This window comes from Pseudomonas sp. GM18 (genome assembly GCF_000282195.1).
Taxonomy (GTDB): Bacteria; Pseudomonadota; Gammaproteobacteria; order Pseudomonadales; family Pseudomonadaceae; genus Aquipseudomonas.
On record NZ_AKJT01000075.1, the window covers coordinates 57,672 to 112,103 of the forward strand.

At 60.5% G+C, this 54,432-nt stretch carries 57 protein-coding genes (2 of these 57 running past the window's edge); 36 read left to right on the top strand and 21 right to left on the bottom strand.

The annotated features are described in order from the left end of the window. The 7 genes from PMI21_RS09035 to PMI21_RS09005 form a co-directional block, all read left to right on the top strand. Window positions 1-275 carry the 3' end of an MraY family glycosyltransferase gene (locus tag PMI21_RS09035; RefSeq protein ID WP_007939954.1) on the top strand. The gene continues 754 nt to the left of window position 1, outside the view, so the window shows 275 of its 1,029 coding nt (coding positions 755-1,029); the start codon falls outside the window, past its left edge; its stop codon occupies window positions 273-275. Between the two features lie 93 nt (window positions 276-368). After that, entirely contained in the window at window positions 369-2,363 is a 1,995-nt protein-coding gene (locus tag PMI21_RS09030) for a polysaccharide biosynthesis protein (protein ID WP_033064127.1), read from the top strand. Window positions 2,364-2,476: 113 nt separating this feature from the next. After that, window positions 2,477-2,812 carry a ComEA family DNA-binding protein gene (locus tag PMI21_RS09025; protein WP_007939956.1) on the top strand — a complete coding sequence of 112 codons (336 nt, stop codon included), beginning with the start codon at window positions 2,477-2,479 and terminating at the stop codon, window positions 2,810-2,812. Between the two features lie 210 nt (window positions 2,813-3,022). Next, window positions 3,023-3,817: an SDR family NAD(P)-dependent oxidoreductase gene (locus PMI21_RS09020; protein ID WP_007939957.1), complete on the top strand. Its 795-nt coding sequence runs from the start codon at window positions 3,023-3,025 to the stop codon at window positions 3,815-3,817. A 32-nt stretch (window positions 3,818-3,849) separates the two neighbouring features. Further along, a complete protein-coding gene (fabF, locus tag PMI21_RS09015) occupies window positions 3,850-5,124 on the top strand; it encodes a beta-ketoacyl-ACP synthase II (protein ID WP_007939958.1) in 1,275 nt (424 codons plus the stop codon). A 78-nt stretch (window positions 5,125-5,202) separates the two neighbouring features. Then, a complete protein-coding gene (locus PMI21_RS09010; protein WP_007939959.1) occupies window positions 5,203-5,856 on the top strand; it encodes a GntR family transcriptional regulator in 654 nt (217 codons plus the stop codon). A gap of 15 nt (window positions 5,857-5,871) precedes the next feature. Then, window positions 5,872-6,723 carry an urea carboxylase-associated family protein gene (locus tag PMI21_RS09005; RefSeq protein ID WP_007939961.1) on the top strand — a complete coding sequence of 284 codons (852 nt, stop codon included), beginning with the start codon at window positions 5,872-5,874 and terminating at the stop codon, window positions 6,721-6,723. A 45-nt stretch (window positions 6,724-6,768) separates the two neighbouring features. Here PMI21_RS09005 and PMI21_RS29060 read toward each other — a convergent pair whose 3' ends face one another. Together PMI21_RS29060 and eat are read right to left on the bottom strand one after the other, a co-directional pair. After that, window positions 6,769-6,936, bottom strand: a complete 168-nt coding sequence (locus PMI21_RS29060; protein ID WP_007939963.1) for a DUF2897 family protein — start codon at window positions 6,934-6,936, stop codon at window positions 6,769-6,771. 144 nt (window positions 6,937-7,080) lie between these two features. Continuing rightward, window positions 7,081-8,445, bottom strand: a complete 1,365-nt coding sequence (eat, locus tag PMI21_RS09000; RefSeq protein WP_007939964.1) for an ethanolamine permease — start codon at window positions 8,443-8,445, stop codon at window positions 7,081-7,083. A gap of 315 nt (window positions 8,446-8,760) precedes the next feature. Between eat and kdpF the strand changes: the two genes are divergently transcribed. The 6 genes from kdpF to PMI21_RS08975 all read left to right on the top strand — a co-directional run bounded on the left by kdpF (window position 8,761) and on the right by PMI21_RS08975 (window position 16,766). Beyond that, window positions 8,761-8,850 (top strand): K(+)-transporting ATPase subunit F, encoded by a 90-nt coding sequence (kdpF, locus tag PMI21_RS29065; protein ID WP_007899818.1) that lies wholly within the window; start codon window positions 8,761-8,763, stop codon window positions 8,848-8,850. Between the two features lie 8 nt (window positions 8,851-8,858). Further along, window positions 8,859-10,553, top strand: coding sequence for a potassium-transporting ATPase subunit KdpA (kdpA, locus tag PMI21_RS08995; protein WP_007939965.1), 1,695 nt, complete (start codon window positions 8,859-8,861; stop codon window positions 10,551-10,553). A 10-nt stretch (window positions 10,554-10,563) separates the two neighbouring features. Beyond that, on the top strand, window positions 10,564-12,621 hold the full coding sequence (gene kdpB / locus PMI21_RS08990) for a potassium-transporting ATPase subunit KdpB (RefSeq protein ID WP_007939966.1): 2,058 nt from the start codon (window positions 10,564-10,566) through the stop codon (window positions 12,619-12,621). A 55-nt stretch (window positions 12,622-12,676) separates the two neighbouring features. After that, window positions 12,677-13,222 carry a potassium-transporting ATPase subunit KdpC gene (kdpC, locus tag PMI21_RS08985; RefSeq protein WP_007939967.1) on the top strand — a complete coding sequence of 182 codons (546 nt, stop codon included), beginning with the start codon at window positions 12,677-12,679 and terminating at the stop codon, window positions 13,220-13,222. Between the two features lie 148 nt (window positions 13,223-13,370). Further along, window positions 13,371-16,022 (top strand): sensor histidine kinase, encoded by a 2,652-nt coding sequence (locus tag PMI21_RS08980; protein ID WP_007939968.1) that lies wholly within the window; start codon window positions 13,371-13,373, stop codon window positions 16,020-16,022. Between the two features lie 48 nt (window positions 16,023-16,070). Next, the gene (locus tag PMI21_RS08975; RefSeq protein ID WP_007939969.1) at window positions 16,071-16,766 is read left to right on the top strand and encodes a response regulator; all 696 of its coding nucleotides are present in this window, start codon (window positions 16,071-16,073) and stop codon (window positions 16,764-16,766) included. A gap of 136 nt (window positions 16,767-16,902) precedes the next feature. Here the strand turns inward: PMI21_RS08975 and PMI21_RS08970 are convergent, their stop codons facing one another. Continuing rightward, window positions 16,903-17,952 carry a patatin-like phospholipase family protein gene (locus PMI21_RS08970; RefSeq protein WP_007939971.1) on the bottom strand — a complete coding sequence of 350 codons (1,050 nt, stop codon included), beginning with the start codon at window positions 17,950-17,952 and terminating at the stop codon, window positions 16,903-16,905. A 219-nt stretch (window positions 17,953-18,171) separates the two neighbouring features. On the opposite strand from PMI21_RS08970, the gene PMI21_RS08965 reads away from it, so the two are divergent. The 3 genes from PMI21_RS08965 (at window position 18,172) to PMI21_RS08955 (ending at window position 20,167) form a co-directional block, all read left to right on the top strand. Further along, the gene (locus PMI21_RS08965) at window positions 18,172-18,450 is read left to right on the top strand and encodes a hypothetical protein (protein WP_007939972.1); all 279 of its coding nucleotides are present in this window, start codon (window positions 18,172-18,174) and stop codon (window positions 18,448-18,450) included. A gap of 46 nt (window positions 18,451-18,496) precedes the next feature. Then, window positions 18,497-19,264 (top strand): CHAD domain-containing protein, encoded by a 768-nt coding sequence (locus PMI21_RS08960; RefSeq protein WP_007939973.1) that lies wholly within the window; start codon window positions 18,497-18,499, stop codon window positions 19,262-19,264. A 105-nt stretch (window positions 19,265-19,369) separates the two neighbouring features. After that, window positions 19,370-20,167: an acyl-CoA thioesterase gene (locus PMI21_RS08955; protein ID WP_007939974.1), complete on the top strand. Its 798-nt coding sequence runs from the start codon at window positions 19,370-19,372 to the stop codon at window positions 20,165-20,167. On the opposite strand, the gene PMI21_RS08950 is transcribed toward PMI21_RS08955, so the two are convergent. From PMI21_RS08950 to PMI21_RS08940, 3 genes are all read right to left on the bottom strand, one after another. After that, a complete protein-coding gene (locus PMI21_RS08950) occupies window positions 20,168-20,536 on the bottom strand; it encodes an Mpo1-like protein (RefSeq protein WP_007939976.1) in 369 nt (122 codons plus the stop codon). 156 nt (window positions 20,537-20,692) lie between these two features. Then, entirely contained in the window at window positions 20,693-22,174 is a 1,482-nt protein-coding gene (locus PMI21_RS08945; protein WP_007939977.1) for a methyl-accepting chemotaxis protein, read from the bottom strand. A gap of 187 nt (window positions 22,175-22,361) precedes the next feature. Then, window positions 22,362-23,168: a TatD family hydrolase gene (locus tag PMI21_RS08940; protein ID WP_007939978.1), complete on the bottom strand. Its 807-nt coding sequence runs from the start codon at window positions 23,166-23,168 to the stop codon at window positions 22,362-22,364. 237 nt (window positions 23,169-23,405) lie between these two features. Between PMI21_RS08940 and PMI21_RS08935 the strand changes: the two genes are divergently transcribed. From PMI21_RS08935 to PMI21_RS08925, 3 genes are all read left to right on the top strand, one after another. Beyond that, window positions 23,406-24,827 carry a transglycosylase SLT domain-containing protein gene (locus PMI21_RS08935; RefSeq protein ID WP_007939979.1) on the top strand — a complete coding sequence of 474 codons (1,422 nt, stop codon included), beginning with the start codon at window positions 23,406-23,408 and terminating at the stop codon, window positions 24,825-24,827. A 103-nt stretch (window positions 24,828-24,930) separates the two neighbouring features. Next, window positions 24,931-25,365, top strand: a complete 435-nt coding sequence (locus tag PMI21_RS08930; RefSeq protein WP_007939980.1) for a DoxX family protein — start codon at window positions 24,931-24,933, stop codon at window positions 25,363-25,365. A gap of 261 nt (window positions 25,366-25,626) precedes the next feature. Continuing rightward, on the top strand, window positions 25,627-25,935 hold the full coding sequence (locus PMI21_RS08925; RefSeq protein WP_007939981.1) for a hypothetical protein: 309 nt from the start codon (window positions 25,627-25,629) through the stop codon (window positions 25,933-25,935). Window positions 25,936-25,966: 31 nt separating this feature from the next. On the opposite strand, the gene greB is transcribed toward PMI21_RS08925, so the two are convergent. The 3 genes from greB to PMI21_RS08910 are packed head-to-tail and all read right to left on the bottom strand — an operon-like array spanning window position 25,967 to window position 29,711. Then, the gene (gene greB / locus PMI21_RS08920; RefSeq protein WP_007939982.1) at window positions 25,967-26,464 is read right to left on the bottom strand and encodes a transcription elongation factor GreB; all 498 of its coding nucleotides are present in this window, start codon (window positions 26,462-26,464) and stop codon (window positions 25,967-25,969) included. Window positions 26,465-26,523: 59 nt separating this feature from the next. After that, window positions 26,524-29,028, bottom strand: a complete 2,505-nt coding sequence (locus PMI21_RS08915) for an ABC transporter permease (protein WP_007939983.1) — start codon at window positions 29,026-29,028, stop codon at window positions 26,524-26,526. Continuing rightward, window positions 29,028-29,711 carry an ABC transporter ATP-binding protein gene (locus PMI21_RS08910; RefSeq protein WP_007939984.1) on the bottom strand — a complete coding sequence of 228 codons (684 nt, stop codon included), beginning with the start codon at window positions 29,709-29,711 and terminating at the stop codon, window positions 29,028-29,030. The genes PMI21_RS08915 and PMI21_RS08910 overlap by 1 nt, the downstream gene beginning before the upstream one ends. Window positions 29,712-29,721: 10 nt before the next feature. On the opposite strand from PMI21_RS08910, the gene PMI21_RS08905 reads away from it, so the two are divergent. The 3 genes from PMI21_RS08905 (at window position 29,722) to PMI21_RS08895 (ending at window position 31,795) form a co-directional block, all read left to right on the top strand. Further along, entirely contained in the window at window positions 29,722-30,327 is a 606-nt protein-coding gene (locus PMI21_RS08905; RefSeq protein WP_007939985.1) for an arylesterase, read from the top strand. Window positions 30,328-30,383: 56 nt separating this feature from the next. Beyond that, entirely contained in the window at window positions 30,384-30,677 is a 294-nt protein-coding gene (locus tag PMI21_RS08900) for a hypothetical protein (RefSeq protein WP_007899882.1), read from the top strand. A 146-nt stretch (window positions 30,678-30,823) separates the two neighbouring features. Then, window positions 30,824-31,795 carry a L,D-transpeptidase family protein gene (locus tag PMI21_RS08895; protein WP_007939986.1) on the top strand — a complete coding sequence of 324 codons (972 nt, stop codon included), beginning with the start codon at window positions 30,824-30,826 and terminating at the stop codon, window positions 31,793-31,795. Between the two features lie 123 nt (window positions 31,796-31,918). Here the strand turns inward: PMI21_RS08895 and oprI are convergent, their stop codons facing one another. After that, window positions 31,919-32,170, bottom strand: a complete 252-nt coding sequence (gene oprI / locus PMI21_RS08890) for an outer membrane lipoprotei OprI (RefSeq protein WP_003172710.1) — start codon at window positions 32,168-32,170, stop codon at window positions 31,919-31,921. A 629-nt stretch (window positions 32,171-32,799) separates the two neighbouring features. Here oprI and PMI21_RS08885 point away from each other — a divergent pair. Continuing rightward, a complete protein-coding gene (locus tag PMI21_RS08885; protein ID WP_007939987.1) occupies window positions 32,800-33,081 on the top strand; it encodes a GNAT family N-acetyltransferase in 282 nt (93 codons plus the stop codon). Window positions 33,082-33,146: 65 nt separating this feature from the next. Here the strand turns inward: PMI21_RS08885 and PMI21_RS08880 are convergent, their stop codons facing one another. Next, the gene (locus PMI21_RS08880) at window positions 33,147-34,223 is read right to left on the bottom strand and encodes a 3-deoxy-7-phosphoheptulonate synthase (protein WP_007939988.1); all 1,077 of its coding nucleotides are present in this window, start codon (window positions 34,221-34,223) and stop codon (window positions 33,147-33,149) included. A gap of 184 nt (window positions 34,224-34,407) precedes the next feature. Continuing rightward, window positions 34,408-34,851: a PilZ domain-containing protein gene (locus PMI21_RS0128235; RefSeq protein WP_033064116.1), complete on the bottom strand. Its 444-nt coding sequence runs from the start codon at window positions 34,849-34,851 to the stop codon at window positions 34,408-34,410. Here PMI21_RS0128235 and PMI21_RS08875 point away from each other — a divergent pair. From PMI21_RS08875 to cysB, 5 genes are all read left to right on the top strand, one after another. Continuing rightward, on the top strand, window positions 34,850-35,236 hold the full coding sequence (locus PMI21_RS08875) for a thioredoxin family protein (RefSeq protein ID WP_007939991.1): 387 nt from the start codon (window positions 34,850-34,852) through the stop codon (window positions 35,234-35,236). The genes PMI21_RS0128235 and PMI21_RS08875 overlap by 2 nt on opposite strands. Further along, complete coding sequence (locus PMI21_RS08870) at window positions 35,233-36,189, top strand: putative 2-dehydropantoate 2-reductase (protein ID WP_007939992.1); 957 nt, start codon at window positions 35,233-35,235, stop codon at window positions 36,187-36,189. Before PMI21_RS08875 ends, PMI21_RS08870 begins: the two co-directional genes overlap by 4 nt. 24 nt (window positions 36,190-36,213) lie before the next feature. Continuing rightward, a complete protein-coding gene (locus PMI21_RS08865) occupies window positions 36,214-37,119 on the top strand; it encodes a 5'-nucleotidase (RefSeq protein WP_007939994.1) in 906 nt (301 codons plus the stop codon). A 96-nt stretch (window positions 37,120-37,215) separates the two neighbouring features. Then, complete coding sequence (locus tag PMI21_RS08860) at window positions 37,216-37,719, top strand: universal stress protein (RefSeq protein ID WP_007939995.1); 504 nt, start codon at window positions 37,216-37,218, stop codon at window positions 37,717-37,719. Between the two features lie 113 nt (window positions 37,720-37,832). Beyond that, window positions 37,833-38,807, top strand: a complete 975-nt coding sequence (cysB, locus tag PMI21_RS08855) for an HTH-type transcriptional regulator CysB (RefSeq protein WP_007899921.1) — start codon at window positions 37,833-37,835, stop codon at window positions 38,805-38,807. A 13-nt stretch (window positions 38,808-38,820) separates the two neighbouring features. Here cysB and PMI21_RS08850 read toward each other — a convergent pair whose 3' ends face one another. Continuing rightward, complete coding sequence (locus PMI21_RS08850) at window positions 38,821-39,303, bottom strand: GreA/GreB family elongation factor (RefSeq protein WP_033064117.1); 483 nt, start codon at window positions 39,301-39,303, stop codon at window positions 38,821-38,823. A 14-nt stretch (window positions 39,304-39,317) separates the two neighbouring features. Further along, window positions 39,318-39,716, bottom strand: a complete 399-nt coding sequence (locus PMI21_RS08845) for a hypothetical protein (RefSeq protein ID WP_007939998.1) — start codon at window positions 39,714-39,716, stop codon at window positions 39,318-39,320. Window positions 39,717-39,840: 124 nt separating this feature from the next. On the opposite strand from PMI21_RS08845, the gene earP reads away from it, so the two are divergent. Continuing rightward, window positions 39,841-40,983, top strand: a complete 1,143-nt coding sequence (gene earP, locus PMI21_RS08840) for an elongation factor P maturation arginine rhamnosyltransferase EarP (RefSeq protein WP_007939999.1) — start codon at window positions 39,841-39,843, stop codon at window positions 40,981-40,983. Window positions 40,984-41,031: 48 nt separating this feature from the next. Beyond that, complete coding sequence (locus tag PMI21_RS08835) at window positions 41,032-41,601, top strand: elongation factor P (RefSeq protein WP_007940000.1); 570 nt, start codon at window positions 41,032-41,034, stop codon at window positions 41,599-41,601. 157 nt (window positions 41,602-41,758) lie between these two features. Here the strand turns inward: PMI21_RS08835 and PMI21_RS08830 are convergent, their stop codons facing one another. The 4 genes from PMI21_RS08830 to PMI21_RS08815 all read right to left on the bottom strand — a co-directional run bounded on the left by PMI21_RS08830 (window position 41,759) and on the right by PMI21_RS08815 (window position 44,977). Next, window positions 41,759-42,772 carry an alpha/beta hydrolase gene (locus PMI21_RS08830; RefSeq protein WP_007940001.1) on the bottom strand — a complete coding sequence of 338 codons (1,014 nt, stop codon included), beginning with the start codon at window positions 42,770-42,772 and terminating at the stop codon, window positions 41,759-41,761. 32 nt (window positions 42,773-42,804) lie between these two features. Beyond that, a complete protein-coding gene (locus tag PMI21_RS08825) occupies window positions 42,805-43,224 on the bottom strand; it encodes an organic hydroperoxide resistance protein (RefSeq protein WP_007940002.1) in 420 nt (139 codons plus the stop codon). A gap of 265 nt (window positions 43,225-43,489) precedes the next feature. Beyond that, window positions 43,490-43,951: a MarR family winged helix-turn-helix transcriptional regulator gene (locus PMI21_RS08820; RefSeq protein ID WP_007940003.1), complete on the bottom strand. Its 462-nt coding sequence runs from the start codon at window positions 43,949-43,951 to the stop codon at window positions 43,490-43,492. A 69-nt stretch (window positions 43,952-44,020) separates the two neighbouring features. Next, window positions 44,021-44,977 (bottom strand): LysR family transcriptional regulator, encoded by a 957-nt coding sequence (locus tag PMI21_RS08815; RefSeq protein WP_007940004.1) that lies wholly within the window; start codon window positions 44,975-44,977, stop codon window positions 44,021-44,023. 124 nt (window positions 44,978-45,101) lie between these two features. Here PMI21_RS08815 and PMI21_RS08810 point away from each other — a divergent pair, with 124 nt between their 5' ends. Continuing rightward, window positions 45,102-45,836, top strand: a complete 735-nt coding sequence (locus tag PMI21_RS08810; RefSeq protein ID WP_007940005.1) for a sulfite exporter TauE/SafE family protein — start codon at window positions 45,102-45,104, stop codon at window positions 45,834-45,836. Here the strand turns inward: PMI21_RS08810 and PMI21_RS08805 are convergent. Then, complete coding sequence (locus PMI21_RS08805; RefSeq protein ID WP_007940006.1) at window positions 45,826-46,680, bottom strand: LysR substrate-binding domain-containing protein; 855 nt, start codon at window positions 46,678-46,680, stop codon at window positions 45,826-45,828. The genes PMI21_RS08810 and PMI21_RS08805 overlap by 11 nt on opposite strands. Before the next feature lie 96 nt (window positions 46,681-46,776). Here PMI21_RS08805 and PMI21_RS08800 point away from each other — a divergent pair, with 96 nt between their 5' ends. Both PMI21_RS08800 and PMI21_RS08795 read left to right on the top strand, forming a co-directional pair. Beyond that, complete coding sequence (locus tag PMI21_RS08800) at window positions 46,777-46,992, top strand: DUF1127 domain-containing protein (RefSeq protein ID WP_007940008.1); 216 nt, start codon at window positions 46,777-46,779, stop codon at window positions 46,990-46,992. Window positions 46,993-47,056: 64 nt separating this feature from the next. Then, window positions 47,057-48,286: a winged helix-turn-helix domain-containing protein gene (locus tag PMI21_RS08795; RefSeq protein WP_007940009.1), complete on the top strand. Its 1,230-nt coding sequence runs from the start codon at window positions 47,057-47,059 to the stop codon at window positions 48,284-48,286. A gap of 102 nt (window positions 48,287-48,388) precedes the next feature. Here the strand turns inward: PMI21_RS08795 and PMI21_RS08790 are convergent, their stop codons facing one another. Continuing rightward, window positions 48,389-49,735 (bottom strand): class II 3-deoxy-7-phosphoheptulonate synthase, encoded by a 1,347-nt coding sequence (locus PMI21_RS08790; protein ID WP_007899909.1) that lies wholly within the window; start codon window positions 49,733-49,735, stop codon window positions 48,389-48,391. Between the two features lie 148 nt (window positions 49,736-49,883). On the opposite strand from PMI21_RS08790, the gene PMI21_RS08785 reads away from it, so the two are divergent. Beyond that, complete coding sequence (locus tag PMI21_RS08785; RefSeq protein WP_007940010.1) at window positions 49,884-50,639, top strand: spermidine synthase; 756 nt, start codon at window positions 49,884-49,886, stop codon at window positions 50,637-50,639. A gap of 537 nt (window positions 50,640-51,176) precedes the next feature. Next, complete coding sequence (locus PMI21_RS08780) at window positions 51,177-52,850, top strand: DEAD/DEAH box helicase (protein ID WP_007940012.1); 1,674 nt, start codon at window positions 51,177-51,179, stop codon at window positions 52,848-52,850. Between the two features lie 170 nt (window positions 52,851-53,020). On the opposite strand, the gene PMI21_RS08775 is transcribed toward PMI21_RS08780, so the two are convergent. Continuing rightward, the gene (locus PMI21_RS08775) at window positions 53,021-53,788 is read right to left on the bottom strand and encodes a DODA-type extradiol aromatic ring-opening family dioxygenase (protein WP_007940013.1); all 768 of its coding nucleotides are present in this window, start codon (window positions 53,786-53,788) and stop codon (window positions 53,021-53,023) included. Window positions 53,789-53,891: 103 nt separating this feature from the next. Here PMI21_RS08775 and PMI21_RS08770 point away from each other — a divergent pair, with 103 nt between their 5' ends. Then, a protein-coding gene (locus tag PMI21_RS08770; protein WP_007940014.1) for a thiopurine S-methyltransferase crosses the window boundary here: on the top strand, window positions 53,892-54,432 show its 5' portion. Its footprint extends 116 nt past the window's final position; 541 of the gene's 657 nt are visible here — the first part of the coding sequence; the start codon lies at window positions 53,892-53,894; its stop codon lies off the right edge, out of view.

Here is a 54,432-nt window from a genome sequence, read left to right on the forward strand (position 1 = left end):
TCACCCTGTTTCGCCGTTTGCTCAGAGGCGATAAGGTTTATGAAGCGCACCGTAGCCATGCCTATCAGTTCGCCTCCCGGCGGTTTGGCAAGCATTTACCGGTTACTGCGGCTGTTGGGGCGATCAATTTGCTTTGGTTGTTGCCAATCGCTCTAGGGGTTACACATTATGGCCTGGACGGTAGTTTTGGCATGATTCTGGCCTATGCTCCACTGCTTGTACTGGCAATAAAGTTTCGCGCGGGAGACCTCGAAGGGGCATCAATGAAGAACTGAGCAACAGTCCTGTCATTTGTGTCTAACGTGGATTGGATGCGCCTATAGAGTTGCGGCAGGTGAGGAGAGGTGGCTGAGGTGTTTGAAGAGTTCATGGATAAGGTCAGGCAGCGTCTTGTAGGGCTTCCCAGACGGCAAAAACGACTGATTCAGGTAGGCACAGATATTTTTCTGGTTTGGCTCGCCCTGTGGTTGGCGTTTATCGTCCGATTGGGTGTTGATGACATGTACAACCCCCTCAAGGTCCATTTCTGGCTGTTTGTCAGCGCTCCTGTCGTCGCCATTCCGTTATTTATCCGATTCGGCATGTATCGCGCTGTCATGCGCTATTTCGGTAACGATGCGTTGATTGCCATTATCAAGGCCGTCAGCCTGTCTTCGCTGATTCTGGCGGTCGTGGTCTACTGGTACAGCAACCACCAAACCGTCGTCCCGCGCTCCATCATCTTCAACTACTGGTGGCTAAGCCTCGTCATCATCGGCGGCCTGCGCCTGTGTATGCGTCAATACTTCATGGGCGACTGGTTCACCGCCGCCCAGCACGTACCGTTCGCCAGCCGCGACGACGGCCTCACCAAAGTCGCCATTTATGGCGCAGGCGTGGCAGGCAATCAGTTGGTTGCCGCGTTACGCATGGGCCGGGTGATGCGCCCAGTGGCCTTCATCGACGACGACTCCAGCATCGCCGACCGCTCTATCTCTGGCCTCCAGGTCTACAAACCCAAACACATCCAGCAGATGATCGACGTTACTGGTGCACAGGAAATTCTCCTGGCGCTGCCGTCATCTACTCGCGCTCGACGCAGGGAAATTCTCAATCTGCTGGAGGCTTACCCCCTTCACGTGCGAAGCGTTCCTAACTTCACCGACCTGGCCAGCGGTCGGGTCAAGGTTGAAGACATTCAGGAAGTGGATATCGCAGACTTGCTGGGCCGTGATGCCGTGCCAGCCCAGGCCGATTTGCTCGAACGCTGTATCAAAGGCAAGACCGTGATGGTCACTGGCGCCGGCGGTTCGATCGGTTCGGAGCTGTGCCGGCAGATATTCTCGCTCGGCCCGACCACGCTTCTGCTGTTTGAGCACAGTGAGTTCAACCTCTACAGCATCCTGTCGGAACTGGAGCAGCGCGCCTGCCGTGAATCGGTCTCGGTCAAATTGCTACCCATCCTCGGTTCCATCCGTAATCCGCATAAACTGCTTGATGTGATGAAGACTTGGGGGGTGGACACCGTCTACCATGCCGCTGCCTACAAGCATGTGCCAATGGTCGAGCACAACATTGCCGAAGGTGTGCTGAATAACGTTATCGGAACCCTGAATACGGCTCAGGCTGCGTTGCAGTCGGGGGTCGCCAACTTCGTGCTGATCTCCACCGACAAGGCCGTACGTCCGACCAACATCATGGGCAGTACCAAGCGCCTGGCGGAGCTGACGCTTCAAGCCTTGAGCCGTGAAATTGCCCCTGTGCTGTTCGGCGATAAAGCCAATGTATCGCGCGTCAACAAGACCCGTTTCACCATGGTGCGCTTCGGTAATGTACTGGGGTCTTCCGGTTCGGTGATCCCGCTGTTCCACAGCCAGATCAAATCCGGCGGCCCGCTGACCGTCACTCACCCGAAAATCACCCGCTACTTCATGACCATCCCCGAAGCCGCGCAACTGGTGATTCAGGCCGGTTCCATGGGGCAGGGCGGCGATGTGTTCGTGCTGGATATGGGCGAGCCGGTAAGGATCGTCGAGCTGGCGGAGAAGATGATTCACCTGTCCGGCTTGAGCATCCGTTCCGAGCGAAATCCCCAGGGCGATATTTCGATCGAGTTTACTGGCCTGCGTCCGGGAGAGAAGCTCTACGAAGAGTTGCTGATCGGCGATAACGTTGCCGCGACGCCACATCCGATGATCATGACCGCCAACGAAGACCATTTGTCCTGGGACGTGCTCAAGGGGCGTTTGACCGAGTTGCTGCTTGCCGTCGAACAGGATGATTACTCCCGCGTCCGTCAACTTCTACGCGAAACGGTCAGCGGCTACACGCCCGACGGGGAGATCGTCGACTGGATCCACCAGCAACGCCGCCTCGAACCCTGATTGTTTCACATCCTGTAACGGACACACTTTTGACAGCTCCATCACATCGCCTAAGTTTGGGAGGCAGCTTCGGAAAAGCTGCTTCTTCCAATCGATGTCATGGAGCTTCATTTATGCGTACTGGCTATTTCTACTCTCTGGTTTTTGCCCTGCTCACCAGCGCCTCTATTGCGGCCATCGCTGCGCCGACGGCTGCGCCAGAGGCTGCCAAGGCACCGTTGATGCTGGACGTTGCCGCCAAGGCGCAAACCGCCAAGGTCGATCTGAACGGGGCCGATGCGCCAACCCTGCAACGGGAGTTGTCCGGGATTGGTGAGGCGAAGGCCAAGGCGATTGTTGCTTATCGTGAGAGTAATGGGCCATTTTCGTCGGTAGACGAACTGCTGGAAGTGAAAGGGATCGGCAAAGCCATTCTGGACAAGAATCGCGAGAAGCTGGAAGTGAACTAAGCTTGTAAATCCACACCAGGAGGCCGGTCATTGACCGGCCTTTTTGCTTATTTTGCTGCAGAGGGCTATCCGGGGCCTTTCATCGGGATGCAAAAAATTACGGCTATCATATGCTGGTGAGATTATGCCTATAATAAATTCGTCATTCGCTGAAGCGCTTTGACGCTGAGGCGATCGCCTTCCCTTAAGCATCCTCCCAGGAGCACTGTCATGAATTCTGTCCAGACCCAAGGTACTGCCCTTGTCACCGGCGCTTCTTCCGGCATCGGTGCGGTTTACGCGCAACGGTTGGCAGCGCGTGGTTTTGATTTATTGCTGGTAGCCCGTGATCAGGAACGGCTGGAGGCTGCTGCGAGCAAATTGCGCGCGGAGCATGGTGTTCAGGTGGAGGTACTCAAGGCGGATCTGACGCAAAAGGACGATGTGCTGAAGATTGAGCAGCGTCTGCGCAGTGATTCGAGCATCAGTCTGTTGCTGAACAACGCCGGTATCGCGGCGGATGGTTTGCTCGCCAACGCCGACATGGATCAGCTGGAGCGTTTGATTCAGCTGAACGTCACCACGGTGACGCGGCTGGCCTCGGCGGCGGCAGCCAGTTTTGCCAAGGCTGGTCGCGGGACGATCATTAACATTGCGTCGGTGGTGGCGTTGTTTCCCGAGCGGTTCAACGCGACGTACAGCGCGAGCAAGGCTTATGTGTTGAGCCTGACTCAGTCGTTGAACGCCGAGCTGGAGGGCACCGGGGTCAAGGTCCAGGCGGTATTGCCGGGCGTAACACGCACCGAGATCTGGGAGCGCTCCGGAATCGATGCGACCCAGATTCCAGAGAGCATGGTCATGGAAGCGGGGGACATGGTCGACGCGGCGTTGTCAGGTTTGGATCAGGGTGAGCTGGTCACCATTCCTTCATTACCGAATGTCTCCGAGTGGGAGGCCTTTGTCGCGGCGCGTTATGTGATGGCGCCGAATCTGTCCAGAAGCACGGCCGCCGCACGTTACAAGTGAGGCCCCATGAATCGGCTTGAGGTATTTGCAGTATGAGTAATCGTCGAGTGGTGGTCACGGGCATGGGCCTGGTGTCTCCGTTGGGTAGCGGTGTTGAAGCGGTTTGGGCGCGTCTGTTGGCCGGGCGCTCCGGGTTGCGGACGTTGCCGGATGAGGTGGTTGCCGGTCTGTCGACCACGGTCGGTGGCGCGGTGCCGACGGTGGCGGAAGATGCCGAGGCGGGTTTTGACCCGGATCGGGCGACGCCGCCCAAAGAGCAGAAGAAGATGGACCGCTTCATTCTGTTCGCCATAGAGGCGGCGCGTCAGGCACTGGAACAGGCCGGTTGGCAAGCGCTGGACACCAATGCCCAGGAGCGCACGGCCACCATTATCGGCTCGGGCGTGGGTGGTTTCGGCGCGATTGCCGACGCGGTACGCACCACCGACAGCCGTGGCCCGCGGCGGTTATCGCCGTTCACCATTCCTTCGTTTCTGGTCAACCTCGCCGCAGGGCATGTGTCGATTCAGCATGGCTTCAAGGGGCCTTTGGGGGCTCCGGTAACAGCGTGCGCAGCCGGGGTTCAGGCGATTGGTGACGCGGCGCGGTTGATTCGCTGCGGCGAGGCGGACATTGCGGTGTGTGGCGGAGCAGAGGCAGCGATCGATCGCGTCAGCCTCGCCGGGTTCGCCGCGGCGCGGGCCTTGTCCAGCGGTTACAACGACACCCCGGAGCGCGCCTCGCGGCCGTTCGACAGTGGTCGCGATGGCTTTGTCATGGGCGAAGGCTCGGGCCTGCTGGTGATCGAATCCCTGGAGCATGCCCTGGCACGCGGTGCTCAGCCGTTGGCCGAGTTGGTCGGTTACGGCACCAGCGCCGATGCCTATCACCTGACCGCCGGGCCGGAGGATGGCAGCGGTGCGCGTCGGGCGATGGCGCTGGCGTTGGCTCAGGCGGGTATTTCGCCGGCACAGGTGCAGCATCTCAATGCTCACGCCACTTCGACACCGGTTGGCGATCTTGGGGAGTTGGCGGCCATCAAGTCGCTGTTCGGCTCGGACAACAAGATAGCGGTAACGTCGACCAAGTCCGCGACCGGGCATTTGCTCGGCGCCGCAGGCGGGATCGAGGCGATCTTTACGCTGCTGGCACTGCGCGATCAGGTGGTGCCGGCCACGCTCAACTTCGATAACCCGGATCCGGCGGCGCAAGGGGTGGACATCGTCCATGGCCAGGCACGGCCAATGACCATTGACTACGCGATGTCCAACGGCTTTGGATTTGGCGGGGTGAACGCCAGCGTGTTGTTCAAATACTGGGAGGACTAGTTCACGACAGGCAGGTGATGGCACGAATAGTGATTACTCATTCGCAGACGATTGTTGAACAATCACGAGGCGTTGAGTATGAGCAGCGGACTGTCCCTGGCCGATCACATCACATTGGAATTGCGCGCTGACATCATCGGCGGTCGTTTGCTGCCCGGCATGGCGCTGGTGGAAAACGATCTGGTGTCGGCCTACAACGCCTCGCGCAATACCATTCGCGAGGCGTTGCACCGTCTGGGGCAGGAAGGGCTGACCCGTTATGTCCGCAACAAGGGCGTGATGGTGCGCAGGCTGGGTGTCGATGATGTGCGCGATCTGTTCAAGGTTCGGCGCACCCTGGAACTGCAAGCCATCAGCGCCAGTCAGCCATTGCGTGAGTATCAGTCCGACCGGATGCTCGAAGCCCTGGAGGCCACCGAGCTGGCCCGGGAGCGTGAGGACTGGCGCGCAGTCGGCACCCACAGCCTGGCCTTTCATCAACACATCGTAGGGTTGCTGCGCAGTCCATTGTTCGACGAGTTCTTCACCAACGTCGTCGCGCAACTGCGCCTGGTGTTTTGCACCGCTCCCGATGAATCACGTTTTCAGGCGCCCTGGCTGGCGCGTGACCGGCAGATACATGACTTGCTGGCCGACGGCGACAAACGCGCGGCCGGCGACGCCATGAGCCTTTATCTCGACGACTCCGAACACCTCCTGTTGCAGATGCTTGCCCCTTCTTCCCATCACTGATCGAGGATTTGTGCCATGTACAAAGACTATCCGGCGGCCTATCAAGTCAGCAAAGGCTCGGCCTTGCAGGTGGACACAGCCTTTTATGAAAGGATTCGTGACCAGAAAGCGGGGCGCACGCTGATCGAGCAGTTCGAAGTGCCGATCCGCACCGGTCGCGCCTGGAATGTACCGGCCGGGCATGTGTTCAGGGTCACGACCCCGGTCGGCCCGCAAGTCGGGGATTTCAATGTGTGGAATGCCCACGATCCACGCGAGCGCTTGTGGGCGGCGCGGACCCGACAGTTGCAGGGTGCCCATGTCAGCACCCATGACCGGCTCTGGTCGAACCTGCCATTTCTACGGCCGCTGGTGACCATTACCGACGATAGCCTGGCTGGTTATGGCATCGACGAGCACGGCGGGCGTCTGCACGATTTGCTGGGAACGCGCTGCGATCCTTACGTGAACAAAATGCTTACCGGCGAAGACTTCCATCATCACTGCCACTCCAACCTGACTCGAGCCGTATTACCCCATGGCCTGACCGAGTTTGACGTGCATGACGTGCTGAACATTTTCCAGTGCACCGGCCTGAATCACGATGACCTGTATTTCATGAAAGCCTGCCCGGCGCAGAAGGGCGATTACCTGGAGTTCTTTGCCGAGATTGATCTGCTGTGTGCGCTATCGACCTGCCCGGGCGGCGATCTGTCGCTCGCCATGTGGGGGCCGGATGCGCAGGATCCGTTGAGCGTGTGTCGCCCGCTGGGAGTGGAGATTTACCGGTTGGAGGACTCGTTGCTTGAAGGCTGGAGCCAGCCGGAGCGTGCGGCTTACAAAGGGTTGCATGGCTTGCACATTGCCAAGGCGGCTTGGGAAAAGTGAAGGGGCTTTTGTGGCGAGGGGGCAATCCCCTCACCACAGTTTCGGTCAGCGGTCCTGCGCATCCTTGGCGTCCGCTTCAGCATTGCGTTCGGCGACGCGTTTACGTTGCTCATCGGTCAGTTCGACCTTGTTGGCGGTGTCACGCAGCAACAGCAAACCGCCAACGATCGAGCCGATGGCAACGATCAGAATCAACCAGGCATACCAGGGCATAGGCGTTCTCCTTGAGGGCAGGTCGGTGGGCGAGGGTTTCGCCAACCGATCGTGCATACCACTTTTGAGCGATCAATTTTCGCAGTGGTTCCATTCTATGCCTGATATGCCCTGGACGCCGTACATCCTTGGAGCAGCGACTGTTTAGAGCCCGGTCAACATCGCATCCGCCGGCGCATCGGCACGCAGTTGCGCCGTCAGCATGAAGTACACGAAACCCACCGCCATGAAGCCGAGGAAGATCAACCCGATCAAGGTGTTGAACCAGGCCATCGCCACCAGGCAAATCACCGCCAACACCAGCGCAATGAATGGCACCAACGGGTAGCAAGGCGCGCGAAAAGTGCGTTCCAGGTTCGGTTCGGTTTTGCGCAGTTTGAACAGGCTGAGCATGCTCATGATGTACATCACGATCGCTCCGAAAACAGCTATGGTGATCATCGCCGCCGTCAGCGTCATGCCGCCGAGGTTGATCAAACCGTCGCTGTAAATCGCCGCGATACCGATCACGCCACCGGCGATGATTGCCCGGTGCGGGGTCTGGAAGCGCGACAGTTTGGCCAGGGAGGCCGGCAGGTAACCGGCCCGGGCGAGGGCGAAGAACTGCCGCGAGTAGCCGAGGATGATCCCGTGGAAACTCGCCACCAGGCCGAACAGGCCGATCCACACCAGCATGTGCAACCAGCCGGAGCTTTCGCCGACCACGGCTTTCATCGCTTGCGGCAGCGGATCGTTGATGTTCGACAGGGTGCGCCAGTCGCCGACGCCGCCGGCAAAGAACATCACGCCCATGGCCAGCAGCACCAGCGTCAGGATGCCGCTGATGTAGGCCTTGGGAATCGTGCGCTTCGGGTCCTTGGCTTCTTCGGCGGCCATGGCCGCGCCTTCGATAGCCAGGAAGAACCAGATGGCAAACGGAATGGCCGCGAACATCCCGGCAATCGCCGGCGCACCGAACACATCGGAGCCGGCCCAGCCATTGAGCGCGAAGTTGCTGAAGCTGAACGCCGGGGCGACCACGCCCATGAATACCAGCAATTCGGCGACCGCCAATACGCAGACCACCAGTTCGAAGGTCGCGGCCAGTTTCACGCCGAGAATGTTCAGGCCCATGAACACGATATATGCCCCGACCGCCGCGTGTTTCGGGTCCAGGGCCGGAAACTGCACGTTCAAGTAGGCGCCGATCGCCAGGGCAATCGCTGGCGGCGCGAAGACGAATTCGATCAGGGTCGCCAACCCGGCAATCAATCCACCTTTCTCGCCAAAGGCACGGCGGCTGTAGGCAAAGGGACCGCCGGCATGGGGAATCGCGGTGGTCAGCTCGGTGAAACTGAAGATGAAGCAGGTGTACATCGTTGCGACCATGAATGAGGTCACCAGAAAGCCCAGCGTACCAGCCACGCCCCAGCCGTAACTCCAGCCGAAGTACTCACCGGAAATCACCAGCCCGACCGCGATTCCCCACAGGTGCAGCGTGCCCAGCGTGGGTTTGAGTTGTGTGTTCATGTGTTGCTCCCTGAACGGTTTGGAAAGCTCAGGGGAGGGCGTGTGCAGCGGGCGTGCCAGTATTGTGATGGCGGTCGTAAAGCGCGAAAAGGTGTCGTATCGGGGATGTTCGCTGCTATATGAGTATCTTTTGTGCGCCAGTTGGGGGCGTTGTTGGCTGTTCCGCCGCCTTCGCGGGCAAGCCTGTAACCCGGCATAAACCCACTCTTTACGCATTCTTTATGCCCCGCCACACCCCTCGATCTCGCGCCTTTACAGCCTCCCTGCCGACAATCACTCCACACGCGGCAATACGCCGTAACACGGAGAACTTCCATGAGCGTTCTGGACGGAGTGTCACTGCTATTGGCAGTGGGGCTGTTCATTTATCTGTTGGTTGCGCTGTTGCGCGCGGACCGGAACTAGGAGCGGCTATGCACAGTTATGACTATTGGCTGATTCTCGCCTTCTTCGCTGTGGTGCTGATTCCGGCACCGTTTCTGGGGCGCTTCTACTACAAGGTGATGGAAGGGCAGCGCACCTGGCTTTCGCCGATCCTCGGCCCGGTGGAGCGTGGCTGCTATCGGGTGGCCGGGGTCGATCCGCAGGCCGAACAGAGCTGGCAGAAATACACCCTGGCCTTGCTCGCCTTCAACCTCGCGGGCTTTTTGCTGTTGTTCGCGATCCTGTTGTTCCAGGACCACTTGCCGCTGAACCCGCAAAACCTGCCGGGCCAGGAGTGGACGCAAGCGTTCAATACCGCTGTCAGCTTCATGACCAATACCAACTGGCAGTCCTACAGTGGCGAAGCATCCCTGAGCTACTTGAGCCAGATGGTCGGCCTCACCGTGCAGAACTTCGTCAGCGCCGCCACCGGGCTGGCGGTGCTGGTCGCCCTTTGCCGCGGCATCGGTCGCAAGTCCACCAAGACGCTCGGCAACTTCTGGGTCGACATGACCCGCGCCACCCTCTATGGCCTGTTGCCGTTGTGCCTGCTGCTGGCGCTGTATCTGGTGTGGCAGGGTGTGCCGCAAACCTTCGCGCAGTATGTGAGTGCCGTGACGATGCAGGGCGTCGATCAGGTGATTCCACTCGGCCCGGCCGCCAGCCAGATTGCGATCAAGCAACTTGGCACCAACGGCGGTGGCTTCTTCGGCGTCAACTCAGCGCATCCGTTCGAGAACCCGACGGCATGGAGCAACCTGTTTGAAGTCGCCTCGATCATTCTGATCCCGGTGGCGCTGGTGTTCACCTTCGGCCATTACGTGAAAGACCTGCGTCAGAGCCGCGCGATCATCGCCTGCATGCTGGCGCTGTTTTTGATCGGCGGCGCGACGTCGCTGTGGGCTGAATACCAACCCAATCCAACCCTGGCCAACGTCGCCGTCGAACAGACCGCGCCGCTGGAAGGCAAGGAGGCGCGTTTCGGCACCACCGCCACCGTGCTGTGGTCGGTGACCACCACCGCGGCGTCGAACGGTTCGGTCAACGCCATGCACGACAGCCTCAACCCGCTGACCGGCATGGTCGCGATGGTCAACATGATGGTCGGCGAAGTGATCTTCGGCGGCGTCGGCGCCGGGCTCTACGGCATGTTGCTCAACGTGCTGATCGCGGTGTTTCTCGCCGGCCTGATGATCGGCCGCACGCCGGAATACCTCGGCAAAAAACTGCAAGCCCGGGAAGTTCAGCTGCTGGTGGTGACCTTGCTGGTGATGCCGGTGGGTGTGTTGGTGCTCGGCGCAATTGCCGCCAGCCTGCCAGGCCCGGTGGCGGCGGTGAGCAACCCCGGTGCTCACGGTTTCAGCCAGTTGCTCTACGCCTACACCTCGGCCAGTGCCAACAACGGTTCTGCGTTTGGCGGCTTCGGTGCCAACACCGCGTTCCACAACCTGATGCTGGGCCTGGGCATGTTGATCGGGCGCTTCGGTTACATCCTGCCGGTGCTGGCCTTGGCCGGCAGCCTCGCGATGAAGAAAACCGCGCCGATCGGCCAGAACAGCTTCCCGACCCATGGCCCGCTGTTCGTAACCCTGTTGACCGTGACCATCTTGCTGGTGGGTGGTTTGACCTTCCTGCCAACCCTGGCGCTGGGTCCGATTGCTGAACACTTGAGCATGGCCTTCTAAGGAGTCGATGATGAATATGCCCGCAACGAAAGCCGCCGTCGTCAAGGCGCCGGAACAAACGAAAACCGCGATCTCGGCCCTCTGGCGGCCGGCGCTGGTGCAAGCTTTCGTCAAGCTCGACCCACGGCAATTGCAGCGTGCGCCGGTGATGCTGGTGGTGGAACTGACCGCCATCCTCACCACCGTGCTGTGTTTCATTCCCGACAGCGCCGTGCCGACCTTCGTCGCCGCGCAAATCGCGTTGTGGCTATGGTTCACCGTGCTGTTCGCCAACTTCGCCGAAGCGTTGGCCGAAGGTCGCGGCAAGGCCCGCGCCGACAGCCTCAAGGCCGGCAGCATTGGTTTGAGCGCCCGGCGCAAAAGCGCCAATGGCAGCTTTCAGGTAGTGCCCGCCAGTAGCCTGCGCAAGGGCGATGTGGTGCGCGTCGAAGCCGGGGAGATGATTCCCGGTGACGGCGAGGTGATCGAAGGCATCGCAGCGGTCAACGAAGCGGCGATTACCGGTGAATCGGCGCCGGTGATTCGCGAGTCCGGTGGCGACCGTTCGGCCGTCACTGGCAACACTCGACTGGTGTCGGACTGGCTGCTGGTGCGTATCACCGCCAACCCCGGTGAGTCGACCCTGGATCGCATGATCGCGCTGGTCGAAGGCGCCAAACGCCAGAAAACTCCGAACGAAGTCGCGCTGGATATCCTGCTGATCGGCCTGACCCTGATCTTCCTGTTGGTGGTGGTGACCCTGCAACCGTTCGCCCACTTCGCCAACGGTAACCTGCCGCTGGTGTTTCTGGTGGCGTTATTGGTCACGCTGATTCCGACCACCATTGGTGGCTTGCTGTCGGCCATCGGTATTGCCGGGATGGATCGCCTGGTGCGCCTGAACGTGATCGCCAAATCTGGTCGCGCCGTGGAAGCGGCGGGGGACGTGCACGTCCTGTTGCTGGACAAGACCGGCACCATCACCTTCGGCAACCGTCGCTGCAGCGCGGTTTATGCCGCACCAGGCGTCAGCGCCAAAGAACTGGCCGAGGGCGCGTTGTTTGCCTCGCTGGCCGATGACACGGCTGAAGGTAAATCCATCGTCGACTACCTGCGCGGTCTTCACTCGCAACCCGAGCCGTCCCCCGAGGCGCTGAGCGCCGTCCCGTTCAGCGCTGAAACCCGCCTGTCCGGTGTCGACTATCAGGGCCGGGTCTATCGCAAAGGCGCGGTGGATTCGCTGCTGACCTTTGTCGGGCTGAAACGCGCTGATCTGGCTCCCGCCCTGTCCCGGGAAATCGACAAGATCGCCCAGAGTGGCGGCACGCCGTTACTGGTGTGCGCCGACGGTAAATTGCTCGGTGTCATCCACCTCAAGGACGTGGTCAAGCCCGGCATCCGCGAGCGTTTCGCCGAGCTGCGCAAACTGGGGATTCGCACGGTCATGGTCACCGGCGACAACCCGCTGACTGCCGCCGCGATTGCTGCTGAAGCAGGCGTGGATGACGTGCTGGCCGAAGCCACGCCGGAGAAAAAACTGGCGCGCATTCGCCATGAGCAGAACGACGGTCGGCTGGTCGCCATGTGCGGCGACGGCGCCAACGACGCCCCGGCCCTGGCCCAGGCGGACGTCGGCATGGCGATGAACGACGGCACGCAAGCGGCGCGGGAGGCGGCGAACATGGTCGACCTCGACAGCGACCCGACCAAGCTGTTGGACGTGGTGCAAATCGGCAAGGAATTGCTGGTGACTCGTGGTGCGCTGACCACCTTTTCCATCGCCAACGACGTGGCCAAGTACTTCGCGATCCTGCCGGCGCTGTTCGCCTCGATCTACCCGCAATTGGGTGTGCTCAACGTCATGCACTTGAGCAGTCCGCAGAGCGCGATTCTCTCGGCGATCGTATTCAACGCCCTGATCATTGTGGTGCTGATCCCACTGGCGCTGCGCGGTGTGCGGGTACAAGCGGCGAGTGCGGCGGCGCTGCTGCGGCGCAATCTGCTGATCTATGGACTGGGCGGGATTGTGGTGCCGTTCGTGGGCATCAAGGTGATCGACATGCTGTTGACGGCGTTGAGCTTGGTTTGACTCTGCATGGCGGTGTGTCAGACACACCGCCTTCTCTGAATTCGAGGATTTTGAAATGTCCACACTGATACGTCCGGCCCTGAGCCTGCTGGTGCTGATGACTCTGATCACCGGCGTCGCCTACCCCTTGGTAGTGACCGGCGTTGCCCAGGTTGCCTTCCCGGACCAGGCCAATGGCAGCCTGGTGCGCGATGCCGACGGCAAGGTCCGCGGCTCGTCGCTGATTGCCCAGGATTTCGTCGGCGATGCGTGGTTCCACCCACGGCCATCGGCCGGTGCCTTTGCCACCGTGTCGAGCAGCGCCAGCAACCTCTCGCCCAGCAATCCGGCGCTCGCCACTCGGGTGATCGACGAGGCCAATAAACTGCAAGTGCCCGGTCAGGGGCCGGTGCCATTGGCCTTGCTGACCACCTCCGGCAGCGGTCTGGATCCGCACTTGCCACCGGCCGCAATTGCCTATCAACTGGCGCGTGTCGCGGCGGCGCGCAATCTGCCGGTGTCTACGCTTGAGCAACTGCTGGACGCGCACACCGAGCAACCGTTGGTGGGGCCGCCGGTGGTGAATGTGCTTGAGTTGAATGCGGCGCTGGAAAAGCTGTAAAGGTTAGACGGTTGGAAGGATCGTTCCCACGCTCTGCGTGGGAACGCATCTATGGACGCTCTGCGTCCGCTTCGGCTGGGGCGCGGAGCGCCCCGGGCTGCATTCCCACGCAGAGCGTGGGAACGATCAATTAGAGAGAACTTCAAGCATGAGTGACTCCGGCCGCGCCGATGCGCTGTTAGCAGACCTGCCCCGCGATGGCCGTGGCCGGCTCAAGGTGTTCCTTGGCGCCGCCCCGGGCGTCGGCAAGACCTACGCCATGCTGCAAGCCGCCCACACTCAACTGCGCCAGGGCGTGAAAGTCCTGGCCGGGGTGGTTGAAACCCACGGTCGCGCGGAAACCGAAGCACTGCTTGCCGGTTTACCGCAGCAGCCGTTGGTGCGCTCGGAATACCGTGGCGTAATGCTCGAAGAAATGGACCTTGACGGCTTGCTCGCCGCCAAGCCGAAACTGGTGCTGGTCGATGAACTGGCCCACAGCAATGCCCCCGGCAGCCGTCACACCAAACGCTGGCAAGACATCCAGGAATTGCTGGCCGCCGGCATCGACGTGTTCACCACGGTCAACGTCCAGCATCTGGAAAGCCTCAACGATCAGGTGCGCGGCATCACCGGCGTACAGGTGCGCGAAACCCTGCCGGATTGGGTGTTGCAAGAAGCCTACGAACTGCTGCTGATCGACCTGCCACCGCGCGAGCTGCTGGAGCGACTGCGCGATGGCAAAGTCTACGTGCCGGAGCAGGCCCGGGCGGCCATCGATGCGTTCTTCACCCAGACCAACCTCACCGCTCTGCGCGAACTGGCGATGCAAACCGCGGCCGCTCAGGTGGATGACGATCTGGCGCAGGGGTATCGCCAGTTGGGGCAAGCGGCGCCAGCGGTGCGCGGTCGCTTGCTGGTGGGCGTCGATGGCGATGCGCAGGCCGAGCGTCTGGTGCGTCACGCCAGTCGCGTCGCCCAGCGGCGGCATTTGCCGTGGAGCCTGGTGCATGTGGACAACGGCCGGGTGCGTGACGAGCAGTCGCGCATGCGTCTGCAAAACGCTCAGCAACTGGCTGAACGTCTCGGTGGCGAAGTGGTGTTGCTGCGTGCCGGTGAGGTGGCGAAAACCTTGATTCAGCACGCCGCTGAACGTCGTGCCAGCCTGGTGCTGGTGGGCCAGTCACGCCAGTGTTTGCGTCGGCGCTTGTTCGGTGGCGGTCTGGCGTCGCGTTTGCTGCGTGATGCTCGCGGCTTGGAAATCAACGTGCTCGACAGCGATCACGAACAGCATCAGCCACGTCAGCGTTCGGCGCAGTCATTGGTGTGGTTCGACTACGCCTTGGCGCTGGTGGCGACGGTGCTCGCCAGTGCCCTGGCCTGGGCGGTGTCGAGCGTCTTGCCGTTGCCCAACATTTCGTTGGTGTTCCTTGCGGCGGTATTGCTGGTGGCGGTGCGCAGCAGCCTTGGCCCGGCGCTGGCCTGTGCGGCGCTGTCGTTTCTGACCTATGACTTTCTGTTCATTCCACCAAATTTCTCATTTGCCATCCAGCGCGAAGAAGACGTGCTGACCTTGCTGTTCTTCCTGCTGATGGCGGCCCTCACCGGCAACCTTGCGGCGCTGCAACGACGACAATTACAAGCCTTGCGTGACACTCAGGAAGAGACCAGCGAACTGCTCGACCTGTCGCGCAAACTCACCGCCGCCACCGACCGTCAGGCCGTGGTCAGCGCCGCGGCCCAGCATCTCAACGGCTGGAACGACCTGAAACTGTGCCTGCTCAATCGCGATGGCCAGAGCGGCTGGAAAGTCGAAACCGGTGGGCCGCTGGAGTTTTCCGAAGCCGAGCGCGCCGCCGCCGATTGGGCCTGGCAACACGATCAACCGGCAGGAGCGGGCACCGGTACCTTGCCGTTCGGACGCTGGTGGTGGTGGCCGTTGTCGGTGGACGACGGGCCGCTGGCATTGCTCGGCGTGTGTGCCAAGGAAGGCCAGACCCTGAGCGGCCAGCGTCGGCGTTTGCTGACCGCATTGAGCCAACCGCTGGCCCAGGCGTTGGCCCGGGCACAACTGGCCGATGACCTTGAGGCCGCGCGCTTGCATGGCGAAACCGAACAGTTGCGCAGCGCGCTGCTGGCGTCGGTGTCCCACGATTTGCGCACACCGCTGACCTCCATGCGCGGCAGCATCGACAGCCTGCTGGCACTGGGCGAGGCGATTCCGCTTGCGGACCGCCGCGAACTGCTCGAAGGCACCCGTGATGAAGCCGAACGGCTGGATCGCTACATCCAAAACCTGCTGGACATGACCCGCCTCGGCCACGGCGCCCTGAAGCTGGCGCGGGACTGGGTATCGTCGGCAGACATCGTCGGCAGTTCGCTCAATCGTCTGCGCGCGGTGCTGGCGTCGTTGCACGTCATTACCGAAGTGCCGGCCGAGCTGCCGCTGCTCTATGTTCATGCCGCGTTGATCGAGCAAGCACTGGTCAATGTGCTGGAAAACGCCGCGCGTTTCTCACCACCCCACGGACGTCTTGAATTGCGCGCCGGCGCCACTGACAACGAGCTGTTTTTTTCGGTGAGCGATGAGGGGCCGGGGATTCCGGAAGAGGAACGGGCGAAGGTTTTCGACATGTTCTACACCGCTGCTCGTGGCGATCGTGGCGGGCAGGGCACCGGGTTGGGGCTGGCGATCTGTCAGGGCATGGTCGGTGCCCATGGCGGGCGGATCAGCGTCGCCGACGGCATCGAAGGGCGCGGCACCTGCATCACGCTGCACTTGCCGTTGCAGACTCAGCCGGGATTGGACAGTGAAGCCTGATCTCGCCTGCGCTACTCTCTTGCCACCTCTTTGTGTTGATGTGAATTCATGAGCCAGACCGCGACCATTTTGGTCATCGACGACGAGCCGCAGATCCGCAAGTTCCTGCGCATCAGCCTCGCCTCCCAAGGCTACAAAGTGCTGGAGGCCGGCACCGGCACGGAAGGCCTGGCCCAGGCCGCATTGAACAAGCCCGACCTGTTGGTGCTCGATCTCGGCCTGCCGGACATGGACGGCCAGCAGGTGCTGCGCGAGTTTCGCGAGTGGTCGACGGTACCGGTGCTGGTGCTCTCGGTGCGCGCTAGCGAAGGGCAGAAAGTCCAGGCGCTGGATGGCGGCGCCAACGACTACGTGACCAAGCCGTTCGGCATTCAGGAGTTTCTCGCCAGGGTACGCGCCTTGCTGCGTCAGGCACCAACGGGTGAGGCCCAGGAAGCGGCGCTCAGTTTCGGTCCGCTCACCGTCGACCTGGCTTATCGCCGGGTGCTATTGGACGGCGCCGAAGTGGCGCTGACGCGTAAGGAATACGCGGTGCTGGCGCAATTGGCGCGGCACCCGGGACGGGTCATCACCCAGCAGCAATTGCTCAAGGACATCTGGGGGCCGACTCATACCGAGGACAGTCACTATCTGCGGATAGTGGTCGGGCACTTGCGGCAGAAACTGGCGGATGATCCGACTCAGCCGCGGTTCATCGTCACCGAGGCGGGGGTGGGGTATCGGTTGATTGAATCGTTGAGTTAGGTGGTGTCTGCTTGATCGTTCCCACGCTCTGCGTGGGAATGCCGCCCTGGACGCTCTGCGTCCGCCGTTAAAAAGTGACGCGGAGCGTCACCGGATGCATTCCCACGCGGAGCGTGGGAACGATCGTCAGTACGCTTTACCGCCAATCCTCATTCCGCTCATTCTCATACCGATCCAGCGTATCGCGCGCAATCTCGCGCCCCAGCGCGATCAACTCCGGCGCCTTGTAGAACTCGAAAAAACGGCACACCCGCTTGGGCACGTTGATCAGGATATCCGGTGGATACCCGGCAATCTTGTACTGCGCCAATGAGGTTTGCATCACCTCGAAACTCTGGTTGATCAGGTCCAGCAAAGATGCCGGCCCGACGTTGTCGATGATGAACGACCCGGTAGCGGATTTCGGTGCGCCGTTGCTTTCCGGGGCGGCGGCCGGTTGCTGGGCTTGAGGCTCAGGGGATTCGATCCACGGGTTGATCTCGGCCGCCTCTGCCATTAGCGCTTCCTTTTCCAGCAGCAGCAATTGCTCCGCCTGTTTGCGGCGGAAGGGCAGTTTCGAGCCCAGCGAGTTGATCAGGCTGTCGAAGCGGGTCTTGAATGCCGCCGGGCGCTGGATCACCGGCAGTTGATAGTGACGCTGGTTGGTGGAGTTGAGGTTGACCGCGATGATCAGGTCGCAATGGCTCGACACCACCGGCACGATCGGCAACGGGTTGAGGATGCCGCCGTCCACCAGCATGCGATTGCCTTGCATCACGGGGGTGAACAGGCTGGGGATTGCCGCCGAGGCACGCATGGCCTGGTGCAGGCAGCCTTCCTGGAACCAGATTTCCTGCTGGTTGGTCAGGTCCGTGGCCACGGCCGTGTAGGGGATGCGCAGGTCTTCGATATTGATCTCGCCGACGATCTTGCGGATCTGCCCGAAGACCTTCTCCCCGCGAATCGCGCCCAGGCGGAAGCTGACGTCCACCAGGCGCAACACGTCGAGGTAATCCAGGCTCTCGATCCAGTCGCGATAATCATCGAGTTTGCCGGCGGCATAGATCCCGCCGACCACCGCGCCCATGGAGCAACCGGCGATGCAGGCAATGTCGTAGCCACGCCGTTCGATCTCTTCAATGACGCCGATATGGGCGTAGCCCCGGGCGCCGCCCGAGCCCAACACCAGTGCGACACGCTTTTTCATGAATCGACCTCTCTGACAAGGTTCAACAATGCACCCATCGAGGGGCACGCTTCAATCGCTATGGTCGTTCGACGGGAGAGGGCGTCGTTTTTTGACACTCAAGTAAGGCGAGTGGGTATCCTCGCGAGCGCTATAGTTTCCACTGCGGGTCCAAGGCACTTTTCACGCGCCAGAGCGGTCTTACCTGCACGACTGTCTACTATCTTTGAGGTGTGAGTAATGAAAGCCTGGATTTGTGTGCCTTTGATTGCGTTGGCGCTTGCCGGTTGTGCCGGTAAAACCGCTTACCGTGACAGCTGCGGTAGCCAGCTCGACGCCGCCTGGCACGAACTGGATCTGGCCAAGGCCGAGGGTTTCGCCGGGACTGTCAGCTACTCCAAGGCGCTGTCGTTGTTGACCGGTGCCAAGACCCAGCAACAATTCGAAGCGTTCGAGGGTTGCGCCAGGAAGGCCGAGAAGGCGCGCTTCTACATTCGTGAGTCCCGCGCCGGCCGTTGAGGCATGATGGAGCGTACTCAGGGTAATTCGATTCAGGGAGTACGCGATGTCTGCCGTGGTTGATCGGTTGGTGGCTCAAGTATTGGGCCTGGAAGTCCGTTTGCTGGCCTGTCAGGCACGCTTGAGTGCCCGCACCGATCCGGAAGCGCTGCACGATCTGCGTACCTCCGTGCGCCGATTGCGCAGCCTGCTGCGGCCCTTGCGTGGTTTGCCCGGGGTCGAACAGCTGGAAGCAGCGTCGTCCCGGGTCGGCCAACTGACCACGCCGTTGCGTGATCGTGAAGTGCTGGCGGCGTACTTGCTCCAGCACAATCAACCCGAGGCCGCGCACCGGCGCATGGCGCAGATGGCTGAGGCTTATCCAGCCGTGGCGATGAGCCCGGAGCTGACGCAGTTGCTGATGATCCTCGACGCCTTTCCGCGTTTTCTGCGGGCTTCCCAGCGCCAGGGTTTACTCAAGGGCTTGCGCCAGCGCATCGAAAAACGCCTGGCCAAACAATGGAAGAAACTCGACCAGGCCCTGCACGATCCCGCCCATGACCGCCATCGTCTGCGCCTGCTGATCAAGCGTGCGCGTTATGGCATCGAAGCTTATCCCGAACTGGATCGTTTGCCGGAAGCGGCCATGCCCAGGCTGAAATCGGCTCAGGCTGCCTTGGGCGATTGGCACGACAGCTGGCAATGGCTGGCCCGCGCCAAGGAAGAGTCCGATTTGCAGCCATGTGTCGCGGTCTGGGAAACCACCATGGCCCAGGCCGAAGCGCGCGCCGACCGCGTCCTCGACAAACTCAGCGCCGCCTGCTTCAAATCCTGAACCCATCCGGCCTATCTGTCGGGCTCTTTGGCCGGAATAAGCGCTGTGCCGGCCTTGCCGGCTGGTTAAGATCGCTCCATCCATTTCCCAGTCTCTGAGGTTCCCATGCGCTTTTCCGATCTGCTCGACGCTGTTCGCAGCCAGCCGCAGGAAGTGTCTATTCCGCCCGAATGGGGCCAGGGACGGGCGAGTTTTGGTGGTCTGATAGCTGCCTTGCAATACGAAGCCATGCGCGCAAAAGTCCCGGCGGATCGTCCGGTACGCTCGCTGGCAATCACCTTTGTCGGCCCGGTCGAACCCGATGTGCCGGTCAGTTTTGAAGTCGACGTATTGCGCGAAGGCAAAGCCGTCAGCCAGGTGCTGGGCCGGGCGATGCAGAAGGGGCAAGTGGTGACGTTGGTCCAGGGCAGCTTCGGCGCTTCGCGACCTTCCGAAGTGGTGGTCACGGCCAACCCGGCTCCCGAGATGAAGCACTGGGACGATTGTCAGGAACTGCCGTACATCAAAGGCGTGACTCCGGAATTCATGCGTTACCTGGCCATGCGCTGGAGTGTCGGTGGCATGCCGTTCACCGGTAACAAATCGCGGGACATGGGTGGTTGGGTGCGCCTGCGTGGGGATGGGGAGGGCGAGGCGGTCAGCGAAGCCCATATCCTGGCGCTGGTCGATGCCTGGCCGCCGTCCTTGTTGTCGCATCTGAAGAAACCGGCGGCAGGCAGCACGCTCACCTGGACTATCGAATTCGTCCAGCCGTTGCTGGCGTTGAGCACGCTGGACTGGTGCAAGTACCTGGTGGACATCGAGCATGCCGCTGACGGCTACGGACACGCCGCCGCCAATCTGTGGAGCGAAGACGGTCAGTTGATCGCCATGAGTCGGCAGACCGTCACGATTTTCGCCTGATCAGCGACGGCGACGGTGGCGCTCATGCCAGGCGCGCCACCAGCCGCCACTGAAGAAAAATCGGGGGAAGGTCAGGAACTGCTCGACCAGCAAGCGTGATACCGCGTCTTTGCGATTACTGAACGGCTCGGAGGCTTGCGCCTCCAGGCTATGACCGTGGCGCTGCAGGCCCAGGGCGGCAATCAGGCCGATAACGCCAATCGCGAAGCTCGCCAGATCCAGGCTGAACACCCCCGAGACCATCAGCAAAAACGCCACGATGAACAGCGGCACGGCAATCAGGTGCAACACCAGATTGGTCGGGTGCTGGTGATTGTGCGGGTACAGGCGCCATTGCCAGGCGGGAAGGTTGGGGTGACGTTTGCCCATGATGCTTATCCTTGGTTCGTTGAGGCTCATGAACAAAGAATAGGTCGGGCGAAAGCCGTCGGCGAATCAAGGCTGGCTATCGGCGCGATAGGTGTAATGGTCAGGATCGATGTTGCTCGGTCTGACGCCATCGCGGGCTTGCCCGCGATGGGGCCGTCACAGTTTCAGTTGCCCGATAGCCTTGCTCAATTCCCCGGCCAACATCGCCAATTCATTGCTGGTAATCGCCGAGTTCACGGTCTGCTTCACGGTGTTCTCGGTCACGTCGCGAATGCTCACCACCGCTCGATTCATCTCCTCCGCCACATGACTCTGCTGCTCGGCCGCCACCGCGATCTGCGTATTGCTTTCACGCATCTGCGCCACCGCACCGGTGATTTCGGCCAGGGCCACACTGGCTTCCTGGGCCTGTTGCATGCAGTCGTCCGCCTTGTATGAACTTTCCTGCATGAAATCCACCGCGTCCCGAGTCCCGGCCTGCAGTGCTGAAACCATGGTGGTGATCTCGTCGGTGGACGTCTGGACCCGTTTGGCCAGGTTGCGCACTTCATCGGCGACCACCGCAAACCCTCGGCCCATTTCACCGGCCCGGGCCGCTTCGATGGCCGCGTTCAGGGCCAGCAGGTTGGTTTGTTCAGCGATGCTGTGAATCACACTGACCACGCCGTTGATCTTCTGGCTGTCCTCGGCCAGGCGCTGAATCATCTCGGCCGTTTGCTGCACGCCGGTGGACAATCCGCCAATCGATTTCTGTACCCGAGCCACCACTTCCTGACCGCTGCCGGCCAGGGTGTCGGCTGTTTGCGAGAGGTCGCGGGTGGCGCCGGCGTGTTGGGCGATGTGATGGACCGTGGCGGTCATTTCGTTGATCGCCGTGGCGGCCTGATCGGTTTCACTTTGCTGGCCGAGCATGCCGTGGCGCACCTCATTCATGCTGGTAGCCAGCCGCGCGGCGCCGACGTCCAGTTGCCGGGCGGTGCTGGCGACAGTGTTGACCACCCGCTGGTAGCCGGCCTGCATGGCATTGAAGGCATTGGCCATCTGCCCGACTTCGTCCTTACAGGCCAGTGGCACACGGGCCGACAGATCACCGCTTTTCTCGACGTGGAGCATCACGTCTTTCAAGGTGTTGAGCTGGCTGAGCAGGAAGCGGATCAACAGTTGCGACGCGCCGAGCATCGCCAGCATCAGGATGAACACCGCTACCGCGTAGTGAGTGAAGCGCTCGCCGAACACCTGGCTCAGGCTCGGGCCGTAGGCAACAACCGCGACCTGTTGACCGTCGGGACGAGTGAACACCTCGGCACCCATCAACGGATTTTCCCCGAACAGCGGCATGGCATTGATCTCGACCCACCCGAGGGTATCGGTCAGTTCCAGAAGCGGTTGCCCGTTCAGTAAAGGCGCCTGCCCACGATTGAAGGTCAGCAGGTTGTCGGCCTTGGGCAGCGGCTGCCCGACAGGCCAGGCGTTGAGCAATCGTGCCTGGACCTGGGCCGAGACTTGGGCGGCGTGACTGCGGGCCTGCTGTTCGAGTTGCACGGCATACAGCACCAGCAACAGGGTGGTGACAAAGGCGACGGCGTTGACCGCCCAGAATTTGTATTTCAGCGAGATATTGCTAAGCCAGGCACCCATGGAGGTCTTCTCTGATAGCGGAAACAGTTTTGGCAAGGTGCCAGCATTGTGCTGCTACTCAGGGGGACTGAGTTTGATGTGGGTCAACAGATTATGTGCTGCATGAAAAAAATCGCAGCCTGCGGCAGCTCCTACGCCGATCGCGGTCCTCTGTAGGAGCTGCCGAAGGCTGCGATCTTTTCAGGCATCACGCGAACTCAGGCAAGCCAAAGAACTGCCGCGCACTGGCGGTGCTGTGGGCGGCGAGATCTTCCATGCTTTCCCCACGATGCAACGCCACTTCACGTAACACTTCAGTCAGATACGCCGGCTCGTTGCGACCGTTCTTCGGCTTGGGGCGCAAGCTGCGGGGCAGAAGATACGGCGCGTCGCTCTCCAGCATCAAGCGCCCGCGTTTGATCTCCTTGACCAACGGATGCAGGTGCGTGCCCCGGCGTTCGTCGCAGATCCAGCCAGTGATGCCGATGTGCAAGTCCAGATCGAGATAGCTGAACAGCGCCTTCTTTTCACCGGTGAAGCAGTGCACCACGGCAGCCGGCAACCGGTCGCGGTAATCACGCAGTATCTCCAGCAGTCGTTGACTGGCGTCGCGCTCATGCAGGAACACCGGCAGTTGCAGTTCGACCGCCATCGCCAGATGTTCTTCGAGGACTTTTTCCTGTTGCGGGCGGGGCGAGAAATCACGATTGAAATCGAGGCCGCATTCACCCACGGCCACCACGTTCGGCTCCTTGAGCAAACTGCGCAGACGCTGGGCGCTGTCGGCGTTCCAGTCGCTGGCCGAGTGCGGGTGAATGCCGGCCGTGGCGAACAGTCGTTGAGCGCTTTCGTCCAGTTGCCGGCACAGTTCCAGTGCCTGTTCGCTGCCCTCGACGCTGGTCCCGGTAAGCACCAGTTGGCAGACTCCGGCAGCGTAGGCACGGTCGAGTACAGCCTGGTGTTTGTCGGCAAAACTGGGGTTGGTCAGGTTGACGCCGATATCGATGAGTTGCATGGTGCTACCTCGGACCAAAGGCCGGAAAGCATATCAGAGCTGTAGATTTATAAGAAAAGCCAAGAACTACAACGAGTTAAAGCTGTCTGTTGAGGCCGCGAGGCAGGTCGGGGTTGGTAGCTTTGCCATCACTGTGCCACTCTCTCGCACTTTATCAGCGCTTCAAGCGCTCTGTTTCTGTTGCCCGATGTCATGAAATCACTCATGAGGTTGGCCAGTATTCTTTCCGGAGAGTGGATGACACGTCCCTCGGTTTTGTTACTGCTGTGTTGTTCGTTGCTGCTGCCGATGCCGGCGGTTGCGCGTCTGGCCGGGCCGTTGCAAGCCGTACCGGCAGCCAAGGTCCGCGACCTGGCGGAGATTCGCAGTAGCCGTGTGCTGCGGGTGCTGGTCAACCAGAGCCGCAACAGCTCCGGCGAAGTTCAGGGCCAGGCCATTGGCGTCGAATACCACCGCCTGCGGGCTTTCGAGCAATACCTTAATGGCCACGCCCGTGACGGCCAGGAAATCACCCTCAAGATCATTCCCAAAGCCAAGGATCAACTGCTCGGCGCGTTGCAACGCGGGGAGGGGGATCTGGTCGCGCCGGGGGAATTGCTTGATCCGCAATCGGGCCACGCGGTCAGCACCAGTGAACCGATTGCCAGCAACGTGCCGTTGCTGCTGGTAGGGATCAAAGGCGAACGACGTTACACCCACCTCGAACAACTCTCGGGTAAAACCCTCGCGCTGCCCACCGGCAGTGCTGCCGGGGATGCGGTCAGCCAGATCAATCAGAAGCTCGCGCTGCATAAACTGCCCCCGGTGAAGATCGAGTGGGTCGACCCAAGCCTGGCCGTCGAGGACGTGTTGGAAATGGTCCAGGGCGGGATCTTCCATCTGACCATCGTCGAGCAACCGATCGCCGAGCGCTGGGGCAAGATCCTGCCCAAGTTGCGCTTCGATCGACAGGTCCTCATCAGCGAGCCGGGCGAGGAATACTGGTTCGTGCGCCGCGACGCTTCAATGTTGCGGGCGAGCATCGACCGCTTCCTGACCACCTACAAGCAACCGTCGGACCAGGATGCGGCGTTCCTGCGGATCTACCGGCGCCTGTATCAAGTGCACTATCCCTTGGCCAAGGCCGATCGTCAGCGTCTGGAAAAACTTCGACCGGTGCTGCAAAAACACGCGCAAGCCCAGGGCATGGACTGGCTGAACCTGGCCGCGCTGGCCTTCAAGGAATCGGCGTTGCAACCCACCGCCAGAAATGGCAGTGGCCCCACTGGCCTGATGCAAATAACACCCTCCGCCGCCCAACGGGTTGGCGTCAGTGACATTCAGAATCTCGATGCCAATGTGCAGGCCGGCGCCAAGTACCTGGCGATGATCCGCCGCAAGTTTTTTGCCAGCCCCAAACTCAACGAGCGTGAGCGCATGGCGTTCGTGCTGGCGGCCTACAACATGGGACCGGAGCGGGTCCAGGGCATGCGCGCCGAGGCTCGGCGGCGCGGCCTGAATCCTAATCAGTGGTTTTTCCAGGTTGAGCGCATCGCCATGGAGCAGGTGGGAATGGGGGCTGTCAGCTATGTTAATAGCGTGAACAAGTATTACCTGGCGTTCGATCGGGAGCGGGAGTCGTTGGAGCCCCAGGGGCAGAAAGTGGTTACATGGAAATGATCGACTAAGCTGATAGTTATGGTGGGTTTTTTGCGCTTTTAGTATGTGTTTTATTGATTAATATAGCGACCAACCAACACACACTCACGATGGATGACACAACATGAGCACACTGATCAACAAGGTACTGTCCACCCGCGCCGGCTACGGTCTGACAATTCTGCGGATTTTCGTCGGCATCATCTTCGCGGCCCACGGCTCACAGAAACTCTTCGGGGCATTCGGCGGTTATGGCATTGCCGGCACCGCACAGTACATGGAAAGCATTGGATTGGCGCCCGGTCACCTGATGGCGATCCTGGCCGGTGGTACCGAATTCTTCGCCGGTCTGGCGCTGATCATCGGCCTGCTGGTACGTCCGGCGGCATTGGGGCTGACCTTCCTCTCGCTGGTCGCGATTTTCTCGGTGCACATCAGCAACGGTCTGTTCATGGCAAACAACGGTTATGAATTCGCCCTGGCCTTGCTCGGCGGCAGCCTCGCGGTGCTGATCGAAGGCGCAGGCAAGCTCTCGGTCGACCGCGCCATCGCCGACTGACCGCTCTGGCTCAACGGAAAGGCCCGCACAGTGTGATGCACTGTGCGGGCCTTTTTTTGTTGCTGGTGATTCTTGACACTGTCCGGTCAGCTTCTCTAGGATGCTGCTCATGCGCCGATTTAAACAGCTACTTGCGGGGCGCCAGGCGACTCATTCAGTTGCCGATAGAAGCTTGAAACAGGCTTCGAAATACCGCTAAAGCGCTGGTTCGGTGTTGCCTCTCACCTGCCATGCAGACTTTTGAGGCAGAGACACGACACAATGAATGCATTGAACCCCGTTGTACGCCCCGCGCCGATCACGGCACATCTCACCCAGCGCAATCCAAAAATCCTGCTTGGCGGTAAACATCAGCCGACGCTGTTGCGTTACCTCGATGGCTGGCCACGTCGCACCGGCGGTCCGGCAGCATTCCTGATCCAGTTTGTCGAAGATGGCGAGTCGCTGGAGCGCTTCGCGACTGACAGTTTCGATCTGGCGGTGATTCAGGCGCCCAGCGCCGAGGACGCGCCTGAAGTGATCAGGCAACTGACCCGCGTCGCGCGCCAAGGGCTGATTGCCCGCTGCTGAGGCTCTGGGCGCTGGCTCAGAGCGCCGCGGCTCAAAAATAGTCGATCGCCACGATATACACGCACTGTTCACCGGTTGGCGTCTGCACGCGAACTTCGGCATCCAGTGCCTTGCCGATCAAGGCGCGGGCCAGCGGTGAATCGATGCTGATCAGGCCTTGTTTCAAGTCCAGCTCATCCGGCCCGACGATGCGATAGCGTGACTCTTTGCCATCCTCGTCTTCGATCGTGACCCAGGCACCGAAATAAACCTTGTTAGGGTCGCTGGGTTTTTCGCTGACCACCTTGAGGGCTTCCAGCCGCTTGGTGAGGAAGCGCACGCGGCTGTCGATCTCGCGCAGCATTTTTTTGCCGTAGGTGTATTCGGCGTTTTCCGAGCGATCACCCTGGGCCGCCGCCTCGCTGACCGATTGCGTCACTTGCGGTCGGCGCACATGCCACAGTTCATGAAACTCGGCGCGCATCCGCGCTTCACCTTCGGGGGTGATTAGCGCGGTACCGGCGGTGCGGGGAGGGCGATAACGGCTCATGGCGACTTCTTGTGGTTAAGTTCTTGAATCAGGTTTTTAAACAAGTGTGCTTGAGTTTATCAACCCTCGCGCAAGACTGTCAGCGGGCTGGCGTTCAAGGCGCGGCGCGTGCCGAACACACCGGCACCGCCGATCAGCACGGCGCCGATCAGAGGCAATACCAGCAGCCATGGATGCGGATGCCAAGGCAGGTCGAAGGCGTAGCGGTAGAGCACCAGGCTCACCAGTTCCGAGCCCAACGCCGCCAATAGCCCGCTGACCGCGCCGAGCAAACCGAACTCGATCCGCCGGGCCCTGACCAGCAACTGCCGTTCGGCGCCCAGCGCTCGCAGCAATGCGCCTTGGCGAATACGTTCATCGAGTGTTGCCTGCAAGCCGGAAAACAACACCGCCATCCCCGCTGCCAGCACGAACAACAGAACGTATTCGACCGCCAGGGTCACTTGCGCGAGGATGCTGCGCAACTGCTCCAGCAACGCTTCGACTTGCAGAATGGTCACTGCCGGAAAGCTGCGGGACAGGTCGACGATCTGCTGATCGTGACCGGGCGCCAGATAGAAACTGGTCAGGTAGGTCGCCGGCAAGTCTTTCAGGGTGCCGGGCTGGAAGATCATGAAAAAGTTCGGCTGGAAGTTATCCCAGTTGATCTCCCGCAGGCTGGTGACTTTCGCCTCCCGATTGACCCCGCCGACGCTAAACACCATGTGATCGCCAAGCTTGAGCTTGAGGCTTTCGGCGACTTTACCTTCCACCGAAACACCGGGTACTTCATCCGCCGGTTGCTGATCCCACCAGTTGCCGGCGGTGAGCTTGTTGCCCGCCGGCAGGTCTGCCGCCCAGGTCAGGCTCAGGTCGCGTTGAATGGCTCGATCACCGGCCGAGTCCTTGCTGACAATGTCCTGCACCGGTTCGCCATTGATGCTGATCAGCCGTCCCGGCACCACCGGGTACAGCGGCGCCGATTGGGCCGACAGTTCCATTAGCCGATCGCTAAAGGCCTGTTTGTCCGCCGGCAGAATGTTCAGGGCGAAATAATTCGGGGCGTTTTTCGGCAATTGGTTTTGCCAGGTGTCGAGCAACTCGCCACGCAGCAAAGCGATCAATGCCATGGACAGTAGAATCAAGCCGAAGGCCAGGGATTGGCCCGCCGCCGCCAGTGGATGACGCAACAGTTGGCCCAGCCCCAGACGCCATGGCAATGAGGCGCGCGCCAGCATCCGGCGCAGGCTCTTGAGCAGCAGCAAGAGCAAACCGCCAAGCACCAGCGCCGCGATCACGCCGCCGCCGAGCAGGGCGAAGGTCAGCACCAGGTCGAGGCTCAGGCGCCACATGATCAGGCCGAGGGCGCCCAACGCCGCGCCATAAACCATCCAGGTGCTGGACGGAATCGGCAGCATGTCCCGGCGCAAGACCCGCAGCGGTGGGACTCGCCCCAACGCGGCCAATGGCGGCAGGGCAAAACCGGCCAGCGCGACCAACCCGGTGCCGATCCCCGCAATGGCCGGCAACAGGCCTCCCGGTGGAACGTCTGTCGGCAGTAAATCATGCAGCAGCGCAAACAGCCCGAGCTGCGCCAGCCAGCCGAGCAGGGCGCCGCTGATGCTGGCGAGCAGTCCGAGTACCGTCAGTTGCAGGCTGAACAGCGCCATGGTTTCCCGACGGGACAGACCCAGGCAGCGCAGCAAGGCACTGGCATCGAATCGGCGGGTAGCGAAGCGTGTCGCTGACAACGCCACCGCCACACCGGACAGCAACACCGCCACCAGACTGGCCATGTTCAAATACCGTTCGGCCTTGCCCAAGGCACCGCCGATCTGCCGGTTACCATCGCGGGCATCCTGGATGCGCTGGTTGGCGGCCAGACCTGGCTTGATCAGTTGACGATAGGTTTCCAGCGCCTGGGCGTTGCCGCGCCAGAGTTCGCGGTAACTGACCCGGCTGCCGGGTTGCACCACGCCGGTTGCCTCAAGGTCGCTGAGATTGATCAGCACCCGTGGCGTCAGGCTGTAGAAGTTACCGGCGCGATCCGGTTCGTAGGTCAGCACCCGCGCCAGTTTCAGAGTTTTCATGCCGACGTCGATGCTGTCGCCGATCTTCAAGTCCAGTGCAGTCAGCAGTCGCGCCTCAACCCAGGCTTCGCCGGGTTTCGGACCGCCACCGGGCGCTTCTTGCGCGAACGGCGCGGGGGCGCTTTTCAGTTCGCCGCGCAGCGGGTAGACGTCATCGGCGGCTTTGATGCTGGACAGCTGAATGCCATTGTCGGTGGCGATGACACTGGAAAACTCCACCACCTGAGCGTGTTCAAGACCCAGTTCGGTGCCACTCTTGATCTGTTCCGGCCGCGCCGGCGAACTGCCTTCGAGCAACAGGTCGGCGCCTAGAAACTCGGTAGCGCGCAGCATCATGGCGCCGTTCAGGCGGGCGCCGAAGTAACCGATGGCGGTACTCGCCGCCACGGCCACCAGCAAGGCGAAGAACAACACGCGCAACTCACCGGCACGGGCATCGCGCAGCAGTTGGCGAATGGCGAGACTGAACAGGCGCAACAGCGGCAGGCGTGCCATCAAGGCTCCAGAGGGGCGACCAGCAGGCCGGCTTCAAGGCGGATCAGGCGCCGGCAGCGATGTGCCAGGCGTTCGTCGTGGGTTACCAGCACGAGGGTCGTGCCGCGCTCCTTGTTGAGTTCGAACAGCAGATCGCTGATGCGCTCGCCGGTGTGGCTGTCGAGGTTGCCGGTGGGTTCATCGGCGAACAGCACGTCGGGCTCGGCGGCGAAGGCACGGGCAATCGCCACGCGCTGCTGTTCGCCGCCGGAGAGCTGGCGCGGCGAGTGGGTCAGGCGTTGACCCAGGCCGACCCGTTGCAACAGCTCGGTGGCGCGCTCACGGGCGTCTTTGCGGCCATCGAGCTCCAGCGGCAGCATGACGTTTTCCAGGGCGTTGAGGCTGTCGAGCAGTTGAAAGGACTGGAAGACAAACCCCACGTGCTCGGCGCGAATGCGCGCGCGCTGGTCTTCGTCGAGGTTGCTCAGGCCTTGGCCGGCGAGAGTGACTTCGCCGCTGCTCGGCAGGTCGAGGCCGGCCAGCAGGCCGAGGAGGGTGGATTTGCCGGAACCGGAGGCGCCGACAATGGCCAGGCTATCGCCCTTGTTCAGTTCCAGGCTGAGTTCGTGCAGGATAGTCAGTTCACCTTCCGCGCTGGGAACCACTTTGCTGAGGTTCTTCGCGGTGAGAATGCTTGCGCCCATGGAGAATCCGATGCGTGTGTGGTTTTTGAGTGCTGGCCTGGCCTTGATGTGCATGGCCCAGAACGCAGCGGCGGGTACAGTCCTGATCGTTGGCGATAGTATCAGCGCCGGTTTCGGCCTGGATACCCGGGTGGGGTGGGTGTCGTTGCTCGAGCAACGGCTCAAGCGCGAAGGTTTCGACGATAAGGTGGTCAATGCGTCCATCAGCGGCGACACCAGTGCCGGAGGCCGGGCACGCCTGCCGGCGCTGCTTGCAGAGCATAAGCCTGAGCTCGTCATCCTCGAGTTGGGAGGCAATGACGGCTTGCGCGGAATGCCGCCAACACAATTGCAACAAAATCTTGCGTCGATGATCGACAGCTCCCGCGTCAGTGGCGCCAAGGTGCTGTTGTTGGGCATGCAATTGCCACCCAATTACGGTGTGCGTTACACCCAGGCATTTGCCGAGGTTTTCATCAAGGTGGCCGACGATAAAAAAATCCCGCTGGTGCCGTTTTTTCTCGACGGCGTGGGCGGTCATCCGGACCTGATGCAATCCGACGGCCTGCACCCGGCGGCGGGGGCTCAGGGCAAGTTGCTGGAAAATGTCTGGCCGACACTGAAACCGCTGCTTTGACGCTTTTCTAGCGGCGGTGTTTCGGCTAAGGTGGCGCCCCCGATTTGGAGCCCCCGATGCCGCGTCCTGCCTGGTCCCTTTTTGCCTATCAACTGATCGAGCCTGACGAACAGCTGGATCTGTTCGCCTGCCAGGAGGTGCGGGTGCATCTGGTGACCCGTCAGCTGGAGCTGGGCGGCTCGGCGGACCGAACCCTGTGCGGCAGCCTGTTGCCGGCGCAACCGCGCTGGTCGAGCGTCGATCGCACGGTGTTCCAGGACCAGCGCCTATGCTCGCTGTGCCGGGCCATTCTGGAATCGCAAAAACGCGGCACCTCGCCGATCTGGCCTGAGTTGCGGTTCGAGCTGTAAACCCTGTGGCAAGCCCCATTGCCACAGGAAAGCTTCCACCACAGGCAATCCCCCCTCGCCACAGGTCTTGCATCTCCCCGAAATAACGGGCGGCGGTGTACAATCGGGTTTTTATACCCTTGTCGATCATGCGAAGGATTTTCCGGATGTTGCCGCGCTTTCCCGCCGTCACCCGCTGCCTGTCTCTTGCCGCCCTCTGCGTGGCGGGTCCTGTTGCAGCATTGGAGTTGCCCCTGCCACCACCCGGTGAAGACATCGTCGGCCAGGTGCAAGTGATCAAGGCCAAGTACGAAGACACTTTCGCCGACCTTGGCACCACCTACGATCTGGGCTATTCGGAAATGGTCGCGGCCAACCCGGGCGTCGATCCATGGCTGCCGGGCGCCGGTACCGAAATCGTCCTGCCGACGCGCTTCATCCTGCCGCCTGGCCCGCGTGAAGGCATCGTCATCAACCTGGCTGAATACCGCCTCTACTACTACCCGAAAGGCCGGAACGTGGTGTACACCTTCCCGCTGGGTATTGGCCGTGAAGGCTGGGGTTCGCCGATTGCCCACACCAGCATCGTCGCCAAGACGCCAAACCCGACCTGGACCCCTCCAGCGTCGATCAAGGCCGAGCACGCCGCCGATGGCGACCCACTGCCGAATGTAGTGCCGGCCGGCCCGGATAACCCGCTGGGGCCGTTCAAATTCACCCTGGGCACTCCGGGCTACCTGATCCACGGTTCGAACAAGAAATTCGGTATCGGCATGCGCACCAGCCACGGTTGCTTCCGCATGTTCAACAACAACGTGCTGGAAATGGCCAGCATGGTGCCGGTAGGGACGTCGGTACGCATTCTCAACGATCCGTACAAGTTCGGCCTCAGTGGCGGCAAGGTCTATCTGGAAGCGCACACGCCGCTGGATGACAAGGGCAACCCTTCGGTGGTCGACAAGCACACCGCCGTGATCAATGCGATGCTCAAGCGTGAGGACATCACCAACAACTTGCGCATGAACTGGGATGTAGTGCGCGACGTAGTCGCCGCTGAGGATGGCCTGCCTGTGGAAATCGCGGTGCCGAATACATCGGCACCGATGGTCTCGAGTGCGCCGATCGACCTGCAGCAGTAACGCGTTAAAGCAACCCGCCGATGCAGGCCGCATCGGCGGGTTTTTTATGGCCTGCACAAACCCCAGGCAATAAAAAAGCCGACCCAAAAAATGGGTCGGCTTGATAACAATCCCGAGGGATTATTACTTGCGGCTAGCTTTTTCCAGCATGCGCAGAGCACGCTCGTTAGCTTCGTCAGCAGTCTGTTGTGCTTTTTGAGCAGCAGCCAGAGCTTCATCAGCTTTACGGTAAGCTTCGTCTGCACGAGCTTGGGAGCGAGCTGCTGCGTCTTCAGTAGCAGTCAGACGTGCTTCAGTTTCTTTCGATACGCTGCTGCAACCGGTAGCCAGAACTGCGGCCAGAGCCAGAGCAGAGAATTTCAGAACGTTGTTCATCGTGTTCCCCTTCAAGGACTTTCTATTAAGTAGCTGTCTCCTCAGAGTGAGGAAATAGCCGGCGTACATACTACCCATTACTTGTAGTAAGTAAACTGACGTAGCGCAAGAAGCAAAAAAAATTGTAGGCGTTGATTCTTTTTCGAGCAACTTTTAACTGCGCTGTATAAAAAATATCCAGCTACGAGGCCCGAACTGAGCGATCCGTCGGGAAAAAGTTCCCCGGCCAGGTAGCTGTTTTTCGGTCTTGCCCAAAGTCCGTCTAGATGGGTTTGTCTACACTTGTGTTCGAATTTTGCGCAGCCGCTCGCATATCTTTATCCATGTTGAGGTGACTTAATCAAAGGGCGCTCGTCTTAAGTCTCAATATCCGGCAATGTTCAGGCTTTGACCCGTTCGGTCGAGCTGTCCCTGCGTAATCCGCGGCAACACCCGCCACCCGAAGCACAATGACGAGCGTCCCTTGAGCATTTTTGCCAATGGTGCCTACTATTTGATACGTGCTCGGTTGCGCGAGATTGGTGCGGCTCTCTCGGTGTCCATTCAGGCACGGGGTGGCGTAGTTGTTCCTTCGCCGGAAAAACATCGGTAAGGTAGGGGTCAGAATTAAAGACCCGCGAGGAGTAGTGATGAGCGAGGCGTTGTCCATCCACCATGACCAGGCTGGTCATCAGTTCGAGACCACTGTGGACGGTTATCGTGCCTACCTGACCTATATGGATCTGGGAAAACAGACCCTGGATATTTATCGCACTTTTGTGCCCAACGCGCTGCGTGGTCGCGGCATCGCGGCGGCTTTGACCGAGCAGGCGCTGCAATACGCTGATGAAATGGGCTACACGGTGATTCCATCGTGCTCCTACGTGGAGCGCTACATGGAGCGTCATCAGCGGCATGCCGCCAAGCTGTGAGCAAAACCAGCGCATAAAAAAACGCCAGGTTCAAACCTGGCGTTTTTTTATGCGCGAAACGGCGATCAGCTGCGATCGCGTTTAGGCAGCACGTCCTTGAGCTTGGCATGCATGCTGCGCAAGGTGTTTTCAGTGGCTGTCCAATCGATGCAGGCGTCGGTGATCGACACGCCGTATTGCAGGTCGGCGAGGTCTTTCGGGATTGCCTGGCAGCCCCAGTTCAGGTGGCTTTCGACCATCAGGCCGATGATCGACTGGTTGCCCTCGAGAATCTGGTTGGCGACGTTCTCCATCACCAGCGGTTGCAGGGCCGGGTCCTTGTTGGAGTTGGCGTGGCTGCAATCGACCATGATGTTCGGCTTGATGTTGGCCTTTTTCAGCGCTTGCTCGCAGAGCGCGACGCTGACCGAATCGTAGTTCGGCTTGCCGTTGCCGCCGCGCAATACCACGTGACCGTAGGCGTTGCCCTTGGTGGTGACGATCGACACGCCACCTTCCTGGTTGATGCCCAGGAAACGGTGCGGGCTGGAAACCGATTGCAGGGCGTTGATGGCCACCGTCAGGCCGCCATCGGTGCCGTTCTTGAAGCCGACGGCCGAGGACAGGCCGGAAGCCATTTCACGGTGCGTCTGGGATTCGGTGGTGCGTGCGCCGATCGCCGACCAGCTGATCAGGTCCTGCAAGTATTGCGGGGAGATCGGATCGAGGGCTTCGGTCGCGGTCGGCAGGCCCATTTCGGCCAGGTCCAGCAACAACTGACGACCGATGTGCAGGCCATCCTGAATCTTGAACGAGTCATCCAGGTACGGATCGTTGATCAAGCCTTTCCAGCCAACGGTGGTGCGTGGCTTCTCGAAATACACGCGCATGACCAGATACAGGGTATCGGACACTTCGGCCGCGAGCACTTTCAGGCGCTCGGCGTATTCGTGGGCAGCCTTGATGTCGTGGATCGAGCACGGCCCGATCACGACGAACAGGCGGTGGTCGGTGCCATCAAGAATGTTGCGAATGACTTCGCGGCCCTTGGTGACGGTGCGCAGGGCAGCGTCGCTCAAAGGAATATCACGCTTGAGCTGATCGGGAGTGATCAGGGTCTCGTTGGAGGCGACGTTAAGGTCGTTGATCGGTAAATCAGCCATCGTTTACTCGTCAGGTCACGGGTGCCGGCCGCCAGCGAACCCGCGCGGCGGAGCACAGCAAATTAAGCGCGTCGGGGAGCCGAACCTTAGCGCGTTACACCGTGGCTCGACAATGGGCAGACACCGTTTAGGGGACATTCTCAGTCAGTTTTTCCGTCGGCGGGGAAACTGATTGAGAGCGTCCCTAATCCAGCACAGGCTGTGCAAATGCCTTGCGAACGGTGTCGTGGGAGAACTCGTCGGCGTGATGCTGGACCCATTCGAGAGCGAGGGCCTGAATATCCTGCAGGTCGTCGTGCGGGTCATGCAGGCGGCAGTAACGTTCGATCTGGCAGATCTGCTCACCCATCCGTGCGCAAAATAGCGTCTGTTCGTCGACGAAGGCGATGCCCACCAGATAGCCGCGTTTTCGTCGCAAACACCACGCCACATAACCCAGGAAACGCAAGTCCGGGTTCAGGGTTGGCATGCGTACTTCCAGCGCCGTACCGTGGCGCCAGGCGCGGTGGTAATTGCAAGCCATGCCACCGAGGCTGATAGTGTGCAGCTGTTGCCGCGAAATACACTCATGTTTGAACAACGTTAATTCGACGGGCACATCGTCAGGATGAGGAAGATAACGTCTCATGAACACGGACTCCCTGTGTCGGCCACTTGACACTGTTTCTCCCAGTATAGTGGTCGAATCGGAACTGACCGATTTCGACGCCGACCAACGGTTGCTGGCGATGAGCGGCATTTCACTGGTGATTTTTACCAGCGTCGGCTGCGCCAGTTGCCGTTTTGCCCGCGAGCAGTTGCCCAGGCTCGAACTGGCGGTCGATCGGCTGTGCTGGATCGATGCCGGGAGCAATGGCGGGGTGGTCGAGCGTTATAGGGTCTTTCATTTACCGGCACTGTTTGTGGTGCGCGACGGTGAGTATTTCGGGGCGCTACAGTCGCGCCTGACCCGCACAGCGCTCAACGAGGCTGTGGACCAGGCGCTGAATCGACCAGCAGAGGAGTTGCCATGACAGGCACATTGGCCAAGCCGAGAATCGGCATTATCGGGACCGGCGCGATCGGTGGTTTCTACGGGCTGATGCTGGCGCGTGCCGGCTTCGATGTGCATTTTCTGTTGCGCAGCGAGTTTTCAGCGGTGGCCGAACGCGGCTTGCATCTCGACCACGCGTCGTTGGGACCGCTGACCTTGAACCCGGTCCAGGCCTATTCGTCGGCTGCCGACATGCCGCCCTGTGACTGGTTGCTGGTGGGCGCCAAGACCACCAGTAACGCAGACCTGGCACCGGCCATTGTTCAAGCCGCGGCCCCTGATGCCAAAGTGCTGGTGCTGCAAAATGGCCTGGACGTCGAAGACCGTCTGCGCGAGTTGCTCCCTGATTCGCTGCATCTGCTGGGCGGGCGTTGTCTGATCTGCGTCCATCGCGCCGGCCCCGGGGTCATCACTCATCAAGCGTTGGGGGCGCTGAGTGTCGGCTACCACAGTGGCCCCGCCGCCGATGCACAGGCACGCATGAACATCGTCGAGGAGGGCGCTGGGTTGTTCCGCACTGCCGGTATCGACGCCCAGGCCATGCCGAATCTGCAGCAGGTGTGCTGGCAGAAACTGGTCTGGAATATTCCCTACAACGGTCTGTCGGTGCTGCTCGGGGCCAGCACCACACCGTTGATGGCGGATGCCGACAGTCGCGCGCTGATTCAGGCCTTGATGGCTGAAGTGGTTCAGGGGGCCAAGGCCTGCGGTCATGACATGCCACCGGGTTACGCCGATTATCTGTTCATGATGACCGAGAAAATGCCCGACTACTGGCCGAGCATGTACCACGATTTTCTGCACAAGCGGCCGCTGGAGCTGGACGCCATTTACACTCGGCCACTGGCAGCGGCGAAGGCGGCGGGATGTGAGTTGCCGCGAATCGAGGCCTTGTATCGCAGCTTGAGTTTTATCGACCGACGTAACCACTGAGTCGGTCAAGGAAGGGGGAAGGGCATGGCAAATGTCATAGACGACAAACTGGTGCTGGCGATTTCTTCGCGAGCGCTGTTCGACTTGAGCGAGAGCCATAAGGTCTATCTGTCGAGCGGCGTCGAGGCTTATCGGCAGTACCAGATCGAACATGAAGACGAAATTCTCGAGCCCGGCGATGCATTCCCGTTGGTGGAAAAACTCCTGAACCTGAACGCCAGTCTCGGCCGTGCCCGGGTCGAGGTGATCCTGGTGTCGCGCAACAGCGCCGACACCGGCCTGCGGGTTTTCAACTCGATTCATCACTATGGCCTGTCGATCTCGCGTGCGGCATTCGTCGGCGGACGCAGTCCTTATCCGTACCTCAAGGCCTTTGGTTGCGACCTGTTTCTTTCGACCCATGCCGAAGACGTGCGCAATGCGCTGGAGGCCGGATTCGCCGCAGCGACTATTCTGTCGGGCGGTGCCAGTCGCGCCGCCAGCGATGAATTGCGCATTGCTTTCGACGGTGACGCGGTGCTGTTTTCCGACGAGTCGGAGCGGGTCTATCAGTCGGGAGGCCTGGCGGCGTTTCAGGCCAGCGAGCGGGAAGCGGCCCGCGAGCCTTTGCGTGGCGGGCCGTTCAAAGGCTTCCTCGCGGCGCTCAATCTGTTGCAGCGCGAGTTCCCCGATGATGCCTGTCCGATCCGCACCGCGCTGGTGACCGCGCGATCGGCACCGGCCCATGAACGGGTGATCCGTACCTTGCGCGAATGGGACATTCGTCTGGACGAATCGCTGTTTCTTGGCGGCCTGACCAAATCGGCTTTTCTCGAAGCCTTTGCCGCCGACGTATTTTTCGACGATCAGGCAGGCCATTGCGAGCTGGCCCGTGAAGTGGTCGCCACCGGGCACGTGCCCCATGGCATCAGTAACGAGCCGTCGGTTTAAAGCCCGGCGGTTCAATGCGTTGCGCCGGGCGCCGCACTCGCCACGGCACTGCTAAGCTGAATCAATCTCCGCCATGTTGGCATTCGAGGAGGTCATATGATTCGTTCGATGCTGTATGCCACTGACTTGGGTCTGTACGCACCATTGGTGATGCAGCATGCCTTGGAACTGGCTCGAACATTCAATGCCGACTTGTATGTGGTGCACGCGGTAGAGCCCATGGGGCTGTTTGCCGAATCCGTGTTGCAGAGCTATCTCGACGAGAAGGCCTTGAACGAATTTCACAGTCAGGGTCTGAACAATGTGATCGCCAATATTCAGCAACGGGTGCTCGACAACTTTCGCGAAGAGCTGGGGGATGAAGGAGAGCAGGATTTGCAGCGGATTCAGGCAGTGCGGGTGCTGCAGGGCGATCCGTCGCAGGTGATACTCGACCAGGCGCAGAAACTCTCTGTCGATTTGCTGATCGTAGGAAGTCACAGCCATGGTGCTGGCGCGGAAACGCCGTTGGGTCGAACCGCTGCGCGCGTGTTGCAACTGGCCAGGGTGCCGGTCTATCTGGTGCCGCTGGTGGAGCGTCGCCGCAAAGAGGATCGCTAGAACACGAATAATGGCATTTTGACAAAAAAGTTCTAGATTTATTGGTCGAACCATTAATATAGTTATATACCGTCGCTGATGCCCGTGGCGTCTACCTGCTTTGAGGGATTCATATGAAGCTTCAACAATTGCGCTACATCTGGGAAGTGGCGCACCACGACCTCAACGTTTCTGCTACAGCCCAAAGCCTCTACACCTCGCAACCGGGCATCAGCAAACAGATTCGTCTGCTGGAAGACGAATTGGGGGTCGAGGTTTTCGCCCGCAGCGGCAAGCATCTGACCCGCGTTACCCCGGCCGGCGAGCGCATCATCACCACTGCCGGTGAGATCCTGCGCAAAGTTGAAAGCATCAAACAGATCGCCCAGGAATTCTCCAACGAGAAAAAAGGCACCCTGTCGATCGCCACCACCCACACCCAGGCGCGTTATGCATTGCCGCCGGTGATCAGCAATTTCATCAAGCAATACCCGGACGTTGCCCTGCACATGCACCAGGGTTCGCCGATGCAGATCGCCGAGATGGCCGCGGACGGCACCGTCGATTTCGCCATCGCCACCGAAGCCCTGGAGCTGTTCGGTGATCTGGTGATGATGCCGTGCTATCGCTGGAACCGCTGCGTGGTCGTACCTCAGGGCCACCCGCTGACCAAGCTGTCGAAGCTGACCCTCGAAGCCCTGGCCGAATACCCGATCGTGACGTACGTGTTCGGTTTCACCGGTCGTTCGAAACTCGACGAAGCCTTCAGCCACCGTGGCCTGACACCGAAAGTGGTGTTCACCGCCGCCGACGCCGACGTGATCAAGACGTACGTTCGCCTGGGTCTGGGCGTAGGCATCGTGGCGAAAATGGCAGTTGATACCAAGCTCGATAGCGACCTGGTGGTGCTTGATGCCAGCGAGTTGTTCGAATCCAGTATTACCAAAATCGGTTTCCGTCGCGGCACTTTCCTGCGTGGCTTCATGTGCGACTTCATCGAGAAGTTCGCTCCGCACCTGACCCGCGAAGTGATGGCCAAGGCCATTCAGTGCCACAACAAACAGGAATTGGAAGAGCTGTTCGACGGCGTCGAACTGCCGGTCCATTAAGCGTCAACAGACGCTAGACCACCTCGGTGACAGCAAACTGTTGCCGAGCGCCCGCCACCAGAATCTCCACTTCATCCCCTTCGAACTTGCCCAGCAGGCTTTTACCCAGCGGCGAACGAGGGGTGATGACGGTAATCAATTGCCCCACTAGGTCAACCTTCAACCCGGCCGCGTCGGGGGCCAGGAACAGCCATTGTTCGCGACCCTTTTCGTCTTCCAGGCCGAGCAGGGCGCCGACTTCGATGCCGCGCCGCTCGTCATAAGGCCGCAGTGTCAGGTTCTGGCAAAGGGTCAATGACAGCCTGATTTCCTCCACCCGCCTGGCCTGCCCGGCCGCCAGATAAGACGCCTCCAGCCCCAGGGTGTCGTACTTGTTTTCGGCTATGTTTTCTTCGTGGGTCGCGGTTTCGTAAGCGGTTTGCGCGGCACGCTCGGCGATGTCGAGATCGATCCGCAGCTTGTCGATAATCAGTTGGTGGACGGTCGGCTTGTGCATGGAGTGCTTCATGATCAATCGCAGAATTGCAGGACGTTGGCGCGGCTTTTTTCGCTCGGCGCGGTCTGGTCTTGTTGCAGCCAGAACTGACATTTTGGATTGGCCAGATTGTGTTTGCTGCTTCTGGCCTGTTCCACCATTTGTTGCTGGTCGTTCCTGCGCAGGTGTTCCTCGTACTGTTCGAACATCGGGTTTTGCGCAGCGGGTTGTTCAATCACCGGCGGTTTGGCCAGTTGTTCCACCGCTTGGGCCAAGGGTGCCAATTGCTCGTTGAACAACAGGCGCCAGGCGAGCCAACAGGTCAGTGCGATCGCGATAAATCCCAGCCACAAACCGAGGGCGATGCTGCCGGTCAGTTGCAGCGCATTGAGCTGGATCGGCATGGAACGGCGCGGGTGGGGACGGTAGGGCATGACTGCCTCCTGGCGGGTGGTCGCGGGGGAGTGGCGATTGTCGCACGAAGATTAATCGTCGTCGGCTCTTCTGCGCGGGGTAATTTATGCGGACAATCGGCGCTTTTGCCAACGGGAACCTGGAATGCCTGAAATGAAAACCCGCTGGGATATTTTTTGCACCGTGGTCGACAATTTCGGCGACATCGGCGTGACCTGGCGTCTGGCCCGCCAACTGGTGGCCGAACATGCAGTGACGGTGCGCTTGTGGGTCGATGACCTGCGGGCCTTCGAGCGGTTGTGTCCAGAAATCGACATCCACGCCGCGCAGCAGTGGCAGCAGGGTGTCGAGGTGCGACAGTGGTCAGCGGACTGGCAACCCACCGAAGCCGCAGATGTCGTTATCGCCGCATTCGCCTGCCAGTTGCCGAGTGCTTATATGGAGGCCATGGCCGAACGGGAAAAGCCGCCACTGTGGATGAACCTCGATTATCTGAGCGCCGAAGACTGGGTCGTCGGTTGTCACGGCTTGCCGTCGGTGAAGTACAAGAATGTGCAGAAGTTCTTTTTCTTCCCGGGTTTTCGCAAGGGCACAGGTGGCTTGCTGCGTGAGAGGGGATTGCTCGAGCGGCGTCGGCAGTTTCAGCAAAGCCCTGAGGCTCAGCGAGAATTCCTGCAAGGCCTGGGGGTTGAACGCGCCCCGAATGCACAGCTGATCTCGCTGTTCGCTTACGAGAATACCGGGCTGGCCAGTTGGCTCGACGCCATGGCTGCCGACTCGACGCCCACTCATCTGCTGGTGCCCGAGGGGCGGATTCTCGGCGACGTCGAACGCTGGCTCGGGGTGAGCGGGCTGACGGCCGGCGCAGTGCATGCGCGCGACGCCCTGACCGTGCAAGTGCTGCCGTTCGTCCGACAGGATCAATATGACCTGCTGCTGTGGAGCTGCGATTTCAACGCCGTGCGCGGCGAAGATTCCTTTGTTCGTGCGCAATGGGCAGGCCGGCCGCTGCTCTGGCACATCTATCAGCAGGACGAAGATATCCACCTGGACAAGCTCGACGCCTTCCTGACCCTGTACACCCACGGCCTGTCCAAACCTGCCGGCGAGGCGATCAGCGGTCTATGGCGGGCGTGGAATGCAGGTGAGACAATGGTTGAGCACTGGAAATCAACCCGCAAACATTGGCCGGAACTGGAAAAACATGCCGAGGCGTGGTGTCTGGAACAAGCCTTGCAGGCAGATCTTGCCGCGGCGCTGGTACAGTTTTACCTAAATTGGATATGATACGCGGCCTAGATTTTTGTAAATCCCATCCAAATTCGGATATTCGCAATGAAAACTGGTAAAGAACTGAAACCCGGTATGGTGATCCGTATCGACAACGATCCTTGGCTGGTTCAGAAAGCTGAATTCACCAAGTCGGGTCGTAACAGCGCGATCATGAAGACCAAGCTGAAAAACCTGTTGACCGGTTACAAGACCGAAACCGTTTACAGCGCTGACGACAAGCTGGACGACGTAATCCTCGACCGCAAAGAAGCGACCCTGTCCTTCATCAGCGGCGACTCCTACACGTTCATGGACACCACTGACTACACCATGTACGAGCTGAACGCTGAAGACATCGAAGCCGTTCTGCCTTTCGTTGAAGAAGGCATGACCGATGTTTGCGAAGCGATCTTCTTCGAAGAGCGTCTGGTTTCCGTAGAACTGCCGACCACTATCGTGCGTCAGGTTGACTACACCGAAGGTTCCGCTCGCGGTGACACTTCCGGCAAGGTGATGAAGCCTGCCAAACTGAAGAACGGTACCGAGCTGTCGGTTGCTGACTTCATCGAAATCGGCGACATGATCGAGATCGATACCCGCGAAGGCGGTTCCTACAAAGGCCGTGCTAAATAAGCACCGCTTGAGGAATGAAAAAGCCCGACCATTGAGTCGGGCTTTTTTGTGATCCAGAAAAGATCGCAGCCTCGCTTCACTCGACAGCTCCTACAGGGGGAATACAAAACCCATGTAGGAGCTGTCGAGTGAAACGAGGCTGCGATCTTTTGCTTAATTATTTCAGGTGTTGCTTGAGCTCTTCGGATGCTTGCAGCATCGCCGAACGCACCGCAGGCACCTGGCTCACCACGTTGAGCAAACCGTAGTCGTGGATCATGCCGTTGTAGCGCACCGCCGTGACCGGCACACCGGCCTCGTCGAGCTTACGGGCGTAGGCTTCACCTTCATCGCGCAGTACATCGGCGCCGGCCGTCTGCACCAGAGCGGGTGGCAAACCCTTGAGTTGCGCGGTGGTCGCCCGCAGCGGTGAGGCGTAGATTTCGTTCCGCTGTTTGGCATCAGTGGTGTAGTTGTCCCAGAACCACTTCATCATGTTTTTGGTGAGGAAGTGCCCCTCGGCGAACTGGTTGTAAGACGCCGTCTCGAAGCTGGCGTCAGTCACCGGCCACAACAACACCTGGAACCTGATCGCCGGCGTGCCCTTGTCTTTGGCCATCAGCGCAACCACGGCCGCCATGTTGCCACCGACGCTGTTGCCGGCCACGGCCAGGCGTTTGCCGTCGACGTTGATCTCTTTACCGTGCTCGGCCACCCACTTCGTCGCGGCGTAGGCCTGGTTGATCGCCACCGGGTAATGCGCCTCGGGCGAAGGGGTGTAGTTGACGAACACCGCTGCCGCGCCCGAACCCGTTACCAAGTCCCGAACCAGCCGCTCGTGGGTCGGGAAGTCCCCCAGCACCCAGCCGCCGCCGTGGAAGAACATGAACACTGGCAGCTCGCCCTTGACCCCGGCCGGCCGAACGATGGTCAGGCTGATCGGTTGGCCGTCGACCTGGATGGTCTTGGTGCTGACATCGGCTTTTGGCAGCGTCAGCTTCACCCCGGCCTGCGCACCCACCAACACCGCACGGGCATCGGCAGGAGTGAGCTGTTCCATCGGTTTGCCGGTGCCGGCATTCAGCACGTCGAGGAACGCCTGGGTGTTGTGTTCAACCCCGTCGCCTGCGAACGCGCTGTTGATGGACAGGGCGAGAAGGGTACCGGTCAAGACTTTGCTGAAAGTGTTCATATCCATTTCCTGTTCGGCCTTGGAATCAGTGGTTAGACGGTAACGTGCAGGCGTACATCGACGTTGCCACGGGTGGCGTTGGAGTACGGGCAGACTTGGTGGGCAGCGTCGACCAGGCTTTGCGCATCGGCTTGTTCAAGGCCCGGCAGGCTGATGTGCAGGTCGATGTCCAGACCGAAACCGCCAGGGATCTGGCCGATGCCGACATGGGCGGTGATCGAGGCGTCATCCGGGATTTTGCGTTTGGTCTGGCTGGCGACGAATTTCAGCGCGCCGATGAAGCAGGCGGAATAGCCGGCAGCGAACAGTTGTTCAGGGTTGGTTGCCGCACCGCCGGCACCGCCGAGTTCTTTTGGGGTGGCGAGTTTGACGTCGAGGACGTTGTCGCTGGAGATCGCACGACCGTCACGGCCGCCAGTGGAGGTTGCGATTGCGGTGTAGAGAGTTTGCATGGTGTGAGCCTCGTTCGGGGTTTGATTATTTGCGCTAAATGTTTGCGCGCTAAGTAAGTGCGAAGTGAATGTAGCTCGCAAATATTTAGCGCGCAAGATAATTTTTTGAAAAAAACTGACCCAGATCATCGCCTGGAGATTCGACCAGGCGGGAGATGCTTGAGATAGAGGCCTTCGTGCGGGATTTATGCGAAGTGAATTTTTTTACGACGGGGAGGACGCCTTCGCGGGCAAGTCGGAGCGCCGCGAAGAACGATAACGCGGTCTAAAGGCTGTCTTGCAGGTGGCTGCGCAGCTCCTGGAGATCCGCTTGCAGCTTCTTCAACTGTTCCAGCGTCTGTCCGCTGGCGCCGAGGATGCACTGCGGAATATCGCGCGCCTTGTCTCGCAGCGCATGGCCTTGCTCGGTGAGTTCGACAATCACCACCCGTTCGTCTTCGCGGCTGCGGGTACGGCTCAGCAGGCCTTCGGCTTCCAGGCGCTTGAGCAGCGGGGTGAGGGAGCCAGGATCGGTCAGCAGTCGGGTGCTGATTTCGCCGACCGTCAACCCGTCCTTTTCCCACAACACCATCATCGCCAGGTACTGCGGATACGTCAGGCCCAGCGCTTGCAGCAGCGGTTTGTAGACCTTGGTCATCAGCAGCGAGGTGGAATGCAGGGCGAAGCAGACCTGATTGTCCAGCAGCAGGTTGTCGCAGTTGTCCGGGGTGTTGCGCTCGGTGTTCATTTCAACGCCTTGATCAGTGATCGTCATGAATCTAGCGGGCGAATCTTTAATGCGCCAGATAATTATGGACTAGTGGCGGTCCAGATTGGTTTGCAGCGCCAGATCCCACGGCGGGATGGGGCTGAAACGGGTCTTCAGGTATTCCAGCAACAAGCGGCTGCGTGAACTGGGTTGTTGCTCCAGGCGTAACGCATAAATGCCGGTGCTTTCCGGTTTTGGCAGACCTTTTTCGCAGAACAGCGGCAGCAGTTCGCCGCGCAATAAATATTCGCTGGCCAGCCATGTCGGCAGATGCGCGACGCCCAACCCGGCCAGTGCGCCGCAGACCAGCGCCTCGGCATTGTTGGCGCTCATGCGGATTCGCGCAGGCCGGTGCAAATGCATCTGCCCATCACGCTCGAAGCGCCAGGCGAACGGCGGAGCCAGGCCGTCCCAATCCAGACCGTCGTGGTCGACCAATTGCGCCGGCTCGGTTGGCACGCCACGGCGTTGCAGGTAATCGGGGCTGGCGCAAGCGATGCGCACCATGCTCGCCAACGGCGTGGCCACCAGTCGGGTATCGGCCATTTGCCCGGCACGCAGCACCAGATCGACCTTGCCCAGGTTCGAGCCCTGCATGTCGACAAAGCTGTCGATCAGGTGCAATTGCACGTCGAGGCCGGGGTAAAGCGTCAGGAAGTCGGCAATCACCGGCGCCAGATGGCGTCGTCCGAACGCTGCCGGCGCATCGACCCGAATCAAGCCTTCCGGCGCATTGCTCAGGGACACCGCTTCCGCCCGGGCCAGCCGCAGTTCCGCGACGATCCGCCGCGCGCGCTCGGCAAAGGCCAAGCCTGCCGGAGTAGCCCGCACCGCGTGGGTGCTGCGAATGAACAGCTGACTGCCGACGGCGCTTTCCAGGCTGTCGATGCGTCGCGCTACGGCCGATGGTGTCAGGGGATGGCGGCGGGATGCGGCGGAAAAACTGCCGGTTTCCAGCACATCCAGAAACAGCCCGAGTTGTTCGGTCAATTGATTGGGGTTCATGGCTTCGTCAACGCTTGTGCGAATTTGGCACAGCCATTGTGCGTTGCTGTGCGTTTCCCTGCCAGAGCCGACTGCGTAGGATGAACGGCCTGACAAGAGGAAGCCGCCTGTGATTGAGTTCGTGATGTACCTGGTTTTTGGCGCCGCCCTGGGCACCCTCGGCGGGCTCTTCGGCATTGGTGGCGGGTTAGTGGCGATTCCGCTGTTGGGCGTGTGGTGCGGTCTCGATCAGCAAGTCGCCCAAGGCACGGCGCTGGTGATGGTGGTGCCGAACGTGATGCTGGCGCTGTGGCGCTATCACCAGCGCAATCGCATCGAATTGCGTCATGCGCTGCCATTGGCTTCGATGGGGTTCTGCTTCGCCTGGATCGGTTCGATCTGGGCGGTGGGCATCGATGCGCAAACCATGCGCCTGGGTTTCGTCGCGTTTCTGGTCGCGCTGTCTGCCTACAATCTGATGCGAATGTTCACCGCCACCGCGCCGGCGTCTTCGCAGATGCACTATTCATGGCCGTGGCTGGGCGTGCTCGGCGCGGCTTCCGGGACCATGGGCGGGTTGTTTGGCGTGGGCGGGGCGGTGGTGGCAACGCCAGTGTTGACCAGTCTGTTTGGCACCAGTCAAGTGGTTGCCCAGGGCTTGTCGCTGGCGCTGGCATTGCCGAGCACGGGCGTCACGTTGGCGACTTATGCGGTGCACCATCAGGTGCACTGGGCGATCGGTATACCGTTGGCGGTCGGTGGATTGATGAGCATCAGTTGGGGCGTGAGAATCGCCCACGCACTGCCGGAGCGGCTGTTACGCGGGCTGTTCTGTGGGTTTCTGGTGTGCTGCGCGGTGATGCTCGCCTTTAAAGTTTGAAGCCTTCGACGATGTGCTCGGCCAGGCATTCGGTGATCGGCGAAGGGTTGTTCAGGTTGCGGATCAGCATGATGCTGGCTTCCGGCAGCAGGGGCAGGTCCTGGTCGGCGCCGAGGATGCGCATGTCTGGCGTGATCAGGCTTTCCAGTTGCGCGGTGATCGCAAGCCCCGCGCTGACCACCGCCATCAATGCCGACAGGCTGGAGCTGTTGTAGGCAATGCGGTAATCGCGGCCCATGGCGTCCAGCGCATTACACGCCCAAACACGGCAGAAACAATCACTGTTGAACATCGCCAGCGGCAGCGGCGTCTGCTCGTGGGCGTTGAAGCATTGGGCTTCGGCCCAGACAAAACGCTCCTTGCGCAACAACTGGCCGATCTCGTTACCCGGCTCGCGGGTGACGATGGACAGGTCCAGGTCCTGGCGCTGCAACAGTTGCCGGGTCGATTCGCAATGAACCTCGATCTGGATCAGCGGGTAGAACTGCGCGAAGCGCGACAGGATGCCCGGCAGAAAGCGCATCACGTAATCGTCGGGCGTGCCGATGCGCACTGTGCCGACCATGTGCGGCTCGCGCAGGGTATTGAAGACTTCGCTGTGGAGTTTGAGGATGCGCCGCGCATAGCCCAGCAACACCTGGCCTTCGGCGGTCAGCTTGACCTGGCGCCCGTCGCGTTCGAACAGCTGGCGCTGCAACACGTCCTCTTCCAGACGTTTCATCTGCATGCTCACCGCCGACTGGGTGCGGTTGACCATTTCCCCGGCGCGGGTAAAGCCGCCCTGATCGGCGATCGCGACGAAGGTGCGCAGTACATCGGTGTCGATACTGGGGTAGGCGGACATTCATCAATCTCCGAGATGTATGCCATCAGAAACATTCGTTGGATTGATCTTAGCGCTGCAGCGAGACTGGATCCATCCCTAAAGGAGGGCTACACGATGAAAGGTCACAACGAGCATGTAACGGAAGAAAAATTCTCAATCCACGCGGTATCCGATCTGCTGCACAAGTTTAGTCGCTGGTACGAACTTCACCGTGAACGTGAATTACTGGCGAGCTTGAGCGACGAAGCACTGAAGGACATCGGCGTGAGCCGCGCAGATGTGGAACATGAGGCGGTAAGACCGTTCTGGGATGATCCGATGCACAAATGATGATGCCATCGCTACACAAACCGCTTTCGGGTGAGGTAGGTTGCGAGCAGACAAGGAGATGCTCATGCCCGCCACACTGTCCTTTTCCCTCAAACAGGCTCGGCGTCTGGCGCTGGCCGCCCAAGGGTTCAATGGGCGCCAGCCGCCGGCGGCGATCAAACCGGTTCAGCTCAACCGGCTGATCGAACGGCTCGGCATTCTGCAGATCGATTCGGTCAATGCGTTGGTGCGTTCGCACTACCTTCCCTTGTTTTCCCGTCTTGGCAATTACTCAACCGACTTGCTCGATCAGGCTGCCTGGAGTCAGGGCCGTCGGCGCACGTTATTCGAGTATTGGGGCCACGAAGCGTCGCTGTTGCCCTTGTCGATGTACCCCTTGATGCGCTGGCGCATGCAGCGCGCAGCCCGCGGCGAAGACATCTACCAGCAACTGGCGCGTTTCGGTCGTGAGCAGCAGGACACGATTCGCCGCGTTTTAGCGTCGGTCGAGGAACTCGGTGCGTTGGGGGCGGGCAGTCTGTCGACCCGTCAGGAAAGGGCAGGGCCGTGGTGGGACTGGAGCGCCGAAAAGCATGCGCTGGAATGGTTGTTCGCCGCCGGTGAAGTGACCGTGGCCAGCCGGCGCGGGTTCGAACGGCTTTATGATTTGCCGGAGCGGGTGATTCCTTCGGCGATTCTTCAGCAGCCCTTGCTCAGTGAAGCCGAAGCCCAGCGCGGCCTGTTGCTGCATGCCGCCACGGCGTTTGGCGTTGGTACGGAAAAGGACCTGCGCGATTATTTTCGCTTGAACCCGGCAGACAGCCGACCGCGTCTGGCGGAACTGGTCGAGGGCGGAGAGCTGCTGGTCTGTGAGGTTGAAGGCTGGCGGCAACCGGCTTATTGCCTGGCTGAGCCGAAAGTGCCGCGCAAGGTCGAGGCCAGTGCGCTGCTTTCACCGTTCGATTCGCTGATTTGGGAGCGCAGCCGTACCGAGCGATTGTTCGATTTCCGTTATCGGCTGGAGATTTATACGCCGCAGCACAAGCGGGTCTACGGCTATTACGTCTTGCCGTTTTTGCACAATGAGCGGATCGCTGCGCGGGTCGACTTGCGAGCCGAACGAGCGTCGGGCCGGTTGGCGGTGCATGCCGTGCATGAGGAAGAGCCAGGGCTGGATGATGAAGGGATGCGGGCTTTGGCGGTCAATCTGCGGCGGATGGCCGATTGGTTGGGGCTTGAGCGGGTTCAGCTGAATTGCCCGAGGGCGAGTGCGGCGCGGTTGCGGGGGGCGTTGGCTCACAGTGGCGGTGATTGAACTGACGCCTTCGCGGGCAAGTCGGATCGCCGCACCGCTCGCTCCTACAGTAGGAGCGAGCGGTGCGGCGATCCGACTTGCCCGCGAAGGGTTCAATGCGGTTTAGCGGCGGACTTGCTTCAGGGTCTCGGCAATCAAAAACGCCAGTTCCAGCGACTGATCGGCATTCATCCGCGGGTCGCAATGGGTGTGATAACGATCCGACAGCCCATCTTCGGTAATCGGCCGCGCGCCGCCGATGCATTCGGTGACGTTCTGCCCGGTCATTTCGATGTGGATGCCGCCGGCATAACTGCCTTCCGCTTCGTGAACCTGGAAGAACTGCTTCACCTCGCCAAGAATCTGCGCGAAGTCGCGGGTCTTGTAGCCGCTGCTGGCCTTGATGGTGTTGCCGTGCATCGGGTCGGAGCTCCAAAGCACTTGCTTGCCTTCGCGCTGCACCGCGCGAATCAGCTGCGGCAGGTGATCGCCGACCTTGTTCGCGCCCATCCGCGCAATCAGGTTCAGGCGACCCGGATCGTTGTCCGGGTTGAGCACATCGATCAGGCGAATCAGGTCTTCAGGGTTCATGCTCGGGCCGACCTTGACCCCGATCGGGTTATGCACCCCGCGCAGGAATTCGACGTGAGCACCGTCCAGCTGACGGGTACGGTCGCCGATCCACAGCATGTGGGCCGAGCAGTCGTAGTAGTCGTTGGTCAGGCTGTCGCGACGCACGAAGGCTTCTTCGTAGTTCAGCAGCAGCGCTTCGTGGGCGGTGAAGAAGCTGGTTTCGCGCAGTTGCGGCGAGCTGTCCATGCCGCAGGCGCGCATGAAGGCCAGGGTTTCATCGATGCGATCGGCCAGGTGGCTGTATTTCTCGGCCAGTGCCGAGTTGGCGATGAAGTCCAGGTTCCATTTGTGCACCTGATGCAGGTCGGCAAAGCCGCCCTGGGCAAAGGCGCGCAGCAGGTTCAGGGTCGCGGTGGACTGGTGGTAGGACTGCAGAAGGCGATCGGGGTCCGGCACGCGGCTTTTTTCGTCGAAGCCAATGCCGTTGACGATGTCGCCACGGTAGGCCGGCAGCGTCACGCCGTTGATGGTTTCATCGTTGGCCGAACGGGGTTTGGCGAACTGACCGGCCATGCGTCCGACTTTGACCACCGGGCAACCGGCGGCGAAAGTCATGACGATCGCCATTTGCAGCAACACTTTAAAGGTGTCGCGAATTTTCGCGGCGGAGAATTCGGCGAAGCTTTCGGCGCAGTCGCCGCCCTGCAACAGAAACGCCCGGCCCTGGGTGACTTCGGCAAACTGACGGCGCAACTCCCGCGCCTCACCGGCAAACACCAGTGGCGGATAGCTCGCCAGGGTTTGCTCGACGTGCAGCAAATGTGCCGCGTCGGGGTATTGAGGTTGTTGCTGGATCGGCAGGGCGCGCCAGCTGTCAGGGCTCCAGGGTTGGCTCATCGCAGTCTCTAGTGTTTTACGCTCGGACGGTTATGTTATCAGCAATTAGTGCGTGACCTGTTCCCGTCGCTTCGCGGACAATTGCGCCTTTGCCGCTTTATGTTGCGGTTTATCGCGTTGCCGGGGCCGGTAACGATCGGGAGACGAAATGACTGAGGAGCGCGTCGAGCATCTGCTCGCCGAGGTACAGGATGAGTTCGGCGTGATTCGCGTGCTGGAAGTGGCCGATTACCGTTTCCTGGAGTTCGGTGACGCCATCGAACAGAGCTGCGTGTTCACCGCCGACCCGAGCTGGCTCGAGTACGATTACACCCGCGCGATGCTGATTGGTGCGCTGTGCCACGAGCAGCCGGAAAGCGCGCTGTTCCTCGGCCTTGGTGCCGGGACACTGACCCAGGCTTGCTTGAAGTTCCTGCCACTGGAAGATGTCGAAGCCATCGAGCTGCGCCCCGACGTACCGCGCCTGGCCATTGAATACCTGGGGCTGGATGACGATCCGCGGCTGTACATCCGTGTCGGCGATGCGCTGGAGTTGCTCGATACGGCTGAACCGGCCGATCTGATTTTCGTCGACCTGTATACCGATGTCGGGCCGGGTGTCGGGCATCTGGCCTGGAGCTTTCTGGAAAACTGTCAGAAACGCTTGAATCCGGGTGGCTGGCTGGTGATCAACCAGTGGGCCACCGATGACGGCAAACCGTTGGGCGCAGCGTTGTTGCGCGGTCTCTATCACCGGCATTACTGGGAACTGCCGGTGAAGGAGGGTAACGTGATTCTGATCGTGCCATCGGAGCTGGATCAGGAGCTGGACATGGAGGGGCTGATCGCCCGCGCGGAAGGCCTGGCGCCGCGATTGGGGTATTCGTTGCAGTCGTTGATCAAGGATATTCGGCCGGCGACTTGAAGGCTTGACCCATTTTGTGAATGGAATCCATGGGTGATCATTGCATCAACTGGCTTCAGCAGCCTTTGCCCCCCCCCCGGCCGCTTCTCGATCATCGACCGCACACCCTCCTTTCCTCGGGTGGGAAGGGGCGGGAGGGGGGATATGAGACCAAAGGTCTGCGTCGCAAGGGTGAACCGTTTTAGCGCCATCGCCAGCAGGGCCGGGCCTTTGCAAAATAGACGGCCGCACGATTATCCGCAAAGCCTGTGACACAACGGTGTACGCGGGTTTTTTCCGATAAAAAAAGCTCCCTTTTTGGGCAAATTCCGGTATAGTGCGCGCCGGCCTTTAACCGGGCCGCGTTTAGGTAGCGCAATTCCCCGAAGCCAGCTTCGGCTGCACGTCCGCCCCGCGGACTCTTCCTTGACGATTCTTTTCATTCATTCGTTTTCGCAAATCCCCGCCGACAAAGCTGCCAGGGCGACTCTTGAGTCTCAACACGGCATGCGCAGCTTTGGAGCATGGGTCTTTGCGGATGCACTTAGAGGCAGACCCATGACCCAGGAAATCGGCGGCTTCGCCGCTCTTGAACTTCACCCTAATATTGTCGCTGCAGTAGTCGCTACCGGCTATGAAGAGCCTTCGGCCATTCAGCAGCAGTCGATCCCGATCATTCTCGCCGGTCACGATATGATTGGCCAGGCGCAAACCGGTACCGGTAAAACCGCTGCCTTTGCCCTGCCGATCCTGCACCGCATTGATCCGTCCAAGCGCGAGCCGCAAGCTCTGATCCTGGCCCCAACTCGTGAGTTGGCGCTACAAGTTGCAACCGCTTTCGAAACCTACGCCAAGCAAATGCCGGGCGTAACTGTTGTGGCTGTCTACGGCGGCGCGCCGATGGGCCCACAATTGAAAGCAATCCGTAATGGCGCACAGATTGTTGTCGCCACTCCGGGTCGTCTGTGCGACCACCTGCGTCGCGACGAAAAAGTCCTGACTACCGTGAACCACCTGGTTCTCGACGAAGCGGACGAAATGCTCAAACTGGGCTTCATGGACGACCTGGAAGTTATCTTCAAGGCCATGCCGGAAACCCGTCAGACCGTATTGTTCTCGGCTACCCTGCCGCAATCGATCCGTGCCATCGCCGAACGCCACCTGCGCGATCCGAAGCACGTGAAGATCCAGAGCAAGACTCAGACCGTTACCGCGATCGAACAGGCTCACCTGTTGGTTCACGCTGACCAGAAGACTTCTGCCGTTCTCAGCTTGCTGGAAGTGGAAGATTTCGACGCCCTGATCATGTTCGTGCGCACCAAGCAAGCGACCCTGGACCTGGCCAGTGCCCTGGAAGCCAAAGGCTACAAAGCCGCTGCGCTGAACGGTGACATTGCCCAGAACCAGCGTGAGCGCGTCATCGAATCCCTCAAGGATGGCCGTCTGGACATCGTTGTGGCGACCGACGTTGCCGCTCGTGGCCTGGACGTTCCGCGTATCACTCACGTGTTCAACGTTGATATGCCGTACGACCCGGAATCCTACGTTCACCGTATCGGCCGTACCGGCCGTGCCGGTCGCGAAGGTCGCGCATTGCTGCTGGTCACTCCTCGTGAGCGCCGCATGCTGCAAGTGATCGAGCGTGTTACCGGTCAGAAAGTTGCCGAAGTTCGCCTGCCGGACGCTCAGGCTGTTCTCGATGCCCGCATCAAGAAACTGACCAACAGCCTGTCGCCGCTGGTAGGCGATGCCGAATCGACTCACGGTGATCTGCTGGATCGTCTGACTGCCGACATCGGTTGCAGCCCGCGTGCCCTGGCCGCAGCCCTGCTGCGCAAGGCTACCAACGGTCAAGCGCTGACCCTGGCCGCAATCGAGAAAGAGCGTCCACTGGTGCCGAACAATGCACCGCGTGGCGATCGTCCAGAGCGTTCCGGTGATCGTCCGGACCGTGGTGACCGCGAGCGTCGTGCTCCGATCCCGTTGGCTGAAGGTCGTGCTCGTTGCCGTACCGCGCTGGGTGCGCGTGATGGTATCGCTGCCAAGAACCTGCTGGGCGCCATCCTCAACGAAGGTGGTCTGGCGCGTGAAGCCATCGGTCGCATCCAGGTGCGTGACAGCTTCAGCCTCGTCGAGCTGCCGGAAGATGGTCTGGAGCGTCTGCTGACCAAGCTGAAGGACACTCGCGTTGCCGGTAAGCAGTTGAAGCTGCGTCGCTACCGCGAAGATTGATCCGCTCTCGGGCTGATTGATCGCACATAAAAAATCCCCGACTGGTTCGGGGATTTTTTTTGCCTGATCGTTCCCACGCTCTGCGTGGGAATGAATCAATAGACGCTCTGCGTCCGCTTCTGGGACGCGGAGCGTCCCGGGTTGCATTCCCACGCAGAGCGTGGGAACGATCAGTCGAAGCGATAAATATCCATACCCAGCGCCCCCATGGTGAACCCCTGGTGCACAACGCTGAACTCACCCCCGGCCGAGCGGGCGAAGTACAGCGGCAACAGATGTTCGTCACTCGGATGGTTGCGCACAGCGTTCGGCGCTTGCTGACGATAGTCGTGCAGCGCCGCTTCATCGTTCGTTTCGAGCTTCTCGATCATCCAGTCGCGGAACGCCTTGGCCCAGGGTTCGACGCTTTCCGGGCCGGCGTGCCAGTCCAGTTCGCGCAGGTTGTGGGTGATGCTGCCAGAGCCGATCAACAGCACGCCGTGCTCGCGCAGGCTGGCCAGGGCATGGCCGACGCGGGTTTGCAGCGCCGGGCCGCCACGGGTGGGCAGCGAGACCTGCACCACCGGGACGTCGGCCAGCGGGTACATCAACGACAAGGGCACCCAAACGCCGTGGTCGAACGGGCGCTTGGCGTCGATGCGCGCAGGCAAGCCATCGCCCTTCAGCAGCTCGACAACCTGCGCCGCCAGTTGCGGGTTGCCGGGTGCTGGGTACTGCACTTCGAACAAAGCCTGAGGAAAGCCGCCGAAGTCGTGCCAGGTTTCGGGTTGAGGGTTGCCGCTGACCAGCAGTTCGCTGCTTTCCCAGTGCGCAGAAACGATCACGATGGCCTTGGGCTTCGGCATTGTCGCGGCAAGATTCGCGAGGGCCGGCCCACTGGCGCCAGGTTCCAGGGCCAGCATGGGGGAGCCATGAGAGATATACAGGCTGGGGAACATAATTGAGCTCCTGGGAGTAAGATGGCAGCATCTTCAGTCAGATCATTGATCTAAATCTAATATAAGTTTTAGAGTCTTTTGATCGAATTTTTCGGGGTTAATTATGCAGCCGGAGTTTTGGCACAAACGATGGGCGTCGAATCAGATCGGCTTCCATCTGCCGGAAGTAAATCCCTATCTGCAACGGTTCTGGCCGCAACTGGGCCTTGATGAAGGTTCTCGCGTACTGGTGCCGTTGTGTGGCAAGAGCCTGGACCTGTTGTGGCTGGCGCACTGCGGTCATGAGGTGCTGGGTATCGAGCTGTCGGAAAAGGCCATCGAAGACTTTTTCAATGAGCATCAACTGGACCCGGCAATCAGCGAGCAGGGACCTTTCAACGTCTATCGGGCGGGGTCTATCGAGCTGTGGTGCGGTGATTTCTTCGAGTTGACGGCAGGCGATGTTGCCGATTGCGGCGCGCTGTACGACCGTGCGGCGCTGATCGCGTTGCCGCCAGCGATGCGTGAGCAATACGCGGCTCATCTGATTCGGATTCTGCCGAAAGACTCTTTAGGGCTTTTGATTACGCTGGATTACGACCAGTCGCAAATGGCCGGGCCGCCGTTTGCTGTGCTTGATGACGAAGTGCAACGGCTTCTGGGCG

What these genes read in the sequence shown, in the direction of transcription:
- PMI21_RS08795 (WP_007940009.1), top strand. Translation starts at nt 47,057, where the DNA reads ATGCCCGCCACACTGTCCTTTTCCCTCAAACAGGCTCGGCGTCTGGCG.
- PMI21_RS08820 (WP_007940003.1), bottom strand. Translation starts at nt 43,951, where the DNA reads ATGAACACCGAGCGCAACACCCCGGACAACTGCGACAACCTGCTGCTG.
- PMI21_RS08825 (WP_007940002.1), bottom strand. Translation starts at nt 43,224, where the DNA reads ATGCAAACTCTCTACACCGCAATCGCAACCTCCACTGGCGGCCGTGAC.
- PMI21_RS08775 (WP_007940013.1), bottom strand. Translation starts at nt 53,788, where the DNA reads ATGTTCCCCAGCCTGTATATCTCTCATGGCTCCCCCATGCTGGCCCTG.
- PMI21_RS08905 (WP_007939985.1), top strand. Translation starts at nt 29,722, where the DNA reads ATGCGTGTGTGGTTTTTGAGTGCTGGCCTGGCCTTGATGTGCATGGCC.
- PMI21_RS08875 (WP_007939991.1), top strand. Translation starts at nt 34,850, where the DNA reads ATGAACACGGACTCCCTGTGTCGGCCACTTGACACTGTTTCTCCCAGT.
- PMI21_RS08930 (WP_007939980.1), top strand. Translation starts at nt 24,931, where the DNA reads ATGAGCACACTGATCAACAAGGTACTGTCCACCCGCGCCGGCTACGGT.
- PMI21_RS08800 (WP_007940008.1), top strand. Translation starts at nt 46,777, where the DNA reads ATGAAAGGTCACAACGAGCATGTAACGGAAGAAAAATTCTCAATCCAC.
- oprI (WP_003172710.1), bottom strand. Translation starts at nt 32,170, where the DNA reads ATGAACAACGTTCTGAAATTCTCTGCTCTGGCTCTGGCCGCAGTTCTG.
- PMI21_RS09010 (WP_007939959.1), top strand. Translation starts at nt 5,203, where the DNA reads ATGAGCAGCGGACTGTCCCTGGCCGATCACATCACATTGGAATTGCGC.
- kdpF (WP_007899818.1), top strand. Translation starts at nt 8,761, where the DNA reads ATGAGCGTTCTGGACGGAGTGTCACTGCTATTGGCAGTGGGGCTGTTC.
- PMI21_RS09030 (WP_033064127.1), top strand. Translation starts at nt 369, where the DNA reads ATGGATAAGGTCAGGCAGCGTCTTGTAGGGCTTCCCAGACGGCAAAAA.
- PMI21_RS08815 (WP_007940004.1), bottom strand. Translation starts at nt 44,977, where the DNA reads ATGAACCCCAATCAATTGACCGAACAACTCGGGCTGTTTCTGGATGTG.
- PMI21_RS08935 (WP_007939979.1), top strand. Translation starts at nt 23,406, where the DNA reads ATGACACGTCCCTCGGTTTTGTTACTGCTGTGTTGTTCGTTGCTGCTG.
- PMI21_RS08835 (WP_007940000.1), top strand. Translation starts at nt 41,032, where the DNA reads ATGAAAACTGGTAAAGAACTGAAACCCGGTATGGTGATCCGTATCGAC.
- PMI21_RS08845 (WP_007939998.1), bottom strand. Translation starts at nt 39,716, where the DNA reads ATGCCCTACCGTCCCCACCCGCGCCGTTCCATGCCGATCCAGCTCAAT.
- PMI21_RS08960 (WP_007939973.1), top strand. Translation starts at nt 18,497, where the DNA reads ATGTCTGCCGTGGTTGATCGGTTGGTGGCTCAAGTATTGGGCCTGGAA.
- PMI21_RS08785 (WP_007940010.1), top strand. Translation starts at nt 49,884, where the DNA reads ATGACTGAGGAGCGCGTCGAGCATCTGCTCGCCGAGGTACAGGATGAG.
- greB (WP_007939982.1), bottom strand. Translation starts at nt 26,464, where the DNA reads ATGAGCCGTTATCGCCCTCCCCGCACCGCCGGTACCGCGCTAATCACC.
- PMI21_RS08925 (WP_007939981.1), top strand. Translation starts at nt 25,627, where the DNA reads ATGAATGCATTGAACCCCGTTGTACGCCCCGCGCCGATCACGGCACAT.
- PMI21_RS29060 (WP_007939963.1), bottom strand. Translation starts at nt 6,936, where the DNA reads ATGCCCTGGTATGCCTGGTTGATTCTGATCGTTGCCATCGGCTCGATC.
- PMI21_RS08805 (WP_007940006.1), bottom strand. Translation starts at nt 46,680, where the DNA reads ATGTCCGCCTACCCCAGTATCGACACCGATGTACTGCGCACCTTCGTC.
- PMI21_RS08910 (WP_007939984.1), bottom strand. Translation starts at nt 29,711, where the DNA reads ATGGGCGCAAGCATTCTCACCGCGAAGAACCTCAGCAAAGTGGTTCCC.
- PMI21_RS08830 (WP_007940001.1), bottom strand. Translation starts at nt 42,772, where the DNA reads ATGAACACTTTCAGCAAAGTCTTGACCGGTACCCTTCTCGCCCTGTCC.
- PMI21_RS08975 (WP_007939969.1), top strand. Translation starts at nt 16,071, where the DNA reads ATGAGCCAGACCGCGACCATTTTGGTCATCGACGACGAGCCGCAGATC.
- PMI21_RS0128235 (WP_033064116.1), bottom strand. Translation starts at nt 34,851, where the DNA reads ATGAGACGTTATCTTCCTCATCCTGACGATGTGCCCGTCGAATTAACG.
- PMI21_RS08870 (WP_007939992.1), top strand. Translation starts at nt 35,233, where the DNA reads ATGACAGGCACATTGGCCAAGCCGAGAATCGGCATTATCGGGACCGGC.
- earP (WP_007939999.1), top strand. Translation starts at nt 39,841, where the DNA reads ATGCCTGAAATGAAAACCCGCTGGGATATTTTTTGCACCGTGGTCGAC.
- fabF (WP_007939958.1), top strand. Translation starts at nt 3,850, where the DNA reads ATGAGTAATCGTCGAGTGGTGGTCACGGGCATGGGCCTGGTGTCTCCG.
- kdpA (WP_007939965.1), top strand. Translation starts at nt 8,859, where the DNA reads ATGCACAGTTATGACTATTGGCTGATTCTCGCCTTCTTCGCTGTGGTG.
- PMI21_RS08860 (WP_007939995.1), top strand. Translation starts at nt 37,216, where the DNA reads ATGATTCGTTCGATGCTGTATGCCACTGACTTGGGTCTGTACGCACCA.
- eat (WP_007939964.1), bottom strand. Translation starts at nt 8,445, where the DNA reads ATGAACACACAACTCAAACCCACGCTGGGCACGCTGCACCTGTGGGGA.
- PMI21_RS09025 (WP_007939956.1), top strand. Translation starts at nt 2,477, where the DNA reads ATGCGTACTGGCTATTTCTACTCTCTGGTTTTTGCCCTGCTCACCAGC.
- PMI21_RS08955 (WP_007939974.1), top strand. Translation starts at nt 19,370, where the DNA reads ATGCGCTTTTCCGATCTGCTCGACGCTGTTCGCAGCCAGCCGCAGGAA.
- PMI21_RS08965 (WP_007939972.1), top strand. Translation starts at nt 18,172, where the DNA reads ATGAAAGCCTGGATTTGTGTGCCTTTGATTGCGTTGGCGCTTGCCGGT.
- PMI21_RS08790 (WP_007899909.1), bottom strand. Translation starts at nt 49,735, where the DNA reads ATGAGCCAACCCTGGAGCCCTGACAGCTGGCGCGCCCTGCCGATCCAG.
- PMI21_RS08940 (WP_007939978.1), bottom strand. Translation starts at nt 23,168, where the DNA reads ATGCAACTCATCGATATCGGCGTCAACCTGACCAACCCCAGTTTTGCC.
- PMI21_RS08945 (WP_007939977.1), bottom strand. Translation starts at nt 22,174, where the DNA reads ATGGGTGCCTGGCTTAGCAATATCTCGCTGAAATACAAATTCTGGGCG.
- PMI21_RS09020 (WP_007939957.1), top strand. Translation starts at nt 3,023, where the DNA reads ATGAATTCTGTCCAGACCCAAGGTACTGCCCTTGTCACCGGCGCTTCT.
- PMI21_RS08865 (WP_007939994.1), top strand. Translation starts at nt 36,214, where the DNA reads ATGGCAAATGTCATAGACGACAAACTGGTGCTGGCGATTTCTTCGCGA.
- PMI21_RS08880 (WP_007939988.1), bottom strand. Translation starts at nt 34,223, where the DNA reads ATGGCTGATTTACCGATCAACGACCTTAACGTCGCCTCCAACGAGACC.
- PMI21_RS09005 (WP_007939961.1), top strand. Translation starts at nt 5,872, where the DNA reads ATGTACAAAGACTATCCGGCGGCCTATCAAGTCAGCAAAGGCTCGGCC.
- PMI21_RS08885 (WP_007939987.1), top strand. Translation starts at nt 32,800, where the DNA reads ATGAGCGAGGCGTTGTCCATCCACCATGACCAGGCTGGTCATCAGTTC.
- PMI21_RS08900 (WP_007899882.1), top strand. Translation starts at nt 30,384, where the DNA reads ATGCCGCGTCCTGCCTGGTCCCTTTTTGCCTATCAACTGATCGAGCCT.
- PMI21_RS08950 (WP_007939976.1), bottom strand. Translation starts at nt 20,536, where the DNA reads ATGGGCAAACGTCACCCCAACCTTCCCGCCTGGCAATGGCGCCTGTAC.
- kdpB (WP_007939966.1), top strand. Translation starts at nt 10,564, where the DNA reads ATGAATATGCCCGCAACGAAAGCCGCCGTCGTCAAGGCGCCGGAACAA.
- PMI21_RS08915 (WP_007939983.1), bottom strand. Translation starts at nt 29,028, where the DNA reads ATGGCACGCCTGCCGCTGTTGCGCCTGTTCAGTCTCGCCATTCGCCAA.
- PMI21_RS08970 (WP_007939971.1), bottom strand. Translation starts at nt 17,952, where the DNA reads ATGAAAAAGCGTGTCGCACTGGTGTTGGGCTCGGGCGGCGCCCGGGGC.
- PMI21_RS08850 (WP_033064117.1), bottom strand. Translation starts at nt 39,303, where the DNA reads ATGCACAAGCCGACCGTCCACCAACTGATTATCGACAAGCTGCGGATC.
- PMI21_RS08895 (WP_007939986.1), top strand. Translation starts at nt 30,824, where the DNA reads ATGTTGCCGCGCTTTCCCGCCGTCACCCGCTGCCTGTCTCTTGCCGCC.
- cysB (WP_007899921.1), top strand. Translation starts at nt 37,833, where the DNA reads ATGAAGCTTCAACAATTGCGCTACATCTGGGAAGTGGCGCACCACGAC.
- PMI21_RS08810 (WP_007940005.1), top strand. Translation starts at nt 45,102, where the DNA reads ATGTACCTGGTTTTTGGCGCCGCCCTGGGCACCCTCGGCGGGCTCTTC.
- kdpC (WP_007939967.1), top strand. Translation starts at nt 12,677, where the DNA reads ATGTCCACACTGATACGTCCGGCCCTGAGCCTGCTGGTGCTGATGACT.
- PMI21_RS08980 (WP_007939968.1), top strand. Translation starts at nt 13,371, where the DNA reads ATGAGTGACTCCGGCCGCGCCGATGCGCTGTTAGCAGACCTGCCCCGC.
- PMI21_RS08780 (WP_007940012.1), top strand. Translation starts at nt 51,177, where the DNA reads ATGACCCAGGAAATCGGCGGCTTCGCCGCTCTTGAACTTCACCCTAAT.